This is a genomic window from Parabacteroides sp. AM17-47 (genome assembly GCF_003434625.1).
Taxonomy (GTDB): Bacteria; Bacteroidota; Bacteroidia; order Bacteroidales; family Tannerellaceae; genus Parabacteroides; species Parabacteroides distasonis.
Window position 1 is genome coordinate 1 of record NZ_QTLI01000025.1, and the last position, 57,671, is coordinate 57,671.

At 42.6% G+C, this 57,671-nt stretch carries 56 protein-coding genes and 1 pseudogene (1 of these 57 running past the window's edge); 28 read left to right on the plus strand and 29 right to left on the minus strand.

The genetic code is table 11. The features are described 5' to 3' along the window. Positions 1-179: 179 nt before the first annotated feature. Positions 180-2,255, plus strand: coding sequence for a BT4734/BF3469 family protein (locus DW205_RS18215; RefSeq protein ID WP_005864288.1), 2,076 nt, complete (start codon positions 180-182; stop codon positions 2,253-2,255). A gap of 67 nt (positions 2,256-2,322) precedes the next feature. Here DW205_RS18215 and DW205_RS18220 read toward each other — a convergent pair whose 3' ends face one another. Further along, positions 2,323-2,931 (minus strand): type 1 glutamine amidotransferase family protein, encoded by a 609-nt coding sequence (locus DW205_RS18220; protein ID WP_005864290.1) that lies wholly within the window; start codon positions 2,929-2,931, stop codon positions 2,323-2,325. Between the two features lie 317 nt (positions 2,932-3,248). Between DW205_RS18220 and DW205_RS22885 the strand changes: the two genes are divergently transcribed. The 18 genes and pseudogenes from DW205_RS22885 (at position 3,249) to DW205_RS18315 (ending at position 25,038) form a co-directional block, all read left to right on the plus strand. After that, the gene (locus tag DW205_RS22885; protein ID WP_082210341.1) at positions 3,249-3,488 is read left to right on the plus strand and encodes a hypothetical protein; all 240 of its coding nucleotides are present in this window, start codon (positions 3,249-3,251) and stop codon (positions 3,486-3,488) included. A gap of 598 nt (positions 3,489-4,086) precedes the next feature. Continuing rightward, positions 4,087-4,665: a metallophosphoesterase gene (locus DW205_RS18235; RefSeq protein WP_005864297.1), complete on the plus strand. Its 579-nt coding sequence runs from the start codon at positions 4,087-4,089 to the stop codon at positions 4,663-4,665. A 43-nt stretch (positions 4,666-4,708) separates the two neighbouring features. Next, positions 4,709-4,939, plus strand: a pseudogene (locus tag DW205_RS22630) (hypothetical protein); the annotation flags it as partial. Positions 4,940-4,949: 10 nt separating this feature from the next. Next, entirely contained in the window at positions 4,950-5,264 is a 315-nt protein-coding gene (locus tag DW205_RS22890) for a hypothetical protein (RefSeq protein ID WP_005864298.1), read from the plus strand. 17 nt (positions 5,265-5,281) lie between these two features. Continuing rightward, positions 5,282-5,911 carry a hypothetical protein gene (locus DW205_RS18245; RefSeq protein ID WP_005864300.1) on the plus strand — a complete coding sequence of 210 codons (630 nt, stop codon included), beginning with the start codon at positions 5,282-5,284 and terminating at the stop codon, positions 5,909-5,911. Positions 5,912-7,005: 1,094 nt separating this feature from the next. Beyond that, positions 7,006-7,323, plus strand: coding sequence for a helix-turn-helix domain-containing protein (locus tag DW205_RS18255; RefSeq protein ID WP_008764677.1), 318 nt, complete (start codon positions 7,006-7,008; stop codon positions 7,321-7,323). Beyond that, positions 7,316-8,416: a type II toxin-antitoxin system HipA family toxin gene (locus DW205_RS18260; RefSeq protein ID WP_008764678.1), complete on the plus strand. Its 1,101-nt coding sequence runs from the start codon at positions 7,316-7,318 to the stop codon at positions 8,414-8,416. Before DW205_RS18255 ends, DW205_RS18260 begins: the two co-directional genes overlap by 8 nt. Before the next feature lie 55 nt (positions 8,417-8,471). Next, on the plus strand, positions 8,472-12,065 hold the full coding sequence (locus DW205_RS18265; protein ID WP_118310397.1) for an ATP-dependent RecD-like DNA helicase: 3,594 nt from the start codon (positions 8,472-8,474) through the stop codon (positions 12,063-12,065). Positions 12,066-12,247: 182 nt separating this feature from the next. After that, entirely contained in the window at positions 12,248-12,673 is a 426-nt protein-coding gene (locus tag DW205_RS18270; RefSeq protein WP_233523160.1) for a hypothetical protein, read from the plus strand. 130 nt (positions 12,674-12,803) lie between these two features. Beyond that, on the plus strand, positions 12,804-13,124 hold the full coding sequence (locus DW205_RS18275; RefSeq protein ID WP_008764680.1) for a helix-turn-helix domain-containing protein: 321 nt from the start codon (positions 12,804-12,806) through the stop codon (positions 13,122-13,124). 120 nt (positions 13,125-13,244) lie between these two features. Further along, positions 13,245-14,618 carry an ATP-binding protein gene (locus tag DW205_RS18280; RefSeq protein WP_008764681.1) on the plus strand — a complete coding sequence of 458 codons (1,374 nt, stop codon included), beginning with the start codon at positions 13,245-13,247 and terminating at the stop codon, positions 14,616-14,618. A 29-nt stretch (positions 14,619-14,647) separates the two neighbouring features. Further along, the gene (locus DW205_RS18285) at positions 14,648-16,870 is read left to right on the plus strand and encodes a hypothetical protein (protein ID WP_008764682.1); all 2,223 of its coding nucleotides are present in this window, start codon (positions 14,648-14,650) and stop codon (positions 16,868-16,870) included. A gap of 152 nt (positions 16,871-17,022) precedes the next feature. Further along, the gene (locus tag DW205_RS18290) at positions 17,023-17,286 is read left to right on the plus strand and encodes a helix-turn-helix domain-containing protein (RefSeq protein WP_032588293.1); all 264 of its coding nucleotides are present in this window, start codon (positions 17,023-17,025) and stop codon (positions 17,284-17,286) included. Between the two features lie 43 nt (positions 17,287-17,329). Continuing rightward, entirely contained in the window at positions 17,330-20,158 is a 2,829-nt protein-coding gene (locus DW205_RS18295) for a type I restriction endonuclease subunit R (protein ID WP_008764685.1), read from the plus strand. A 13-nt stretch (positions 20,159-20,171) separates the two neighbouring features. Beyond that, positions 20,172-20,876, plus strand: coding sequence for a GIY-YIG nuclease family protein (locus DW205_RS18300; RefSeq protein WP_008764686.1), 705 nt, complete (start codon positions 20,172-20,174; stop codon positions 20,874-20,876). A 4-nt stretch (positions 20,877-20,880) separates the two neighbouring features. Beyond that, a complete protein-coding gene (locus tag DW205_RS18305) occupies positions 20,881-22,434 on the plus strand; it encodes a type I restriction-modification system subunit M (RefSeq protein WP_008764687.1) in 1,554 nt (517 codons plus the stop codon). Positions 22,435-22,441: 7 nt separating this feature from the next. Beyond that, positions 22,442-23,848, plus strand: a complete 1,407-nt coding sequence (gene rhuM, locus DW205_RS18310) for a RhuM family protein (protein WP_032588294.1) — start codon at positions 22,442-22,444, stop codon at positions 23,846-23,848. A gap of 5 nt (positions 23,849-23,853) precedes the next feature. After that, a complete protein-coding gene (locus tag DW205_RS18315; protein WP_233523161.1) occupies positions 23,854-25,038 on the plus strand; it encodes a restriction endonuclease subunit S in 1,185 nt (394 codons plus the stop codon). Here DW205_RS18315 and DW205_RS18320 read toward each other — a convergent pair. Beyond that, positions 25,031-25,633 carry a restriction endonuclease subunit S gene (locus tag DW205_RS18320; RefSeq protein WP_008768527.1) on the minus strand — a complete coding sequence of 201 codons (603 nt, stop codon included), beginning with the start codon at positions 25,631-25,633 and terminating at the stop codon, positions 25,031-25,033. The genes DW205_RS18315 and DW205_RS18320 overlap by 8 nt on opposite strands. A gap of 43 nt (positions 25,634-25,676) precedes the next feature. Here DW205_RS18320 and DW205_RS18325 point away from each other — a divergent pair, with 43 nt between their 5' ends. Next, entirely contained in the window at positions 25,677-26,213 is a 537-nt protein-coding gene (locus tag DW205_RS18325; RefSeq protein ID WP_233523162.1) for a restriction endonuclease subunit S, read from the plus strand. Here DW205_RS18325 and DW205_RS18330 read toward each other — a convergent pair. Further along, the gene (locus DW205_RS18330; protein WP_233523163.1) at positions 26,206-27,324 is read right to left on the minus strand and encodes a restriction endonuclease subunit S; all 1,119 of its coding nucleotides are present in this window, start codon (positions 27,322-27,324) and stop codon (positions 26,206-26,208) included. The genes DW205_RS18325 and DW205_RS18330 overlap by 8 nt on opposite strands. 58 nt (positions 27,325-27,382) lie before the next feature. On the opposite strand from DW205_RS18330, the gene DW205_RS18335 reads away from it, so the two are divergent. Both DW205_RS18335 and DW205_RS18340 read left to right on the plus strand, forming a co-directional pair. Beyond that, on the plus strand, positions 27,383-28,309 hold the full coding sequence (locus DW205_RS18335; protein ID WP_008764693.1) for a site-specific integrase: 927 nt from the start codon (positions 27,383-27,385) through the stop codon (positions 28,307-28,309). A 105-nt stretch (positions 28,310-28,414) separates the two neighbouring features. Next, on the plus strand, positions 28,415-28,801 hold the full coding sequence (locus DW205_RS18340; RefSeq protein ID WP_008764694.1) for a hypothetical protein: 387 nt from the start codon (positions 28,415-28,417) through the stop codon (positions 28,799-28,801). Between the two features lie 60 nt (positions 28,802-28,861). Here the strand turns inward: DW205_RS18340 and DW205_RS18345 are convergent, their stop codons facing one another. From DW205_RS18345 to DW205_RS18390, 10 genes are all read right to left on the minus strand, one after another. Further along, positions 28,862-29,389, minus strand: coding sequence for a membrane protein (locus DW205_RS18345; RefSeq protein ID WP_008764695.1), 528 nt, complete (start codon positions 29,387-29,389; stop codon positions 28,862-28,864). A gap of 4 nt (positions 29,390-29,393) precedes the next feature. Continuing rightward, positions 29,394-30,605: a relaxase gene (locus DW205_RS18350; RefSeq protein ID WP_118214566.1), complete on the minus strand. Its 1,212-nt coding sequence runs from the start codon at positions 30,603-30,605 to the stop codon at positions 29,394-29,396. Beyond that, positions 30,602-31,021, minus strand: coding sequence for a hypothetical protein (locus DW205_RS18355; protein ID WP_008764697.1), 420 nt, complete (start codon positions 31,019-31,021; stop codon positions 30,602-30,604). The genes DW205_RS18350 and DW205_RS18355 overlap by 4 nt, the downstream gene beginning before the upstream one ends. Positions 31,022-31,331: 310 nt before the next feature. Further along, positions 31,332-32,402: an AAA family ATPase gene (locus tag DW205_RS18360; protein WP_008764699.1), complete on the minus strand. Its 1,071-nt coding sequence runs from the start codon at positions 32,400-32,402 to the stop codon at positions 31,332-31,334. A 2-nt stretch (positions 32,403-32,404) separates the two neighbouring features. Beyond that, positions 32,405-32,779 carry a helix-turn-helix domain-containing protein gene (locus DW205_RS18365; protein WP_008764700.1) on the minus strand — a complete coding sequence of 125 codons (375 nt, stop codon included), beginning with the start codon at positions 32,777-32,779 and terminating at the stop codon, positions 32,405-32,407. 99 nt (positions 32,780-32,878) lie between these two features. Beyond that, positions 32,879-33,724: a hypothetical protein gene (locus DW205_RS18370; RefSeq protein ID WP_008764701.1), complete on the minus strand. Its 846-nt coding sequence runs from the start codon at positions 33,722-33,724 to the stop codon at positions 32,879-32,881. A 169-nt stretch (positions 33,725-33,893) separates the two neighbouring features. Then, the gene (locus tag DW205_RS18375) at positions 33,894-35,009 is read right to left on the minus strand and encodes a site-specific integrase (protein ID WP_008764702.1); all 1,116 of its coding nucleotides are present in this window, start codon (positions 35,007-35,009) and stop codon (positions 33,894-33,896) included. 117 nt (positions 35,010-35,126) lie between these two features. Beyond that, positions 35,127-36,005, minus strand: a complete 879-nt coding sequence (locus DW205_RS18380; RefSeq protein WP_008764703.1) for a helix-turn-helix domain-containing protein — start codon at positions 36,003-36,005, stop codon at positions 35,127-35,129. A gap of 271 nt (positions 36,006-36,276) precedes the next feature. Further along, the gene (mnmE, locus tag DW205_RS18385; protein WP_005864335.1) at positions 36,277-37,662 is read right to left on the minus strand and encodes a tRNA uridine-5-carboxymethylaminomethyl(34) synthesis GTPase MnmE; all 1,386 of its coding nucleotides are present in this window, start codon (positions 37,660-37,662) and stop codon (positions 36,277-36,279) included. A gap of 8 nt (positions 37,663-37,670) precedes the next feature. Further along, positions 37,671-38,789 (minus strand): DUF362 domain-containing protein, encoded by a 1,119-nt coding sequence (locus DW205_RS18390; protein ID WP_121963139.1) that lies wholly within the window; start codon positions 38,787-38,789, stop codon positions 37,671-37,673. A gap of 77 nt (positions 38,790-38,866) precedes the next feature. Between DW205_RS18390 and DW205_RS18395 the strand changes: the two genes are divergently transcribed. Both DW205_RS18395 and DW205_RS18400 read left to right on the plus strand, forming a co-directional pair. Further along, positions 38,867-40,051 carry an AAA family ATPase gene (locus tag DW205_RS18395; RefSeq protein ID WP_005854357.1) on the plus strand — a complete coding sequence of 395 codons (1,185 nt, stop codon included), beginning with the start codon at positions 38,867-38,869 and terminating at the stop codon, positions 40,049-40,051. A 21-nt stretch (positions 40,052-40,072) separates the two neighbouring features. Beyond that, positions 40,073-40,819 (plus strand): nitroreductase family protein, encoded by a 747-nt coding sequence (locus DW205_RS18400; RefSeq protein WP_005854358.1) that lies wholly within the window; start codon positions 40,073-40,075, stop codon positions 40,817-40,819. On the opposite strand, the gene rpiA is transcribed toward DW205_RS18400, so the two are convergent. The 5 genes from rpiA to DW205_RS18425 all read right to left on the minus strand — a co-directional run bounded on the left by rpiA (position 40,809) and on the right by DW205_RS18425 (position 45,433). Beyond that, the gene (gene rpiA, locus DW205_RS18405) at positions 40,809-41,513 is read right to left on the minus strand and encodes a ribose 5-phosphate isomerase A (protein ID WP_005864338.1); all 705 of its coding nucleotides are present in this window, start codon (positions 41,511-41,513) and stop codon (positions 40,809-40,811) included. The two genes, DW205_RS18400 and rpiA, sit on opposite strands and share 11 nt — an antisense overlap. 13 nt (positions 41,514-41,526) lie before the next feature. Next, entirely contained in the window at positions 41,527-42,396 is an 870-nt protein-coding gene (locus DW205_RS18410) for a nucleoside phosphorylase (protein WP_005864339.1), read from the minus strand. A gap of 88 nt (positions 42,397-42,484) precedes the next feature. After that, positions 42,485-43,477, minus strand: coding sequence for a flotillin-like protein FloA (floA, locus tag DW205_RS18415; RefSeq protein ID WP_005864341.1), 993 nt, complete (start codon positions 43,475-43,477; stop codon positions 42,485-42,487). Between the two features lie 10 nt (positions 43,478-43,487). Then, the gene (locus DW205_RS18420; protein ID WP_005864342.1) at positions 43,488-43,976 is read right to left on the minus strand and encodes an NfeD family protein; all 489 of its coding nucleotides are present in this window, start codon (positions 43,974-43,976) and stop codon (positions 43,488-43,490) included. An 8-nt stretch (positions 43,977-43,984) separates the two neighbouring features. Beyond that, positions 43,985-45,433: a tetratricopeptide repeat protein gene (locus tag DW205_RS18425; protein ID WP_005864344.1), complete on the minus strand. Its 1,449-nt coding sequence runs from the start codon at positions 45,431-45,433 to the stop codon at positions 43,985-43,987. 111 nt (positions 45,434-45,544) lie between these two features. Here DW205_RS18425 and DW205_RS18430 point away from each other — a divergent pair, with 111 nt between their 5' ends. Together DW205_RS18430 and DW205_RS18435 are read left to right on the plus strand one after the other, a co-directional pair. Then, complete coding sequence (locus DW205_RS18430; protein WP_005864345.1) at positions 45,545-46,291, plus strand: tRNA 2-thiocytidine biosynthesis TtcA family protein; 747 nt, start codon at positions 45,545-45,547, stop codon at positions 46,289-46,291. A 1-nt stretch (position 46,292) separates the two neighbouring features. Then, the gene (locus tag DW205_RS18435; RefSeq protein ID WP_005854365.1) at positions 46,293-46,664 is read left to right on the plus strand and encodes a DMT family protein; all 372 of its coding nucleotides are present in this window, start codon (positions 46,293-46,295) and stop codon (positions 46,662-46,664) included. A gap of 127 nt (positions 46,665-46,791) precedes the next feature. Here the strand turns inward: DW205_RS18435 and miaA are convergent, their stop codons facing one another. Next, entirely contained in the window at positions 46,792-47,691 is a 900-nt protein-coding gene (gene miaA, locus DW205_RS18440) for a tRNA (adenosine(37)-N6)-dimethylallyltransferase MiaA (RefSeq protein WP_005854367.1), read from the minus strand. Beyond that, positions 47,691-48,251: a hypothetical protein gene (locus DW205_RS18445; protein WP_005854369.1), complete on the minus strand. Its 561-nt coding sequence runs from the start codon at positions 48,249-48,251 to the stop codon at positions 47,691-47,693. Before DW205_RS18445 ends, miaA begins: the two co-directional genes overlap by 1 nt. Positions 48,252-48,489: 238 nt before the next feature. On the opposite strand from DW205_RS18445, the gene DW205_RS22895 reads away from it, so the two are divergent. Beyond that, a complete protein-coding gene (locus DW205_RS22895; RefSeq protein WP_008773553.1) occupies positions 48,490-48,615 on the plus strand; it encodes a hypothetical protein in 126 nt (41 codons plus the stop codon). Positions 48,616-48,716: 101 nt separating this feature from the next. On the opposite strand, the gene lpxA is transcribed toward DW205_RS22895, so the two are convergent. The 8 genes from lpxA to DW205_RS18490 form a co-directional block, all read right to left on the minus strand. Continuing rightward, the gene (lpxA, locus tag DW205_RS18455) at positions 48,717-49,502 is read right to left on the minus strand and encodes an acyl-ACP--UDP-N-acetylglucosamine O-acyltransferase (RefSeq protein WP_005864347.1); all 786 of its coding nucleotides are present in this window, start codon (positions 49,500-49,502) and stop codon (positions 48,717-48,719) included. A gap of 17 nt (positions 49,503-49,519) precedes the next feature. Next, entirely contained in the window at positions 49,520-50,905 is a 1,386-nt protein-coding gene (locus DW205_RS18460; protein ID WP_005864349.1) for a bifunctional UDP-3-O-[3-hydroxymyristoyl] N-acetylglucosamine deacetylase/3-hydroxyacyl-ACP dehydratase, read from the minus strand. 6 nt (positions 50,906-50,911) lie between these two features. Then, a complete protein-coding gene (gene lpxD, locus DW205_RS18465) occupies positions 50,912-51,955 on the minus strand; it encodes a UDP-3-O-(3-hydroxymyristoyl)glucosamine N-acyltransferase (protein ID WP_005864351.1) in 1,044 nt (347 codons plus the stop codon). A gap of 89 nt (positions 51,956-52,044) precedes the next feature. After that, a complete protein-coding gene (gene pyrF / locus DW205_RS18470) occupies positions 52,045-52,887 on the minus strand; it encodes an orotidine-5'-phosphate decarboxylase (protein ID WP_005864353.1) in 843 nt (280 codons plus the stop codon). 31 nt (positions 52,888-52,918) lie between these two features. Beyond that, positions 52,919-54,028: a peptide chain release factor 1 gene (gene prfA, locus DW205_RS18475; protein WP_005854384.1), complete on the minus strand. Its 1,110-nt coding sequence runs from the start codon at positions 54,026-54,028 to the stop codon at positions 52,919-52,921. Between the two features lie 9 nt (positions 54,029-54,037). Then, positions 54,038-55,204, minus strand: coding sequence for an AIR synthase related protein (locus DW205_RS18480; RefSeq protein ID WP_005864354.1), 1,167 nt, complete (start codon positions 55,202-55,204; stop codon positions 54,038-54,040). 46 nt (positions 55,205-55,250) lie between these two features. Next, positions 55,251-56,159, minus strand: coding sequence for a glucosaminidase domain-containing protein (locus tag DW205_RS18485; RefSeq protein ID WP_005864355.1), 909 nt, complete (start codon positions 56,157-56,159; stop codon positions 55,251-55,253). 73 nt (positions 56,160-56,232) lie between these two features. After that, positions 56,233-56,964, minus strand: coding sequence for a bifunctional 2-polyprenyl-6-hydroxyphenol methylase/3-demethylubiquinol 3-O-methyltransferase UbiG (locus tag DW205_RS18490; RefSeq protein WP_005864356.1), 732 nt, complete (start codon positions 56,962-56,964; stop codon positions 56,233-56,235). A 125-nt stretch (positions 56,965-57,089) separates the two neighbouring features. Here DW205_RS18490 and cdd point away from each other — a divergent pair, with 125 nt between their 5' ends. Next, the gene (gene cdd, locus DW205_RS18495; RefSeq protein WP_005864357.1) at positions 57,090-57,566 is read left to right on the plus strand and encodes a cytidine deaminase; all 477 of its coding nucleotides are present in this window, start codon (positions 57,090-57,092) and stop codon (positions 57,564-57,566) included. Between the two features lie 62 nt (positions 57,567-57,628). Here the strand turns inward: cdd and DW205_RS18500 are convergent, their stop codons facing one another. Further along, positions 57,629-57,671, minus strand: partial view of a phospho-sugar mutase gene (locus DW205_RS18500; RefSeq protein ID WP_005864358.1) — the 3' portion only. 1,706 nt of this gene lie beyond the right edge of the window; 43 of the gene's 1,749 nt are visible here — the last part of the coding sequence; its start codon lies beyond the right edge, outside the window; it ends in the stop codon at positions 57,629-57,631.

A 57,671-nucleotide genomic window follows, 5' to 3' on the forward strand; every position in this document is an offset into this window, starting at 1 on the left:
AAAAAGTGTCTAGATAAATCAGGAAAAGACATTTCTCTTAGGAGAACAAAGAGTTTCTCTTAGAGGAAACAAAAGTTTCTTTAGGAAGAAACAAAAGTTTTATTAGGGGAAAACTTTTGTTTTTCTATAGAAAAAACTGTAAGCATAAGTTATTCAACTTCTTAAATAATATATTAGACATGAAAATAACCAAGCAAACAGCCTATCGACATACCGTCGCGCAACGGGCGATGCGTATGGAGGAGATCGTGGCATGGGTAAAGGATGAGCGGACGAGGGATAAGCTTGCGCTCTTTCGAGAGAAATTAAGGCGGGCTTATCCCGACAAACGGTATCCGTTTACCCGGAAATTACCTCAGTTGCTCTTTGCCGGAACTTTTCGAAAAGGCGAGTTGAAGGAGTATAATGGCTGGATTTTGCTGGAGATCAATCGATTGAAGAGCATAGAAGAGGCTTTGTCCTTGAAACAAAAAATAGTGGAATATCCGCAGACACTGTTCGCTATGATCGGCTCTAGCGGACGGAGCGTGAAGTTCGTGGTGGCTTATACCTATCCCGACGGGTCGCTTCCCCGTTCGCGTACGGATGCCGAGGTTTTTCATGCGCACGCTTACCGACATGCGCTCAAGACGTATGAGCCTCGCCTTTCTTATCCTATCGAGCTGAAACGTCCGGTGTTGGAGATGGGCTGCCGCCTCAGTTATGATGCCGATGTGTATTACAATCCGGACGCCCTTTCCATTCATCTGGAGCAGCCTGTGGCTATGCCCGACGAAAGCGCCTATCAGGAACGGTTCGAAAAACGGGTGCCGGTACCGGTAGAGAGTGCCGGACAGACGCTTTATGACCAATACCGTTACGTTGCCATCCAATATGAATTCGCTTTGCAGCGGGCTTTGGAGGAACATGGAAGTTTGAGCATAAAGGTGGATTTCAAACCTTTGTTGGTCACTCTAGGAAGACTTTGTTTCGCGGCTGGGGTAGAAGAGGAGGATTGTGTGAAGTGGACGATGCTTTATTTGGGGAATCTGATCTCGGAAGTGGAGATCCGGGAGACCTCGAGGCAGTCTTACCGCTTAGCCTCCGATTCTGATTTTGGCAGTACGTCCCTTTACAAGCCGGAGCAGCTACAGAGCTTGAAAATGGAGGAGTTTATGAACCGTCGTTACGATTTCCGGTACAATCTGATGTCTGGCGGACCGGAATATCGGGAGAAAAACACCTTCTGTTTTGACTATCGCCCCGTGACGGATCGTGTGCTGAACAGTATCGCCTTGAATGCCCAGAAAGAAGGATTGCAGCTATGGGACAGGGATGTACGGCGTTTTGTCTTTTCAGATCGCATCCCGGACTATGCGCCTATCGAGGACTATTTGATCCGCTTGCCCGTGTGGGACGGCAAGGATCGCATCCGTCCGCTGGCCGCACGCATCCCTTGCGACAACGTACGGTGGGAACAGTTGTTTTACACTTGGTTCCTGTCGATGGTAGCGCATTGGCAGGGACGTGACAAACAGCATGGCAACAGCCTTTCCCCGCTTTTGGTTGGCGGGCAAGGGTGCGGGAAGTCCACGTTCTGTTTCAACCTGTTGCCACCGGACTTGAATAAGTATTACACGGACAGCATCGATTTCAGCAAGAAGCGGGATGCCGAGCTGTATCTTACTCGTTTCGGATTGATCAATATTGATGAGTTCGACCAAGTGAGCGCGAGGCATCAAGGCTTCTTGAAGCATCTGTTGCAGAAGCCGGTCGTAAATGTACGCAAGCCTCATGCCACGCAGGTGGAATCGGTGAAACGTTACGCTTCCTTTATCGCTACGAGCAACCATACGGATTTGCTGGGCGATCCTTCCGGCAGCCGCCGTTTCATTTGTATCGAGGTGAAAGGGATGATAGACAATGCCCAGCCTATCGATTATCTCCAGCTCTATGCGCAAGCGGTTGCCGCCTTGAATAATAACGAGCGTTATTGGCTGACGCATGAGGAAGAGGCCTCGCAGATGCAAGCGAACGAGGCGTTTCAACAACGTCCTTTGTTCGAGGATCTGTTTTTTCAATATTATCGTCCCGCTTCGCATAAGGAGGAAGGTTTGAAGATCTCTGCCGGAGAGATCTACCTATCGCTGCAAAAAAAGAGCGGCGTAAAACTTCCGATGAGCAATGTCTCCGTCTTTGGTCGCTTCTTGAAAAAGATAGGGCTTAAGACGCAGTTAGCGAGTAGGGGACGGTTGTATTTAGTGGTCGAAAAGTAGTAAATGGTGGTAGATGTAAGTTGTTGGTGGTAGATGTTTTATTATCTACCACCATTAGATAAGTGATTTATCCCACTTCTGGATCTTCCCAAACACCTGTTTTGTTCATTCGATAGCTTCTCTCTATCTTTTGGGAAGAGTCTGCCTCCAGCGCATAGAGTATTTCACGACAGAACTCCAGAGTTGCAAATCCGTTGGCGGTAATAATGTTTCCGGCTCTGACAGCCGGTTCATCCATATAAAGATTTTCACCTGTATAATTAACCCCCGCAAATTGTTTGAGGTAATCCAATCCGTTGCTGGTATGATTTACATGGTTCAAGAAACCGTGTATACCAAGAAAAACGGAGGCGTTACAAATACCGGCCACCAGCCTCTTCTTCTCGATGGCCTCTTTTACCAGAGGAACAATGGCTTCGGCTTCCGGGGTGAACCAGCTCATGCCTCCTATTAATACGATCCCTGCATAATCGGCCGGAATGTCATGGATCCCATAGTCGGGCAGCACCTTGAACCCTCCGATCGATACAACCGGCTCTTTCCTGACAGATACGGTTTTAACTATATATTTGCTTTCACTTCCGGGCTCAACACCTAAATTGAGGTTGGGAGCGATATAAGCCCCTTCCCAATCGGCAAAGTCTTTTAACAAGACGAATAGAATTTCTTTTTTCATTATTTATTGTATTTATCGAAGTTATACTTCTTTCTAATCTCGTTTTGCTCGTCAGGCGAAAGAGATTTGAAATATCCTTTCCAGCCTGGGCAGAAGTTTATGTGCCAACGCCAAAAGCGTCCCATTAATGACTGAGGGCTTTTATCGTATTTTTTCCTTAGGGGGCAGTTGTTGCAGTTACTTTTTTGCATGGATGTTACAGAATGCTTGTTGTTTACAAAGGTAATGCTTTTATTGGAATTGCTTTATTTCAATCTTTGTTTATTATGATAATATACCCCATCTGATATAATTGCCAATATTTATCGTAATTTTGCATTATTCGTGAAGATGGTAGTTGTTATGAGCATCCTCATTGGTTTGAATTAGCAAAGGATAAATGGGCGCAGGTTTATAAAACTACGGGAACTCCATGTAGTTGTTGGATGTGTAGAGGGGAGGAGTACGACCGCAAAGGATATAAGCAAGAGACTTTGCGTATTATCAAAGAATCAGTTCTCTCCAAAAAGCATACAAGTTCGGTAAATTTGGTGCAGTTCCTAACCTATAATCAGTAACCTTATGAGAAAAGTTAGAAAGAATACAGCAACTAGACAGGTCATTCATATTGTCGGTGAAGGATTGACTGAATTATTCTATTTCAACCATTTGAAAAAGTTGCTTGGTTATAGGTACTCTATTTCTCCACGTCTGTTTGACAATAATAGTATTATAAAGCTATCAAAAAGTTAGCGAATAGTTAATTGGTTCTCAAGAAAATTCAGTATTTTTGCACTCACAATTGAATAAAAACATTAAAAAAATTACAATGCTGCAGAATAGAGTGAACATATTAGTAAACACATTATGTCGAAGCACAGTATGCTTTGAGAGTATGTCGTATGTTCATACTTTAGGCATTGAGTCATTCGGTAAATGCAAAAACACTTTCCAGCGAACGTTTTATAGACAGGTAGGAGTACATTAGGTGCAGGTATTCCTATTAAAAAGATAAATTGAAGCCGTTGAAAAGTCCTTACTAAATTTTTCAACGGCTTTGTTTTTGCCCATTGGTGACGTTCGCATTATGCGCTCTACTCCGTCATTTCCGTCCATGGGCATTGAAAACTTCAGTTTTATTAACCAGCGCAGTGATGTGCATAAAAAAAGAAGATTATGGATTACAAATTCAACGGAAGCGGGGTGTTCTTTACATCCGATACCCACTTCAATCATACCAATATCATCAGGTTCTGTAGCAGGCCATTCAAGGATGTAGAACACATGAATGAAACACTTATTGCCAACTGGAACCGTGTGGTCGGTCCGGATAATATCGTATTTCATCTTGGCGACTTCTGTCTTGGTGGCTCTGCTGAATGGACAAAGATACTCAAAAGGTTGAATGGGAAAATCTATCTCATAGCCGGTAATCATGACATGAAGAACTTGAGGCAGAATTATACAAAATATTTCGAACTGATCACGATGCAGATGTACATCGAGGTGGATAAACAGAAGATTTATCTGAATCATTGCCCGTTCCTTTGCTATAGCGGCTCATACGATGATACCTGGCAGCTTTTCGGCCATGTGCATACAAGCAGGAATAACATCGGAAAAGATAAGCCTCGCCTTCAAATGCTTTTCTCTACACAATATGATGTGGGAGTTGACAATAACGACTTCACTCCGGTTTCATTCGCACAGGTAAAGGCAATCATAGAGAAACAGGTTGAACTATCAAAGAAATGAGAATACAATACATGAGTGATCTGCACCTATGCCCACTTTTTAGGTAGTTGCACCTTGCCACAAAGATTCGGTGCTGAACAGTGCCTTTGCGAGTGACGATGGAGACTTGGTAAGCAACAACCGGATTGATGTCTGGATATACGGTCATTCACATACGAATATTGATGCAGAGATTGGTGGAACCAAAGTATTATCCAATCAGATGGGATATGTTTTCCAGAACGAGCATCTTATGAATGGGTTTGATTCGGGAAAGTATATTGAAATTTACTAAGAATGAAGATATGAACGAAAATAAGATAATAGATAGAAAGTTCTTTGCCGATTTGGCTGAAGAATATGCCTTGAATACCTCTCATTTTGAATGGTTGGGCGGGGTGCGTCATCCGGAGATTGTTGTTAAGGGTGATATGTTGGACAGGCTGATTGAACTCCAGTCCCAGTTTAAAAGATTGGAAGTGATGGGTGATATTCAACCCGATGGAAACACGCTGGTTTCATGTCGCTTCCATATACATGGAGCGAAGAGCAATCCGGTTTACAGACCGGAAATATACCCGTTTCGTTGTTTCAAATTATTCTTCGTATGTTTCGGATAATAATGAATACTATAACGATGAATGGAGCAGGGAAACTATTACCCGTATTTTTGCCTATCTGCGCAGACTGGTGGATGCCATTATTAGTGTATGAGTCGTTCTACAGAAATTTGCCTGTCAGTAAATACAACCAGACTGAACAGACTTATGGCCCTAATGAATTGCATGACGTAGCTTATTATAATCGGATGAAGTTTGCAAAAATTGATGAGCAGTACGATATTGATAGTCCGGATGATTTCATCTGGTTTGCCAAGGATCATTATGGAGAACTGGGGCTTTCCCGCCTGAATATCTTTGCATCAGATACAGAACGGTCAGGATGGGTGATTGTCGTTTCCAACAGTTATTCTGCGAATGCCGGTCTCGCCATTGAAGTTGCCACAGCTCTATATAAGTCCGGTGTTCCATTAATAATCCACGATGCTGACAAGCTTCTGAAGATTCTTGAGGAAGAAGATTATGTCAGGTTGGTTCCTTATTCATACCATAACTATATGGGCTATCAAGAAGAAGGCTCCGTTTATGAGCTACCGTGGGAATACGAATGTAGTGAAGATGGTGGATCATCTCTGACTGCTGAGCAATACAAAGAGATTGTCTCGTTTGCTGAATGGCAGGAAGAGGAGAGGGTGAAGGTAAACTAATGTCATATTTCATATGTTAACGCACATCTGGCAATCCGTTTGGTTAGTCAGTAACATGCAAATTATCGGCACTGATTCGAAATAGTACCGATAATTTGCATAATTCTGATATTTCAAATATGACTTAATCAAATTCTAACTAACAGGCATTGTTCGATGCAATAGAATTCCCTACGATAGATGAAAGAATAAGAAATCTTTCTAATATGATGGATTGGATGAGATATCTTCCATCAGTTTCATTAGGTGGAGATCAAGAATTGTATTCAATAACGAAATAATAAGTTGTAGAGTAATGGTGTAAGATTCTATTAGCATATCGAGGATAATTTCAATAAACTTGGAGTTCGTTGATAACAACTTCTAGAGTTGCTGAAATAATTAACGAGGATATTTTTCTAACATTCTAAACGGAATATCATTTGTAGTAACTTTATCTATAGATATTTTGTTTATATTTAGCTGTATATCATTATTATAACATTTGTATGTATTCACAAATAAGAGATCCAAACAGCTTTGTGAAATGATAATTGTCGATGCAGCATATTATGCCAATTGATTATCAATAGTTTACGGCTTAAAAGATAGACTGCTCAAAAATTTACTTGTTTTTCGCCGAAAATCGAAGATTTAACGTTTTTAACCTTAGTTTGTCTTCAAACGAAGGGAAAAAGAGAAAAATGGCTCTCTTTTGCTCCGAAACATCCGGTTCGCAAAGATAAGGCATATCGGTGATTATTTCGCCGATTCGAGTTGCAAAATCAGAGATGGTTTTACGGATTTTGGGGTTGGCTCTTGTGTCTTACAATGGCTCGAATCATGTCTGTTTTGTGAGCAGGATTTCTGTGTCTTTTGCAGCCAAAAAAAAGAAAGTCGGCAGATATAGTTCGGTTCGGCTTTGGCGAAGCCATTTTTTTTCTCTCCCTCTGTTAGCTTTACTTTAATGTACGTATATATGAATACGGAGATAAAGTAAAGTTGATTTTCATTTTGAGGTGCAAATAAATTCTGAATTTGGTGGTATATTCAGGAATAAGTCTTATTTTTGTATTGAATAATATTTTGTTTGTTGATTGGCAGATATGTAAACTATGAATAATATAATAGCTTTTAATGTTTCAAGTCCCAGTGATATTGCTTTGCAAATTGCAGCAAGAGTCAAGGTTCGGAGACTTGAATTGGACTTAACTCAAGAAGGATTGGCAGCAAGAGCAGGAGTCAAGTTTGCTACTTATCGCAGATTTGAGCAGACGGGAGAGATTTCATTAAGAGGATTGCTTCAAGTAGGCTTTGCTTTGAATGCGCTTTCTGATTTTGATGCTCTTTTTGCGCAGAAGCAATATCAGTCATTAGATGATGTATTGAATGAGCAAAGTGTTATACGTAAAAGAGGGAAGAAAAATGAATAGCATAAAGCGGATAGAGGTAATATATGATAATAGACTGGTTGGCAGATTGGCTTTAACCAAAGAGAGTTTATGTGCATTTGAATATTCGGCAGAGTGGCTCAATTCTGGTTTTTCTATATCTCCGTTTGAGTTACCATTGCGCAGTGGGGTATTTATAGCAAAACCTCGTCCGTTTGATGGTGGATTCGGTGTTTTTGATGATTGTTTGCCTGATGGGTGGGGATTGCTAATTCTTGATAGATACTTGCAGCGGAACGGGGTCAATCCACGAACACTGTCACTACTTGACCGTCTTGCGTTGGTCGGTTCTACTGGACGCGGTGCATTGGAATTTCGTCCAGACAAGAGTGTTGTATCAAAGCAAGAATACGCAGATTTTGAAAAATTGGCATTGGAGGCGGAACAGATTCTTGATAGCGACAATTATAACGGAGAGGGAATTGAGGAGTTCCAGTATAGAGGTGGTTCTCCGGGTGGAGCCCGCCCCAAAATCTTTACTCGTTATGATGGGAAAGAATGGTTGGTGAAGTTCCGGGCAAAGAGAGATTCCAAACATATTGGTGAGGATGAATACCGTTATTCGCTTCTTGCCAAAGAGTGTGGAATAGAGATGCCTAAAACACGACTTTTCGAAGATAAATATTTCGGAGTGGAGCGTTTTGACCGTACCTCAAACGGTAAATTACACGTTGTAAGCATTGCCGGACTTATCGGGGCAGACTATCGTTTGCCAAGCATAGACTACACTCACATATTTCAAGTATGCGCAACTTTGACGCATAGCGTGGCGGAAATGTGGAAAGTGTATCGTCTTATGGTATTCAACTACTTGATTGATAACAAAGATGACCACGCAAAGAATTTTGCTTTCATCTATCGTGATGGCAATTGGCATTTCGCTCCGGCATTCGATCTGTTGCCAAGTGATGGCATAAATGGCTTCCGTACGACTTCTATCAATGATCGCATTGAACCTACAAAAGAAGATTTATTTGCTGTGATGGTAAAAGTTGGGTTAAATGAAAAGGAGGCAGTGGAAATTTTTGAGGAAATACAAGGTATATTATCAATGACATTTGACCAGAGTTTCTAAATGACCTTGGCTTGATTTAATAATTGTTTATTGGAATCTATTTATATTATAACAAATGAAACATATTTCTATACGTGTTCCTTGGCACGATTCTAATTGGAATGGCCATGTATGCAAGAATCCTGCTTGTAATACATTTTGTAAGGTTCTCCCAAGAATATCCATGTCGCGGGATACTGCTGATTGCTTGCATGCTTCTGAGGATTGGAGTTTACTTCCACAGCATGAACGTCCCGTTTGTGCAAGCGAAAACGGTGGTTTTATGAATCAGCACTCATATAAACGGGAATTTAAGCACGTGTATGCGGGCAAAGGAGGGCGACATGACGTTTTAAAGCCAACAACAATTGAAATCCCTGCATATTCTGCTTTAGCTATTCCATTTAGATATATGTCTCTTGATTCTCAATCGTGGTTGAGTGATAGACATCCGGAGTTTCATGACGTGGAAAAATCCCCGTTCAATTCATCGTGGCTATATGGTGCAGAGCGTCAACTCGATATTCTGAAGTGGTTTCGTGGGAATATTGAAGCCAATGAGTCAATCTGTGTCTTTTATTGTAAAAACGGTAATCCTGTAGATGATGAAGGCCGCCGTATGATTGTCGGTATGGGAGAGGTAACCTCTGTGGCATCTATAAAATTATACGATACAGAGGCCGATTACACATATCCTTTATGGGAAATGGTTGTACAACATTCTATAAGGCAGGAATTACAGGACTCCAAAGGCTTTCTATTGCCATACAACCAATATCTGGAATTTGATGAGGACTATATTCAAAAGAAGACAGGATTAACAAAAGAGGAAGCCCTTGACGAAATTAAAATCTCTCTTGATAAGCTTGGAAATACAGAACGTATCTTCAATGAACTATCTTACGGTTGTGAATTCATTAGCAATCAATCAATGCTCATCATCCTTGAAAATGCAAGGCGGGCATTGGAGGCCGTTATGAAGCATGGATTAGTGGGAGGCGACTGGCAGTTACAATTACGCTGGATAAATGACAGCATAGCCAAGGTTAAGTCTTCGATTTCGCCATTCCCTTCATTTGCAGAATGCCTCAAAGCGATAGGCGTAAACTATTCATATCTGATAGAACGGGATATTCTGACTGCCGGATGTGGGAAAAAAGACAATCCGTGGAGATACTACAATGACTTAATGGCAGGGAAGCTACCTGTTCCCAATACAGTTTATTTTTCAGAACTACCCGCGTATAAGAAATCTTGGGAGTATCGTTCAGATGAAGGGAAAAGAGTGCTTGAGCTACTTTCCCGATTTGAACTCGATGCAGATATCATAGGGCAATATGCCAACAATGCTGAGACTTATGAAAAACTTTTGACTAATCCCTATATCATAAGCGAAAAATGTGCTCAGGATTACGATAATCGTGTGAACACACAAACTATCGACTTTGGTGTGATTCCTGATGTAGACATTCAAGGTGAAAACATTCCAACGGCACCGTTTGCTGTTCGTACTTTGATAGATGAACGCAGATTACGTTCCATGACTGTTGAACGTCTTTGCTCTGCTCTTGACGATGGAGACACGTTACTATCCATTGCCGAGTTGGGACAATATGTAAGTGATACTCTTTCTGATACAAATTCTTTATTACCAAACGACTATTTCTTAACCGTCCGAGGTTTTTTCTCCGATGAGTTGGTCTATCTCCCTGACGACAATCCTAAGGCACTACAGCTAAAAGAATACGCAGAAATGGAGCGTTGGTTGAGCAAACGATTATTGGCCAGAGCCAAAAGCTCTGTGCGTAATAAGTTGAACGTTGACTGGGAAACTCGTGCCATGTCATCATCACATTATGACAAAAATAACGAGAATAGTCGTGAAGCAACGAGACAGCAGATTGAAGCGTTGGAGATGATGACGGATAGAAAACTCTCTGTCTTAACAGGTGGTGCCGGTACCGGCAAAACAACCGTAGTAGAGACATTTCTTTCCTGCTCACAAATAAAAAACGAAGGCGTGCTTTTACTTGCCCCTACAGGAAAAGCGAGAGTTCGATTAGGCAAAATGGGTAAGGGTGTTGAAGCCCAAACCATTGCTCAGTTCCTCGTTCGTCAAGGTTTCTTTGATTGGGATAGAATGTTAGCTATTGACAATCCGAACGGAAGACAGTATGCCAATGCTGCCAATGTGATTATTGACGAATGTTCTATGCTGACAACGCGAGATTTGTATATTCTTTTAAAAGCGTTAGATCTCGCTAAGATTAATCGTCTTATATTGATTGGTGACCCTTGCCAACTTCCTCCGATAGGGGCAGGCAGACCATTTGCTGATTTGTGCTACCGCCTTCAAAACAAGGACACTGTTCCTGTATTAAATTCAGCAATCACATCGCTCGAAACGGTAGTACGTACAATTACTACCGGCGAATCTGATATTTTAACACTTGCATCATGGTTTAGTAGCAAGAAACCAAAGAAAGGGGCTGATGAAATATTCAATAAGATGGCTACCGGAGACCTTAATGGAGATTTGCAGGTAATGACTTGGACAGACGAAAGCGACCTTGAAAAGTGTCTGATGGAAGCATTATGTATTGAATTGGGGTGTACTGAAGATAATCTATCTGCCGTTCTTCAGCATCGGTTAGGTATTGACTCCATCAAATCGCTTGCGGCAAATCCTAACACGATTGAGTCTGTGCAAGTCCTCACCCCTGTCCTGAATCCTATCTGGGGGTCATTGCATCTTAATGAATGTGTTCAGAAATGGATAGGAACATACGACAAGGAATTTATACAATTCTCAACACAGAAGATTTATCCCAAAGATAAGATAATGCAACTTAAAAATGAGAAAGTGGAAGCATACCCATCCCATCAAAAATATCAGTTATCTAACGGTCAAATTGGTTTTGTGCGATCTATTTATAAAGGATATGCGAATTTGATTTACGCCGGTATTCCCAATGAATCTTTCGGTAAAAGAGGCGTGTCTGGAGAAGATAGTGAAACTCCAATAGAACTTGCATATTCTATCACGATTCATAAAAGCCAGGGTAGCGATTTCAACACTGTGGTGCTGGTATTGCCTAAGTTTGGTCGCATTCTCACACGTGAGTTAATTTACACTGCATTGACGAGAGCTAAAAAGAAACTGATTCTACTCATACAAGATAATGTCTATTGGCTTTGGGAAAAAACGAAGCCTCAAGCCTCTATTCTTGCGCAAAGAAATTCAAATATGTTCGAACAACTTGTGGCAAGAGAAAATAAGTCCTCAATCCCTTATGTTGAAGGCCTGATACATCGGACAAAAAATCCCAACCTTATGGTTCGTAGTAAGTCAGAGGTAATTATCGCAAACGAACTTATCTCTGCCGACATCAAGTTTAAATATGAAGAAATGTTTAATAGAGATGGACATCAATGCCTTCCCGACTTCACTTTTGTAGACCTTTCTGATGAGATTATTATCTGGGAACATCTGGGTATGCTTACAGTTCCAGAATATAAGACTTCATGGGAAAAGAAATTGAAATTCTATAATTCTATAGGTTTCATAGAAGGTGAAAACCTTTTCACGACTCATGACCATGAAAATGGGTCTATTGACACTACTGAAATCATGAAGGTAATTGACAAGATTAAAAATCTTGTAGAATAAATACCAAGAACAGAAATAACTATGAGTGGAGGATATTTTAATCGGCATATGATTGCCTTCGGAGAGATAGCTAATTCTATCGAGCGTGATATTGCGAGAACTTTACAACCAAAGCCGGGAAGATACATAAAGATTATTGGACTATTTACGAGAAAGATAGCTTTGGCTCATACCATAGCTATATGAGTTTTGCCAGTTATGAAGATGCGGAATCTTTTCTTCTGACAGATAAAACTATCGTCAAGGCAGAACAAAAATATTCAGAGCAGCATTTTTTCGTAGATGGAGTAATATTCCAATCAACAATGCGATATATGTCTGGCACTTCTGACGGTGAACGAATTCCGGTATTATACTCAATTCATCATTGTTATTATGGCCGCTATCCAGATGATGCTGATGTATTGGAACTGTCAGATGAAACGATAAATGTAATGAAGGAGGCATGTCGGCAAATTCGTATAGCAGAGATATATGCAACTCGCGTAGATTGGATGATGAGTGGCAATGATAGCGAAGAGAATTTTCGTGAGCGTATAAAGGAAGATTTGGCAGAGTTTGAAAAGGAATATGCGTCTAAAGACTGGATTTTTTTCGATGTTGACTGAAAAATGTCAGATATTGTATGTGTAATATATCATTAAGTAAATCAAAATCGCCATCTTTGCATATTATATGATAGATTGACTATGGTAAAGTTATCGGCACGGTCGCTTTGCACCTTAAATAGATAAAGATATGACAAAGAATACAATGGGAACCAAACTGCCTCGAAAATTGGTGCAGAAGATGTCGATTGTAGGAGAACAGATTGAATTGGCTCGCCTACGAAGGAATCTGAGTGTGGCTCAGATTGCAGAACGTGCCACCTGTTCTCTGTTGACTGTGTCCCGAATAGAAAAAGGCGCACCGACAGTTGCAATCGGAATTTATTTGCGAGTGCTGTATGCCTTGCAGCTTGACGATGATATTCTGTGGTTGGCCAAAGAAGACAAACTGGGAAAAGCTTTGCAGGATTTGAGTTTGAAGACAAGGAGGCGAGCTTCGAAAAAGGTATAGATGCGTATGTTCTTCCATAATATAAGTTGCCTTTTGTTCTGGTGGGATAAAAAACATGGTTTTAAATTTTGTGTTATGCTGCAAAAACATTATGTTTGTATTACATAATAAATAAGGCGTATGAAATTCGTTGATAGAATAGATGAAGCGGCACGACTGAAAGATGCTCTTGCGAGAGAGAAATCCTCGTTAGTCGTGATGTACGGTCGCAGACGGCTGGGTAAGTCAACGCTCATTAAAAGGGTGTTGTCAGAAAATGATGTTTACTTCCTTGCCGACCGTTCCGAAGGTCAGCATCAGAGAATATTGCTTGCAAAAGTGATTGCACAAGTGTTCCCGGATTTCGACAAACTGACATATCCGGATTGGGAATCTATGTTTCGCGCGGTCAATTATCGAACAGACAAGCGTTTTACTTTATGCTTGGATGAGTTTCCGTATCTTGTAGAGCAATCTTCTGAGCTGCCGTCTGTGCTGCAAAAACTGGTTGATGAAAAGCAGTTGAAGTATAATCTTGTGCTTTGTGGTTCGTCACAAAATATGATGTATGGGCTGTTTCTTGATTCTACTGCACCTCTCTATGGTCGTGCTGATGAGATCATGAAACTTGCACTGATACGTTTGCCATATATTCAAGAGGCTTTGAGCCTTGATGCGATGAATGCCATTGAAGAATATGCTGTTTGGGGAGGTGTGCCGCGTTATTGGGAACTAAGGGAAAACCAAAATTCACTTAATGATGCTTTGTGGCACAATATCCTTTCTGTAAATGGAACTCTTTACGAAGAACCGATAAAATTGTTTCAGGACGATGTAAAGGATATTGTCAAGACTTCGACGATAATGTCTTATATCGGTACTGGCGCAAATCGGCTTTCTGAGATTGCCGCAAGATGCAATGAGCCGGCAACCAATCTGTCGCGTCCGTTGAAGAAGCTTATTGATCTCGGATTTTTGGCGAAAGATGTTCCGTTCGGGATTGATGAAAAGAATGCGAAAAAGAGCCTCTACAAGATAGCTGATCCGTTTATGGCATTTTATTATCAGTTTGTCGTACCTAATCGTTCGTTTATTGAACTTGGCCGTCGTTTACCCATAGAACAGGCTTTGACTGCTCATTTCTCGGAGTATGTGAGTATGCAATGGGAAAAATTATGTCGGGATGCCGTAACAGGAAATCTTGTCAATGGAGTGGTTTACGGCAAGGCAAAACGCTGGTGGGGTTCTGTTATCAATGAGGATAAGAAGCCGGAACAGGTCGAATTCGATGTGATGGCTGAATCGCTTGATAAAAAGTATCTGCTGGTTGGTGAATGTAAATGGACAACTCAAGAGAATGGTAAACAGTTAACAACTGAACTCCTCCGCAAGGCTAATTTGCTGCCGTTTGCCAAGAAATACACCATAGTTCCGATGCTGTTTCTTAAGAATGCTCCAAAAGATGAGGCAGGAAATACTATGTTGCCGGAAGATGTTGTCAGATTAAGTTACTAATGTTTAATTAGCTTTACTGTATAAATTTTATGCCTGAAACACTGAATTATCAAAATCGTGCCATAGCTTATAGTGTGCTTGCACATATCTATGATAAAGGGACATTAGCTCATGGTCCATTAGATATTTTTATTCCTATAGTAAAAAATGCACTATCTGAACTATATCCATTAGGAGTGGTGAAGGGAAATAGCATGAAAGAAATTACTGATGCTATTGAGAAAAAGTTTTCATTGGTCATTCCTATATCCGTCTTAAATAATATTTTAAAAGTTATTGCTTCAGAAATAAATAAGACGAATGGTCGTGAGGACATGCGGATATTTAATGATGGCTCATTTTGGATTGATAAATTTATATTTGAAGACTACTCTGAATTGATACAAAAAGGTAAAGAGGATGTGGCGAAAGTTGTGCATATGTTTAAAACTTTTTGTAAAGCGTATAATGTAGGTACTACAAATAATGACGTTGATTTATTTAAGTTTGTAGAACAAAATCGTAGTGAGATATCATATTATTTGGCAAATGGTAGTAGTGAAGCTACGATAGATTCTTCTCACAATGTTCTTATAGCGCAATTTATTGATACATTTAAACAAGTCCCTGAGATTTTTGAAAAGATTCGTGATATTTATTTGGGTTCAATGCTTTCATGTTATTTGGACTATCAGCCGTCTGATGCCAATATGAATGTTGAACTATTATTAGATACAAATTTCATTATTAGCCTCTTGGATTTAAATACTCCAGAATCAACCGAAACTTGTAATACTCTTATAGACGTAAGCCGAAAATTAGGTTATAAGTTTACAGTTCTGAAAGATACAATAGAGGAGATTCAGGCATTGTTGTTATTTAAATCTACAAATTTAAGCAGTGCAATTATTGCTAAAAATATAAATCGTGAAGATATTTATAATGCTTGCGATAGAAGACACTTATCTAGCACGGATTTAAATAGAATATCGGATAATTTAGAGGATACACTTGTTAATCACTTCAAATTCCATGTTATACCACAAACAAAACAATGGCAAGGAAAGGCGAAATTTAGCAAGGAATTTTCTATAATTCGCAAATATAGAAATACGGACAAAGCAGCCTTGCATGATGCTATGGCTTTGGTTTATGTTAGGGAGAAGCGAGGGGAAAAGTATATCCAAGAGTTTGGTAAAGTTAACTGTTGGTTTGTCAATAATGCGATAAGTCATGATAATGATTATTCGGATACAGAGTATAAGGATTTATATAGCTGCAAGAAGCATCAGCCAGAAATTATTAAAGTAGATGACTTGTTAAATATTCTTTGGTTGAGTAATCCGACAATTGATATTACTAGTGATGATGTTGCTACAATGGGGATAACATCTTTAGTTTCATATACTTTAAATTCATCTTTGCCTAAAGCAAGGATTATTAAAGAATTAGATGATAATATCCAAAAATATCGCGAAATCTATAAAATTACGGATAGGGATGTTGTTAACTTATCAACTCGTATCGCAAGCAGGCAAATAAAAGATGTGCAAGAGCTTAATGAACTTGCACATAAAGATGAGGCTGCATTTGCGGCAAGGGTCAAAGATGAATCTATGCGGCAGGAGCAAATTGAGGTAAATCGTGCCCAAAAATTTGATAATCTATTTCAAATGCTTCAAGGTGAGATAAAAGAAATTAAGGATAATCAAGTAAAAATGCAACAAAAGTATAATGAACGTATGCACGAACTTGAAAGCAAAGAAGCCGAGTTAAAAAATAGTGAAAAAATTATATACCAAGAAAATGAAGTTCTAAAAGCAGACAAAGATCAACTTGTTTCAGAGAAAGAAGGTATAAAAAAGGAAAAGGAGATATTTGAGATGAAAATCAAGAATTTATGGGAGCAAGAAAATAAACAACGAGCAGAACAAAAAGAAAAAATTCTTGATTATGAAATTGCAAAATCAAAAACTCGTTCTACAACTTTATTTGTAGTTGGTTTGTTCATAATGATTATTACGTTAGGGGCAATGTCTTATTACTATTTTGTTGCTGCAGATGATACAGTACAAGTGATTAATGATTTTTGTAATTTCAAACCCATTTCTTTTGTGATAACGTTCATTCTTGCACTATTTAATTACTTTACTATTTCAAATTTTTATAATTGGCATTACAATCCTTCATTCGTTGTCAACAAAAAGAAGTTGGTGAAAATTCCTGATTGTTATAAACCAATTAGTTTTGAAGACTATATGCATGAAAAATAGTGCTAGGGTAATGATTCCAACTTAATGATCAAAAATAGTATGGCGATTTAAATTTAGTTACTTGTCAATAAACAACCTGAAAGTTGTGCCGTCTCAATTATTTATAGTACTTTTGCCTACAAAATAGGGCAAAGGTATTTTTGATGCATATAATGGCAGAAGAAAAGATAGGCAACGCATTGGAAGTAAAAGAGGAAACGGTGGAATGCAAAAGCAAAGATTGGGTTTGCCATTCGCAGGCTATAGCAGCAATCATGTCGAACCGAATGGGAGAACTTAGCATGACACAACGAGCGTTGGCCGAGAAGATGAATTGCACTCAGCAATATGTTTCCAAGGTGTTGAAAGGTCGCGAGAATTTGTCATTGGAAACCTTGTGCAAGATAGAAAATGCATTAGGTATCAAAATATTGTAAGCCGGAATAAATAAGTAATAATACCATAATAGGGCACAAGAATATGTCAATACAGAGCGAAGCGGCATTGGAAGCTGGACTTATAGCCACACTTCGGCAAATGGGCTACGAATATGTCCAGATTACTGAAGAAGACAATCTTTATGCCAATTTCAAACGGCAGTTGGAAATTCACAACAAGAAACAATTGGCGGAAGTTGGTCGTAACTCATTTACGGATGAAGAGTTTGAGAAGATAGTGATATATCTTGAAGGTGGTACTCGCTTTGAAAAGGCAAAGAAACTTCGTGACCTATATCCTCTTGATACTGCTAACGGACAGCGCATTTGGGTAGAATTCCTTAATCGTACCCAATGGTGTCAGAACGAGTTTCAGGTGTCGAATCAGATTACGGTGGAGGGACGAAAGAAGTGTCGCTATGATGTGACGATTCTTATCAATGGCCTCCCTCTGGTTCAGATTGAATTGAAGCGTCGGGGTGTAGAACTCAAGCAGGCATACAATCAGATACAACGCTATCATAAGACATCCTTTCATGGGCTGTTCGACTATATTCAGCTATTTGTTATCTCCAATGGCGTAAACACTCGTTATTTTGCCAATAATCCCAATGGTGGATATAAATTCACGTTCAACTGGACGGATGCGGCAAATATGCCATTCAATGAACTGGATAAGTTTGCTGTATTTTTCTTGGAAAAGTGTACGCTCGGTAAGATTATCGGAAAATATATCGTATTGCATGAAGGGGATAAATGCTTGATGGTACTTCGCCCATACCAGTTCTATGCTGTAGAAAAGATATTGGATCGGGTACAGAACTCCAACGATAACGGTTATATCTGGCATACTACAGGCGCAGGAAAAACCTTGACTTCATTCAAGACAGCACAGCTTGTTTCGGAGTTGGATGATGTAGATAAGGTCATGTTCGTTGTTGACCGTCATGACCTTGACACACAAACGCAGTCGGAATATGAAGCCTTTGAACCGGGAGCTGTTGACGGTACGGACAATACGGATGAACTGGTAAAACGGCTGCATAGTAACTCCAAGATTATCATTACCACTATTCAGAAACTCAATGCTGCCGTAAGTAAGACATGGTACAGCAGCAAGATAGATTCGATACGCCACTCCCGTATCGTGATGATATTTGATGAGTGTCACCGCAGTCACTTCGGGGAGAGTCATAAGAAGATTATGCAATTCTTCGATAATGCCCAGATATTCGGATTTACTGGAACTCCTATTTTTACAGAGAATGCAGTTGATGGGCATACGACCAAAGAGGTGTTCGGCAACTGTCTACATCGTTATCTGATTAAAGATGCCATTGCCGATGAAAATGTTCTCGGTTTCCTTGTAGAATATTATCATGGCAGTGAGGAAGTGCAGAACGGCAGTGCCAATCGCATGACGGAAATCGCCAAATTCATCCTTAATAATTTCAATAAGTCAACATTTGACGGAGAGTTCGATGCATTGTTTGCTGTACAGTCCGTACCGATGCTTATCCGTTATTACAAGATATTCAAGGAACTGAATCCCAAGATTCGTATAGGTGCAGTTTTTACTTATGCAGCCAATGGAAGTCAAGATGATGATCTGACAGGAATGGGTACAGGTTCTTATCTGAATGACAGTGCCGGTGAGGTTGATGAACTGCAAGCCATCATGGATGACTACAATGAAATGTTCGGGACATCGTTTACGACAGAGAACTTCCGTGCATATTATGATGACATTAACCTGCGTATGAAAAAGAAGCGAGCTGATATGAAGCCGCTTGATCTTTGTCTGGTCGTCGGAATGTTCCTTACCGGTTTTGACAGCAAGAAACTCAATACGCTTTATGTAGACAAGAATATGGAATACCACGGCTTGTTGCAGGCATTCAGCCGGACAAACCGTGTGCTGAATGAAAAGAAACGCTTCGGAAAGATTGTGTGTTTCCGTGATTTGAAAAGCAATGTTGATACCGCTATCAAATTGTTCAGCAACAGTAACAATCCGGAAGAAATAGTGCGACCTCCGTTTGAAGAAGTCAAACAGGAATACAAGGAGCTTGCTACCAATTTTTTGAAGAAATATCCGGATACAAATTGCATAGACCTTTTGCAGAGTGAAAAAGCTAAGAAAGAGTTTGTTTTGGCGTTCCGTGATATTATCCGTAAACATGCTGAAATACAGATATACGAGGATTATAATGAAGAGTCTGATGATCTCGGCATGACGGAACAGCAATTTATGGATTTCAGAAGTAAGTATCTTGATATCCATGATACTTTTGCACTCGTTGATCCAGCACCGTCACCCAAACCGGATGATGATACAGATGTTCCGGATGACGGAGACCTCGGTGATGTGGATTTCTGCCTTGAACTCCTACATAGCGACATTATCAATGTGGCATATATCCTTGAACTCATTGCAGAACTTGACCCATATAGTGCCGATTACGCAGAACGCCGTCAGAATATCATTGATACGATGATTAAAGACGCAGAAATGCGCAGCAAAGCCAAACTTATCGATGGTTTCATTCAAAAGAATGTGGATGACGATAAGGAAAACTTCATGATTCAGCGAGGTAAAGCTGACGGTACAAGCGATTTGGAAGAACGGTTGAACCACTATATTGCCGTTGAGCGAGAAAATGCCGTCAACTCATTGGCTAAGGAAGAGGAAATATCGTCATCGGTATTGAATCACTTCCTCAAAGAATATGACTACCTGCAAAAAGAGCAGCCGGAAATCATACAAAAAGCATTGAAAGAGAAGCATCTCGGATTGATAAAGACGAGAAAGGCGTTGACGAGGATTTTAGACAGATTGCGTAATATCATACGCACTTTCAGTTGGGATTAAAAGAAATACTGATATGGTAAAGACAAATGAACCCGGATATGTGTATATCTTGACTAATCCAAGTTTTCGTGAGGATTGGGTCAAGATCGGTAAAAGTGCGCGGCCTGTAGATATACGTTCCAAGGAACTTGACAACACGGCTGTTCTGTTGCCTTTTGAGATTTATGCAACCATTCAGACGGTCAAATATAACGATGTTGAAAAGCATGTACACAAGACTATTGATCGGTTGACGGATTTGCGTATTCGTCAGAATCGGGAGTTTTTCAATGTACCGCCTCAAATAGCTTTGGATATATTCAATGACATAGCCAAGATGATTGATGATGCGGTTGTTACGGTCTATGTAGATAATAAACCGGTTTGTCATAACGAAAAAGATTCATTGCCTGTCGTGCAGAAACGAACCGTAAAGCGAGGACGTTTCAAATTCAGCATGGTCGGTATTAAAATAGGGGAATGTGTTACCTTTATTCCTACGGATACGGAAGTCAAGGTAGCAAGCGATGATTCCGTTGAATACGAAGGTCGTATTTATAAATTGTCCCCTTTTGTCGGTACGTTTATGCCGGAAGAGAAACGAAATACATCGGGTGCATATCAAGGGGCAAAATATTTCTCATATAAAGGGAAAGTGCTGGATGACCTGAGAAGTATAATAGAGAGCAATATACCATTGCCGGAAAGTGATGTAATACAAGATAATATAGAGCAATAAAGATATGAGCGAAGAACTGCAACAGAAACTCCGTGACCAGCTTTGGGAGGTCGCAAACCGTTTGCGTGGCAATATGTCGGCAAGCGATTTTATGTATTTTACCTTGGGATTCATCTTCTACAAATACCTGTCGGAGAAGATAGAAACATACGCTAACAGTGCGTTGGATGATGATGAAGTTACATTCAAGGAATTATGGGAAATGACCGATTCGGATGCACCGGAATTGCAGGAAGAGGTTAAGAACCAGTGCTTGGAAAATATAGGCTACTTCATTGAACCGAAGTTCTTGTTTTCGTCCGTAATTGAGGCTATCAAGCGGAAAGAAAATGTTCTTCCTATGTTGGAACGCTCGTTGAAGCGTATAGAAGACAGCACTTTGGGACAGGATAGTGAAGAGGATTTTGGTGGATTGTTCTCGGACATTGATTTGGCTTCGCCTAAATTGGGAAAAACAGCAGATGATAAAAACACGCTCGTCAGCAATGTGCTTCTTGCATTGGACGATATTGACTTTGGTGTAGAGGCCTCGCAAGAAATTGATATTTTGGGCGATGCTTACGAATATATGATTAGCCAGTTTGCAGCCGGCGCAGGCAAGAAAGCCGGAGAGTTCTATACTCCGCAAGAGGTCAGCCGTATATTGGCGGAGATTGTTACTCTTGGGCATAACCGTTTGCGTAATGTTTATGATCCTACTTGTGGTAGTGGTTCGCTATTGCTCCGTGCGGCAAGTATCGGTAAGGCAGCATATATCTACGGACAAGAGAAAAATCCGACTACCTACAATCTTGCTCGAATGAATATGTTGCTACATGGCATCCGGTTCAGCAGCTTCAAAATAGAGAATGGTGATACGCTTGAATGGGATGCATTCGATGATATGCAGTTCGATGCAGTGGTTGCAAATCCTCCGTTCTCTGCCGAATGGAGTGCAGCCGATAAATTCAACAACGACGACCGTTTTAGTAAAGCAGGTCGACTTGCGCCTAAGAAAACGGCCGATTATGCTTTTATCCTGCATATGGTCTATCATCTCAATGAAGGTGGTACGATGGCTTGCGTTGCTCCGCATGGAGTATTGTTTCGAGGGAATGCAGAGGGCGTTATACGCCGTTTCCTGATAGAGAAGAAAAACTATATTGATGCCATTATCGGGCTGCCTGCCAATATTTTCTATGGTACAAGCATTCCGACCTGTATTCTCGTATTGAAGAAATGCCGTAAGGAAGACGATAATATCCTGTTCATTGATGCCAGCAAAGAGTTTGAAAAGGTCAAGACCCAAAACAAACTCCGCCCTCAGCATATCCAGAAGATTGTAGAAACCTACCGCGACCGCAAGGAGATTGAAAAGTACAGTCACCTCGCTACTTTACAGGAGGTCGCCGAAAATGACTATAACCTGAATATTTCTCGTTATGTCGATACTTTTGAGGAAGAAGAGCCTATCGACATCAAAGCAGTCATGGCTGAAATAACGGAATTGGAAGCCAAGCGAGCCGAACTGGATAAGGAGATAGAGATCTATTTGAAAGAATTGGGGCTGGTTGAATAATTACACTATGGCAGAGATAGACAACATCCCTGAAATGCGTCCATCATTCGACAATATACGCCGTCAGGATGGGGGCGGAAACGAATACTGGAGTTCACGTGACCTTTGCGCTGCTATGGGCTATTCGGCTTATTGGAAATTCCAAAGAGTCATAGACAAAGCTATCAAGGTGGCAGGTGAAAAAGGAATGAATGTTGACGACCATTTCAACCAAACGGTTGATATGGTAAGAATTGGAAGCGGCTCATTCCGTAAGGTCAATATTTTCCGTCTGTCTCGTATGGCATGTATGATTGTTGCCGAAAATGCCGATGTCAAAAAAGTGTTGGTACAACAAGCTCGCGATTATTTTACTCGAACAATTTCGACAAACGAATTGATGCAAAATTCGTTGAATTCTAACATTTTGCTGTATAAAACAGCGCAAGGCGAAGTGCGAATAGAAGTGATATTCAACAGTGAAACATTTTGGATGTCACAAAAGCGTATGGCCGATTTGTTCGGGGTGGATGTACGGACTGTCAACTATCATCTTGGTCAGATTTACGAAACAGGTGAGCTTACTAAAGAGGCAACTATCCGAAAAATTGGGATAATTCAATCAGAGGGAAAACGGGATGTGGAGCGTACACCGCTGTTCTATAATTTGGATGCCATTATTGCAGTAGGTTATCGTGTCAATAGCTATCAGGCCACTCAGTTCCGTATCTGGGCTACATCTGTATTGAAGGAGTTTATTATTAAAGGATATGCGCTTGATGATGAACGCTTGAAGCAGGGAAAACACTTTGGCAAAGATTATTTTGATGATTTGCTGGAGCGCATTCGTGAGATACGCACATCAGAACGCAGATACTACCAAAAGATAACAGACATCTATGCTGAATGCAGTGCCGATTACGATCCGAAATCGGATTGTACCAAATTGTTTTTCAAGATGGTGCAAAACATGATGCACTTGGCTGTAACTCATCGTACCGCTGCCGAAATAGTGTATGAACGTGCCGACTCGGAAATGCCACACATGGGATTGACCACTTGGAAGAAAGCTCCCGATGGCAGAGTCCAGAAGTCTGATACGATTGTGGCAAAGAACTACTTGTCAGACAAAGAGGTTTTAGAACTCAACGGCATAACTAACGCATTTCTTGAATTTGCAGAGCAGCGTGCCCAACGCCATATTATTACAACGATGGCAGACTGGAAGCAGCGTCTTGAACAGTTTCTTGCTACAATGGACTATCAAGCACAAGATTCAGCCGGTAAAGTTTCTCAAGAAGAAGCACGAGAGAAGGCGTATGGTGAGTATGAAAAATATAAAGTGATTCAAGACCGCTCGTTTATCTCTGATTTCGACCGGTTTAATGATGGTGACAAATTGTTGCCGTTTGATATCAATCCCGATAAAGAATAATGATTATGGCAGATAATAACGAAAATAAAGTCCTCAATGTTCCCCATTTGAGATTCCCGGAGTTTAGTGAAGAGTGGGAAATATGTAAAGTGTCCGAGCTATTGGACTTCTATTCAACCAATTCTTTAAGCTGGGAGCAACTTGAATATGGAACGAAAGCCATAATGAACTTACATTATGGACTAATTCATGTTGGGCTTCCTACTATGGTTGATTTGACAAGAGATAATTTACCCAATATCAAAGAGGACAATATGCCCAAGAACTTTGAATTGTGTAAAGAGGGTGATGTGGCTTTTGCAGATGCCTCGGAAGATACGAATGAAGTAGCCAAGCCTATTGAGTTCTTTGACCTTGCAGGAAAAAACATTGTATGTGGATTGCATACAATTCATGGACGTGACAATAAAAATAAAACTGTTATCGGCTTCAAAGGATATGCTTTTTCGTCATCTGCATTTCATAATCAGATTAGACGAATAGCACAAGGAACAAAAATCTATTCCATCAGCACAAAGAATTTTTCCGAGTGCTTTATTGGCATTCCGTCCAAAGTAGAGCAAACGAAAATAGCCACGCTCTTGCGACTTATAGATGAGCGCATCGCTACCCAAAACAAAATCATTGAGAAACTGCAGTCCTTAATCAAAGGACTAAGAGTATGTTGTATGCAAAGAGTTTATGGCAATAACGTGTATTTAAGCGAAATTGCACAAATATATCAGCCGCAAACAATATCTTCAACAGAATTAACAGAAGATGGTTTTCTTGTATATGGGGCAAATGGGATTATTGGCAAATATAAGGATTACAATCATGAAACGGAACAAATTTGTATAACTTGCCGTGGAAATACTTGTGGTATGGTAAATTATACAAAACCAATGTCTTGGATAACTGGAAATGCAATGGTGATAAATACAGATAAGTATCAAGATAAGGTGTGTAAGAGATATTTATATCATTATCTTTCTGCGTATAACTTCAATAGTATTATTTCTGGCTCTGGACAGCCGCAAATAGTACGTACTCCATTGGAAAAGTTAAAAATAACATTGCCCACTATTTCTGAACAAAAACAGAAGGCAATTATTTTTGATAAAATTCAAGACAAAATAGATATTAATCATAAAGTATTAAATCTTTATATAGGTCAAAAGCAGTATCTACTCCGTCAAATGTTCATATAAACATCTGGCGGAGCAAGTATTGCTTCAAATAATTATAGGAATCATACTGTGCGATTTGATTTGATAGTTTTCTTTCCAAAGATTGCATTAGGTTTGCGATGAAACTTTGCTTACTTTTACAAGGTATAGGCAACCTTAAATCCGTGAGAGTTGATAGCACTATATAAGGAGTGTTGCTTGAACTCTTTTCTATTGCAATTCTTTTGGGTAGCAGTACTTTTAACGCCCATTTAATGTATTGGATATTTTCGGAGAACAAGTCTAATACATAAGTCCTTTGATAAGCATTAAACTTTCCCTTATAATAATTGATATATCCCAAATTAGCACCATTTCCAGAGATTAGTAAAGCTTCTGTATCAAAAGCGAAGCTATCAATTTTGAATGGTTGTTCTGCACAAGTAAAAAATGGATAAATCCCATTATCTACCTGTGCATTTGCATCAAGTTTCCCTGTTGTAATTTGACAAATATCACCAAGTTTTACATATGTGTTTCCACTTGTTGATTCTTTAATGCAATGCTGTGCAATTCCTTTGATTAAGGATTGTAAAGTTTGTAGGTCTGCGATTAGTAAACATTTGTTCGCACGCAAAGATTTGTTAGAAACTACTATATGCTTGTCGAATATTGCGACATTGAAAAATGGTTACGCATTCCAGAGTGGCAAGTATAATGCACTGGGCAAATGGAAAATCCTCACAATAACAAATGTGTCTGGCGAGCGATATATAAACGATGAAGATTACAATTGCATAATCAACTTGCCGAACGATATACAAGACCACCAAGTTTTAAAAGAAGGAGATATTTTAATCTCTCTTACGGGTAATGTTGGGCGTGTTTCTCTTTGTAAGGATGGAGACTATTTGCTCAACCAACGAGTTGGTTTGTTACAACTTGCGAAAAATGTAAATCAAGAGTTTCTATATCAAATTTTATCTTCTCAAAGATTTGAAAATAGTATGATTGCTTGTGGTCAAGGTGCTGCCCAAATGAATATTGGCAAAGGGGATGTAGAAAGCTATGTATTACCATATTCCTCGAATGTCAATAACATTCTTTTGGTCGCAAAAATATTACACTCATACGATGAGTACATCATTAATGAGCAGCGGAAACTAACATTGCTAACCATGCAGAAGCAATATTTCCTTGCCCAGATGTTTATATGAACATCTGTTGCAATAGATATAGCTTTTGTTTCTGCATGACATTCTGTATTCTTTCTTCAATCTCGGCTTTTCTTTCAAGCGATGACAGAAAAGTTGAGATTTTTATTTGCCACTCAATTTTTGGTACTATTATTTTGAACATTGCCAAGTCTTTCTTCTGAATATTTGGTAAGCCAGAACCTATACGCAGTTTCATTATGGCATCCTCATTCGATTTAAGATAATGGTACAAGTACATATTATCCACCTTGTCTGCAATGTTTTGAATGGAATAACAATGACCACCGCTCCAAAATGGTGAGGTGTTGAATTGTACATACCCACAAGAGTTTCCGCCCTCACTTATTGAAATAGTACTGGCTTCTACATTGTAATTGTCATAATAGCCAGATGGCTCTGTACCGCCATTCATTACATAATAATTACCACTATCAGAGAGATTTTCCCCATTGATTTGTTTACCCTTAACAATGTCACATAGATCAGACAGTAGAACAGTAGAACCTTTTACGCTTTTGAAAAGTCTTTCTGAAATCGCAGACTTTAGTTTCTTCAAATCCTCAATGATTTTGTTTTGGGTCGCGATTCGTTCTTCGATTAAGTTGAGAAATTTTGCAATTTTCTCTTGCTCTAAGAGACTTTGAGGTAGGCAATGCCTTGTCTCAAAAAAATCTTGAATACCAACATTTAACAATCCATGATTCCTTGCTCCTTCAACTGCGATTTCAGAAATACCTTGATGCCATTTTGAAGTTTCAAAATAGTGAGTTAAAAAATCCGATGAGACATGACTATACGGTTTAAAGCAAATGTATAGAGAGGATAATGTACCTTGCTCATAACAGTCAAGTCGCTTTATTGCACCCCACGGATATTCTGAAGAATAGCTTTTATTATAGGCAAAATCTCCTTTATGTAATAAATAGTAATTCGACATATTCTCACTTGCAATGACTTTATTGAAGAATGAAATTTGGTCAACCAAGCCATATTGTGCGGAAATTGTTAGTGGCAGTTTGCAAAGATTGTTTTTATTTTTCCTTTTAACTCGCTCTACAAAATCTGATAACACAGACTCCTTCCATTCATCTGTAAACTCTGGAAATCTCAAAAGGGGAACATTACCTATTATATTTCTCTAATTATTAGAACCAATTAAATTCAAAATTATGATTCAGAAGACAATTAGAGAAATTTCGGACGCATGGCGAGAGAACAAGCGACCGTATGTGAAACAATCGACATTGGCAGCCTACATGTTGATTCTTGAAAATCACATTTTGCCAAAGTTTGGTGAGAGTAACGAACTTCATGAAAATGATGTACAAGGCTTTGTGCTTGAAAAGTTGGAAGGCGGATTGAGCATGAAATCTGTTAAGGACATTCTTATTGTCCTAAAGATGGTTATGAAATTCGGGGTGAAAAACGAATGGATGAACTATTACGAATGGGATATTAAGTACCCAACAGACGTTGCTGGTAAAAAGTTGGAGGTCTTGTCCGTGGCAAATCATAAAAAGATTCTGAACTATATTCAGAGCCACTTTTCCTTTCCGGGACTTGGTATCTATATCAGCCTTAGTACCGGTCTGCGTATAGGGGAGATCTGTGCTTTGAAATGGAGCGACATCAATGTATATGACGGGATTCTAACCGTTAACCGGACGATAGAACGCATCTATATCATAGAAGGAGAGAGAAAACATACAGAGCTGGTCATCAACACGCCAAAGACAAAAAACTCTTGCCGTGAAATCCCGATAAACAAAGAATTGCTTACTATGTTAAAGCCTTTGAAAAAAGTAATTAATGACGATTATTACATTCTTACTAATGATGAGCGTCCGACAGAGCCACGCACATATCGCAACTACTATAAAAGGCTTATGGAGAAACTTGATATTCCCAAGCTGAAGTATCATGGACTCCGTCATAGTTTTGCGACTCGTTGTATAGAGGTCGGTTGTGATTATAAGACTGTTAGTGTGCTACTGGGGCATTCAAATATCTCAACTACACTGGACTTATATGTTCATCCAAATATGGAACAGAAAAAGCGATGCATATCTAAGGTGTTCAAGTCACTGGGTAAATAAAGTTATGTATAGAGCGAGGAAATTAATGCTGTAATTTCTTCGCTCTCAATTGTTCTGTGATTCAGAATTATGTTGTATATTTGAATGTTATTAAAAATATTACTTATGAGAAAGGGTTTGATATTCTTCTTGGGAATTGTTACTGGGTGTGTATTAACAATTGCAGTACTTTTTGTTATAGGTATTACCAATTCAAATGCTAACGAATCGGATATTACGATTGCCGAGCAACAGACGGTATTTACTACCGCAACAAAATTTGAAGTTTTTCAGGTTCTTGGGGATGGTGCTTTGGCCAATTGCGAGGAGAAAGGGTATTCAACTTCATTTTTTACTGGGCCGGTCGTCTATATTGTGACAGATGGTCAGAATCTGTTTTATGATGATCAGGTAATTGAAGTACCTAAAGGTAAAAAGGCTATGCAAATAGGAACATTTCGTTATGAGACCAAACTTGGTGAAAAAGTAGTTCCTGTAATAAAGTTTCAATAACATAGGCATATTATAAAAGTCTCAACTGGTAGCAATCTCTATCCGATTGAGACTTTTCGTTTATTTACCTCTATCCAAAAACTTCTGTACTATTAACGCTATACCAATTCCTAAAACGGCAATGAGAATACAGCAGATAACTGCTTTCCAAATCAATCCGGAATGCAAAATCTCTGCATTAGCCACTATCATGCACACGAAAAAAGAAGATAGAACAACTACAATGATAATCAAAATGTAGAATGCCGTATCTGGGATGGGGATGGCATTGTCGGCTTTCTTCATTCTCCGCTCGGTTTCCTTACATTTGCTCTCAATCTGGCTGAGAAAATTGCATAGAAGGGTCGCACCAAATTCTACTGCTAAATTCTGCATTTCTTTAGAAATGATAGGTTTGCACTCACGTATAGAGCCGGACAGATTTTCAACTTCTGTTCTCAACTTGAACACGTTATCATTCAGGCTGGCAAGTTCCTTTGCGTTGATATCGAGTAACCGTTTCTCTTCCTCCAGATATTCATTCTTGGGAGTGTTTTTTATGGATTCCGCTTCATTCATTTCTGCGGAAAAATCAAATTTCGTCTTCATGTGCTTATCGTTTTAATCCTATTTTCGTTTTCTTTCCTAACGAACGACTGGCAGCACGAGCGCATCTGCGAGCCCATTGCAAATCGTCTTCGTCCTTGTCTCTCCACGGAAGGTCGCTTTGTGAACCTCCGCCACTTCCTCCGGTTGTTACATTGGGAGTATCTATCAGTCCGACAAATATAGCTACCGCCATATCGGTAAGTTCCTGACAGTTGGCAACAGCCCTGTAATCAAACTCGTCATTGAAACAGTCGAGCACTTTTTCCGAAATATAGAACTTGTGTTCCTTGTCTTCATGATTGAGGGTATAGGGAATCATATCGTGACGATATGTGAGATATTGGGTATAGTCAATAGGAGCAACCTTATGTATCGCTACCTGTTGAACGGCTTGGGGAGCATTATTTCTAATGACGGTAGCTGGCTGATGGTGCAGTTTCTTCCATGTCGCAGGAAGTTTCGAGACCATTAGATTCCTGCCGATTCCCAATTCTGAAGCCTTGTATTTGGTGTTTCCATTCATGAGAGCATATCCACGGAGAAGACCTTTCTTGTCCTCCCTTTCATGGACGGTATAACCTTTCCGTATAAGAGCATTCTTGTACTCATCCCATGACCATGATGGCATTGCTTTCAACACCTCCATACAGTCCCGGTTCACTTGTGGAATGTTGCGATTTCGGATTTGTGCCGCAGTCGTCCAGCCTCGTTTCTTTGCCACTCGTTCGGCAGCACGTTGCGCCCGAAGATGAATGTTGTGGTCATTGTTGATGTTGCCGTTCTCATCCAGACGGCAGACCGCAGCATGTAGATGGGGAACTTCGCCTTTGGATTCCGTATGAAGCCAAACCGAGTACTTGCTGCCTGCCAAATTGGTCGGATAGGAACGGACTTTTCCATCCTTGCCGGTAATCACCTGTTTGTCGAACTCCTCGGCGAAATCTTGCCAAAGATTTTGCCAATCTTCGATGTCATAGAATTGGGTATGTTCGGGCGATGGACTCAGCTCGATTCTGATAACGGAGTTCTTTATCGGTCGATGCTGGGATAGGGTCAACTGCATGGAGTTCCATATCCCCATAGCATCCGGTTCTGAGGACAACAGATTGTCCAATACCCGATAGATTTTCTCCGGATGCTTCTTATGCTGTGATTCGCCGGTAATGTAACGGAGGTCGTTTATGCCGTGCGATATGGCTTTGGCTTTCGCAATCATTCTTCTTCGGATTTAGGGGTGGACGGAATTTTGTTCTTCTCTTTTACAGCATTCAGGAACTGGCAGATATTTTCAGCCACATTACCTAATTCTTTCAGCCAGCCCACCATAAACGGAACCTGATTGAACATTGCCATGCGCTGCTTTGTGGACATTCCGTGTAGGGCGGAGGTGTATTTTACGAGGTCTGACCGACAATCGTCCAGATTCTGTAACAGTACCGCTTCTTCTTTCGTGAGCCTTGCTTTTGGCTTGAAGTTATACGCACGTGATAATATGTAGTCACTTACAGTCATGCCGCATTGTCCGGCCAGTGATTTTATATGCTCCTTCTGAGTAAGAGTGACTTTAGCTCCGATAAAGACACTTCTGGTTTCTTTCGAGGAGTCCGATGTATTTTCAATATCTTCTTTCATTTGAATCGTTTTATAATGGTTGACTAGGTGCGAGCTTGCGAGTACCGCACCGGCGAGGGAACTGAGCAGGCGAGAGCGACAATGTACAACCGTAACGCAGTGAGGTTATACCTTGGCATATCTCGCAACAGTTACCTGTTGATGCTTCACGGCAAGCCACATCGGTTGCGTATAGTGAGCTGGCACTCGGATAGGAAACATAGGATGATACTAGCCTCTAAAAGAGGGGATATGAATATCTCACATGATGTCTTCCTCCGACTTTGCTTTATTCTTATATATACGCCCCAACAATAAAGTAAAGTTGAAATCAATAATGGTATTCTGGATTGAAGGCATAATCTTTCCCTTCTTTTATAACCATTTGTTTGTCGCTGAGCAATGTTGCGACCTTTACCGCCTTGTTATAACCGAGTTTTATACCCTGTAATCCGTAACCCTCTTTCAAGCGTTCTATATAATCATCGTAATTGTTGATGTTGCCATTGGCAAAAACGGCATCCAATGCTGGACGATGTACATTCTTTGGAATCTCCTTGTCCGGATCGAACGGTCCTTTGGTTGGTCGTCCGGTCTTCTTCTCTTTGGGCAGATAGGACTCTACCGGTTCGGGCATGGCTTCCTCGTTTATGCGGAAGGCGAAAGGCTCAAACTCACTGTCACGGATATGGACGGCTTCGACCACGCTTACAGCTTTGTCCTCTTTGTCCACTTCGACCTGCATGATGGTTTCCGCTTTATTGTTGAGTTCCGTGCCGATGTGACCACGGGCATGTTCATCATTCTTGTTCTGATGCAAGATGGTATGGATATGGATTTGCCTGTCATCCGTCCACTGCATGAATTTGGAGATGATATCGGTAGATTCACCAGGAGAATTGATGTCATACAGGAAATCACGGATGCCATCAATTACCACCAGTCCCAAATCTGGTATCGTGCCAATGGCCTGTTCGACTATCGCCAGACGTAGTTTAGGGGAAAACTTGCGCAGAGCCAGCATGATCAGATTGTCCGGATTCTTGTATTCCGGTAGGTCGGCCAAACGTAAGATGCGTTTCAATACCAGTTGGCAATGATACCGCCCCTGCTCTGTGTCTATGTATAGAATCTTCCGTTTATTTTCAGGAAATGTAGACCGATAATGAAGAACGGTGCTGCCACTCAATGCCGATGCGACAATGGCCGAAATGTTGAAAGTTTTCTTACTTTTGGCTTTCCCGATGGAAGCACTGAAGTTTCCCAATGTTCCGATAACAGTATCGTCCACCATCAGAACCACTGGGGAGTGTTCGTATGTACTCGTTACGCTTATTGTAGACTCCGCTATGTAAGCGGTCAACTCTTCCGGAGAAAGAATAATAGTGTCTGTCTTTTCCATCGCTACCAGTTTTTAGGGTTCGGTTTACGGCGATGGGAGGCGAGCAAGGACTCATTCTCATCCTCGAAACTTTGCGGAGCCGGATTCTTCCGGGAAGATTCCAGCCATCTATCCAGTTCGTCACGATAGATGTAGAGATGCTTCCCTTGTTTTATAACTGGAATATCGTCCTTTTTGACCTTGTAATAAAAGGTCGACAACGGCATTTTAAGATAGTTGCAAGCCTCCTGTACGGTCATGGGGACGTGCGTGTCCTCTTTGGTTTCGTACTGCTTGGAAAGTTTCTCTGTAAGCAGGTTTTCCATACTTGCGATTCTGTCGCATAGTTCGCCTACCACAGTCGGCAGGTCGTTGAATGTCAGTTGGTCTTTTTTCATATTATGACTATTTTAATCGTTTAACATGCTGCGAACCAACTCAATGAAACCTTGCAGAACAATACAGATCGGATTAATTATTTCGTCTGCATACTTTTTCTATTGCGAGTCATCATTATCTGCATCTAAATGGAAACGATAATCGCCTTTATCGGGCACATCAATGGGAATCTGGCTTGAGACATTATCCCGTAAATTAAGTTTAAGATATTCAAGGGTTGCGTTTGCAAGTTCGTATGGAAATGATTTCTTGATAAAAACGGCTCTTTTCGCTAAGGGCACTCCCAAGCGTTCACCGATATTCCATGCCAAATGGCGAAGCCCCGGCGACCTCAGCGAATTGTCTATATTGGAACGAATCGGTTTATATGACTCAGGTTGATCGTAAGTCATATACTCTATATTGGAAATGAGGGTGGCAATATCCTCTTTGGAGAGATAGGGGGCAGTCTTGACGGTTACATATTCCCGAATCGCATCCATGATTTCCACTTGCCTTTCAATCTCTTTCTTTTTTAGTTCCACCAATATGGAATCATATTTATTCAAATGAGAATCTTGCGGACAATCAGAGTTTACAGTATCTTGATTCAACTGTTGGGACGGAGGACACCCCTGTTCAGCCAAACCCATCGGTCGCTCGATGGGCAGTATTTCAGTAGCATCCATAGATTCTATGGCGTTCTCTGATTTTACAATAGGGGTAGATGGCTCGCCAAAAGAGAAGTTGATAGGATTTTTTGTCAGCCATTTATAGAAAAATTTGTGCAGGAGTCCGCACAATATGATAGCTATTACCAGTCCAAGGATGACAGGAGTCGTTATGCGCATGATATTGATGTCATGGCAAAGGAAAAGATAAGTATCTATGGCCGCATAAATGATAACGGACAGTGCGAGGATAAAACTTATCTTTTTAGTCTGAATTTGTTTTTTATTCGTCATGGTCTGCAAGTATTTGGAATCGTTTCGCGCTAAAGATATAATCGATATTCCAGATAGTTGCAATAAAGAGACTGATAGTTACCACGTATCATGCTAAATATCACGGTCAGAGTATGATTTTTCACCTAAAATCATACTCTGACCGCAGAAATCGAGGACAAAGCAGCTGTCAGTCTTGCCGTGTCAGGGTGATTTTCTTGCTGGCTTCACGTTTGTTGGCATCCACGACTTTGATATACCTTTGAGTGGTGGTGATACTCTTGTGCGCCATAATGCTCTGTATGGTGCGGATGTCCGTCCCGGCAGCTGCTTGTAGCGTCGCAAATGTTCTACGATACGAGTGAAATGTTATGTTCTTGGTAATTCCGGCAGAACGAATCCATTCTTTCATCGGTATTTGCGTCCAACTGCGCATAAGCCCCTTGAATACCAAACCTTTCTTTTCAGAATTATAGCCAATCAATCCCAAAGCTTCTTCACTAATGGGAATGATGTCTTCCGCCTTGTTCTTTTGCGTAATGATGTGTACGCATTTCCCACCGGCAGAATAGTCCACGATGTCTTTCCAACATAGCGAGAGAATGTCACTGATGCGCAAGCTGGTCATACAGGAAAACAGCGATGCCGTTTTCAGAATAGGTTTCTTGCAAGGTGTCTCAGCCAATTTGTACAATTCCTCAACTGACAGGGCCTCTTTCATTACATCTTCTGTCTCTATCTTTTCCAAGAAATCATTGACATTGGTCTTTATCATTCCATTACGATAGAGTATTTTCAGGAAACCTCTGAAAGTAGACCAGTATCCTGATGCGGAGTTCCGTGTGATACGTCCGTTACGCCTTAGCTTCTTGGCACTCAGCAGATATTCCCGAAACTTGTTACAGAGGTCGATGTCAATCTCTTCAAAGGTGCATTTACCATGTACGAAGTTACTGAAATGCAGATAGACAAACTCCCATTTCTGGTCATGCTTACGGAGCTGCTTGCGATAATACTCCAGAAAGTCTGCCTTGAGTTTGTACTTGTCAAAGAAGTCATACCGTTCATTGACTACTGACTCGAACCTGCGGCAACGGATGGCTTCGGCTTTCTCGGTCATTACCTCGTTGAAATTCTGTTCACGTTTGTTTCTCGGATTGGCATAGATATAAATACCAAGCGATTCATGGCGGATAACTTTCATTGTCTCTTTGTCTCGATATCCCGGATAATAATCCAGATAGAAAGACATCATCCTGCCTTTTAGCGGACGTGTCCTTAATGTCACGGTCTTGCATTCATGCATAATGTTATATTTTTATGGTTATTATTAATTCGTCGGCGAAACTCTATAATGTAATCATGCAGATTACCTACAGCAGGGATTAATTTTTGAATAATTTACGGATAGTCATAAATTAGACTATTTGCGGACACCCATTATCCGGTCAAACTCCACTTTCAGGAATCTGACGAACCGTCCGTTCTTCTCACGGTTGATCTGATGGAATTGCAGAATACCGTAAACCGAATCACGAGAGAGCTTGAATTTCTCCATTGCCTCCTTGACGGTGTAGTATTCCGCCTTGCTCTCCTGTTCGGAACTCTTCGAGAGGTCGAAGTGGAGCTTTGAGTAGAATATCTGCCCATGCTCTTTCTTGGAGGGAATGTTGTTCCGATACACCTGCGAACGGATAGCGACACGTGTCATGCCGTACTTCTCCTGAATCTCTTCCGGTGTGTACCATTCAGTAAGGTCGGAATCCACCTCGTATTTGGCAAAGGCTGCATCGATATGTTTCTTGCTGTAATAGTTGAACTGGCGTATTCTCACCTTCGGCACTTTATGTTGCCGTGTGTAAGTCCACACCCATTTGGCGTTGACCTTATATTTTTCCGCAATCTCTTCGGCTGTGTAATACTCAGAGATGTCGAAGTCCTCTTTGGGCAAGACACGCTCGTAAGGTTTGGTTTTCATCATCAGTTCAATGTCCGCACGGCGGATGAGCGACTTCTTGCCGCTGATGCGCGAAGCCCGAAGTTTCGATTCCTTTACCAATTTATATATGTATTGCCGAGTTACGCCCATCAACTTTGCAGCTTGGGCAAAAGAGAAGAAATCCTGCCCCTCGGCGGCTTGTCGAGATTGCAATATTTCTTGCGACCGTTTCAACTGCCGCTTACGTTCCCGAATGCGTTCCTTGTAGCCAAGATTGGAACATTGGTGGCTACAATAACAAGTCGTTGTCTTTTGAGCTATAAATGGTTTTCCACACCATTGGCAAATCTTTCTTACTTCCATATTTTCCTTGTTTACATTGGCGGTAATTTCGCCTTATTTCTCCCGATTTTTGTCAACACATGTAAACCACTGTCAACACACGTCAACTAATGCGTCACTGTGACATTCGGACTAACCGTGAACTTCCGTCGCGGTAGAAATATGATAGAAAAATATAGATAAAAACCGTTATTCCCAAATACGGACTGGGAAGTACTAAAATATAGAAGTCGCTGATATACAGCGACTTTATTCTAAATGATTGTAGTTGGTTACGACTGTTTCTAAGCTATCACTTGCCGATGCAAAAATGCTGAAATATATTCCCCAACACCTGATCTGTCGTAACCTCTCCTACGATATCCGATAAATGGAATATACACTCCCGTAAATCTTGCGAGATGAAATCCCCGGAAAGGCTGGAGTTCAAACCTTCTTGTACCCTATGTATAGCTTCCAGCGCATGCGTAAGCGCCTCGAAGTGGCGGGCATTCGTTACGATGATGTCGCTTTGGTGGAGGGTGGGGATGGAAGAGACTTCCGTGAGGAGTTGTTGTAGCTCTGCGATATGCAGCTTGCCTTTGGCGGAAATAGCGATTTGATGCCAGCCTTCGGTGGGGAAAGAGAAGGTTGGGAGAGAGGATGTGGGTAATACATCGCATTTGTTCATCGCTAAGATAACAGACTTATTCGTTAATCTCGGAGCTATTTCTTGATAGAAAGCCTCGAAATCCTTGAGGTCACGGGTTAAGTCGTACATGAGGATGACGATTTGCGCTTGGTCTAGAGCCTTGAAACTACGTTCAATACCAAGAGCTTCGATCGTATCGCTTGTTTCACGGATACCGGCGGTGTCGATGAAACGGAAGAGCTGGCCGTTGATATTGATCGTATCCTCGATAACGTCACGGGTCGTTCCGTGGATGTCGCTGACGATCGCTTTATCCTCGTTCAACAAGGCGTTTAGTAAAGTAGATTTGCCGGCGTTCGTCTCACCGATGATGGCGACGGGAATACCGTTTTTGATCGCGTTACCTACGCTGAAAGATTGGGCGAGTTTGGAGATGACCTGTTCGATATGATCCGCAAGCGTGCGAAGCTCGCTACGATCAGCGAACTCCAATTCCTCATGGTCACTGAAATCCAGTTCCAGCTCCATGAGAGAGGTGAAATGGAGCAGTTGGTTCCGAAGTTCGGCGAGTTCCCTACTGAAACCACCTCGCATCTGGCTTAGAGCCAAACGATGTTGACCAGCCGAAGTGGAGGCGATTAAATCCGCAACGGCCTCCGCTTGGCTAAGGTCCATCTTGCCATTCATGAAAGCACGTTGCGTATATTCACCCGGTTGCGCTATACGGCATCCGCTGGAGATAAGGGATTGCAGGATTTGTTGTTGGATATACGTCGAGCCGTGGCAGGTGATTTCCACCGTATCTTCCCCCGTGAAAGAATGGGGGGCACGGAAAACAGCGGCGATCACCTCATCTATGGTTTCGTCATTGTTACCGACGATGGAACCATACGTTAAGGTATAAGCCTTTTGGGTAGATAAACTCTTACCTGCCTTCTTCGGCCGGAATATCCGATCACAAATCTTGAAAGCATCCGGCCCGGAGACACGAATCACTGCGATTCCTCCTACTCCCGGAGCTGTAGATATAGCGCAAATTGTACTCATTCCGTCTATTAAACTGTTATTAATTCATATGCTTGAGAACCCAGTCCGATTTCCTCCGCATAACGTAGGCCGGCTTGCCAGTTCGTATCCGGATGAATCAAATGGAATTTATCCTCTCCCTCAAGGTGTTCGTGAGGATGAGTCTCGGCTAATTTATTACCTCCGATGATAGGAACGTTGATAACCATATCGGCGCAAGCCTTATCCAAGGCCACCGGATCGAAAGATGCGGCGATACCCAAATCGGGGATGATGGCGGCATCGTTATGATTCCAGCAATCGCATTCCGGAGATACGTTCATGATAAAACTAACATGGAAATGAGGCTTGTCTGCTAATACGGCTTTCGTGTACTCGTCGATCTTGTAATTCAATCGCTCGGAAGTATCACCTTCGCCCATTACGGCACCGTCGTACTGGCAAAGAGCCACACATTGCCCGCAACCTACACAACGCTCGTAATCAATTTCGGCCTTTCGGTTGTTATTCAAATGGATGGCATCGTGAGCACAGTGCTTTACACAGATGTTACAGCCTTTACAAGCCTCCGTATCGATACGGGGTTGTGAGGCGCAATGTAATTCCAGTTTACCGCCTACGCTGGCGCATCCCATCCCGAGGTTTTTCAGCGCACCGCCGAAACCGGCTTGCTCGTGACCTTTGAAATGGTTCATGGAAATGATGATATCGGCATCGGCGATAGCGGCACCTATTTTCGGGGCCTTGCAATATTGCCCGTCGATCTCGATTTCCCGGTAGTCCGTACCTTTCACGCCATCGGCGATGATAACGTTGCAACCGGCGGACATGGGATTGAACCCATTTTCCATGGCGCTTTGAAGATGATCGACAGCGTTGGAGCGACGGCCCGAGTATAAGGTGTTACAATCGGTAAGGAACGGTTTCGCGCCTAATTCACGTAACAGGCTTACCAAGCGAGCGGCGTAATTAGGACGAATGTATGCCAAATTCCCCGGTTCGCCAAAGTGGATCTTAATGGCTACAAATTGATTTTTGAAGTCGATATTGGCGATACCGGCACGTTTTACCAGACGTTCCATCTTATCCAGCAGGTTGCTGCTGGGGGTCGTGCGTAAATTAGTAAAGTAGACTTTGGATGTATTCATCTTTTTATTGGTTTAGTGTTGACAAAGGTACGAAAAACACGGAACATTTTTTATATTCGCGTAAAACAGATTTGTATATGGACTTGCTTCAGCGGAATCATCAGCTATTGTTGAAAGGAATAAATTGTACATTCCTGCGTTATTTGCATGCACGGATAGAGTGGGAGGATCGGTTAATCGGCATCTTCGGCTCTCGAGGGGTTGGTAAGACTACCTTGTTGTTACAGCATATTAAGTTGAAATTTGAAGATTCGCGGGAAGCCCTGTATGTGAATCTGGATGATTTCTGGTTTGAGACACATTCATTGACCGATGCGGTTAAGGAGTTCCTGCAAGCCGGGGGGCATTATTTGTTTTTGGATGAGATCCATTTCTATTCGGGCTGGATGGAAGAGGTCTCAACTTTATTGGATGCCAACCCCGCCTTAAAGATTGTTTTCGCTACCACTTCTTTGTACTCGCAGACAGAGGTGCGGAACGGGTTAAGGCATGAGGCTGCTTTTTATACCATGCATCCGATGTCGTTCCGTGAATTCCTTTCTTACGAAAGCATTCTGGATAAAGATCCCATTCCGTTGGAGGATATCTTAGCGAACCATCATGATTTGGTGAAGGAGATCAATGCGGAGATGAATATTGTGCCGATTTACCGGAACTATCTGGAACATGGATGTTATCCTTTTTATTGGCAAGACCCGGATATGTATTATTTCCGTCTGCAAGAATTAGTGAGAAAAGAGATTTGCCGGGATTTGCCTTCGGTGGTTTCTATTTCGATGAGTAATCTGGAACGAGCTCAAAAATATTTTATGATGGTGGCTGAGTCGGCTCCTTTACGTCCGAAATCGATTGATGTAACCCGTAAGACAAATATGCTTCGTCAGCAAAGCGATAGCCTGTTGCGTTTTTTTCATGATGTGAGGCTTATTTATTACTCGGCAGACCAACTGGGAACCACTCCGGCCAAGCAGAAAGTCTTTATGGGGGATACCAACTTGCTGATCTCTTTTTTCGGAGATAAGGAGAATCGGCAATTGATGTGTGAAACCTATTTCTTAAGCCAGATGCGTTCCGTGGCGAACGTGGAATTCATGGAGAACGGAGATTTCTTGATTGGCGGTAAATATATCTTCGCCGTAGGTGATCCCTTAAGGGGATATGATCGTCTCCGCTTCGTACCCGACGCTTATGCGGCTATCTACGGGTTACCGAAAAGCGTGTTTAACCGTATGCCGGCATGGATATTAGGATTTAGTTATTGAGAATTTAAAAATAGGATTGCTATGTTAGAATGCATGAAGAATAGAAGAAGTATCCGTAAATATACGGATCAGGATATCCCGGAGTCTTTGCTGAATGAATTATTGGAAGTGGCTACTCGTGCCTCGAATACAGGAAATATGCAATTGTATAGTGTCGTGGTTACCCGCGACCCTGCGAACAAGGAGAAACTGGCTCCGGCTCATTTTAACCAACCAATGATTACGGGAGCCCCGGTGGTACTTACTTTTTGTGCGGATGCGAACCGTTTCGTGAAATGGGCGGAGTGCAGGAAAGCGGAGGCCGGATTCGATAATTTACAAACGTTTATCGCTTCGACGATAGATGCGATGTTGTTCGCCCAGAGTTTCTGCAATGCCGCTGAGGAAAAAGGCTTAGGCATTTGCTATCTGGGTACGACGGCTTATAATGCGGACCAGATCATTGAGGCGCTTTCTCTTCCCCGTCTGGTTGTCCCGATCGTTACGGTTACGGTGGGTTATCCGGCAGAGCCTATACCCGCTCAAGTTGAACGTTTACCATTGGCGGCTGTGGTACAAAACGAGACTTATACGGACTTTACTCCGGCTTCCATCGATGCCTTGTATAGTGAGAAAGAGGCATTAGAGGTGAATAAGCAGTTTGTAAGGGAGAATAATAAGGAAACACTGGCGCAGGTCTTTACGGACGTACGCTATACGAAGAAAAATAGTGAACATTTCTCCGAGGTACTCTTGAAGGTATTGAAACAACAAGGATTCATGAAGTAAGCCCTAATACTTCTACCTTATAGTTCATAAAGAGTCCACTCTCGAGTACGCCCGTAATCGACTTGAGAGTGGATTCTGTATTTTCAGGGATATAGTCCATCCATACGTCTAGGATCATATTGCCATTCTCGGTAATGATCGGTCCATCCTTACCTTGCCCCATACGAAGTTTTATCTCACCGGGATTCAAACGCTGGAGTCTGTCCTCTACATAGGTGAGAGCTTCCGGGAAAATCTCTATCGGGATCGGGAATTTAGCTCCCAGCCTCTCCACTTTCTTGGAAGGATCGACCAGTATATAGGTCTGCGGACTGGAGCTGATTAATAGCTTTTCCTTGAACATGGCGCCTCCACGCCCTTTGATCAAGTTAAAGTGGGAATCTACTTCATCAGCCCCATCGAAGGTCCAGTCCGGCTTGTGGGAAAACAGGCTGGTAACCGGAATGCCTAGCTGGGCGCAAGTCATCCGGATTTCTAATGAAGTGGGGATCGCCAAGATGGAAAGACGTTCCGTCCGGATACGTTCGGCTATGCGAATCAACGCTAGATAGGAGGTAGAACCGGAGCCAACACCTATGACTTGTCCGTTTTCGACTTTAGATGCGATAAGGTCCGCTATCTTTATTTTATCTTCCTTATGGGAGATCTGATTCCCCCATTCCAACGTATCGATTAGTGAATGATCCCACTTCATAGTCTTGATATTATTATATACGGTCTAATACAGTTTCAATCAGTTCCTCCAAAGAACCTTTATAATCCGTATTCATATGATTATCCACACGTCCGGCGATAATACAACATACGGTCATTGCCCGGTGTCCCATGAGAGCGGCCAGACCAGCTAAAGAGGAGCTCTCCATCTCGAAGTTCGTAATCTTTCGCCCGTTGTACTCGAAAGCCTCTATTTTCCGGTTCAATTCCGGATCAGTCAAGGGCAATCGGAGCTCGCGCCCTTGCGGCCCGTAGAAGCCATTGGCCGCGATAGTCGTTCCCCGGATAATATCATTACGGGTGATTTGCTCGATCAACGATGGATCTGCCGATACGACATAAGGCCATATGCCGCTAAGCCGCCAATCAAGCTGTTTTATTAATTCAGATTCCAAGTCTGCGTCACGAACGGAATTACTATTTGCGTAGAAATAAATGACTCCATCGAATCCGATCGATTTCTCCGCAGCTACGTAAGTCCCAATCGGGACAAATGGCTGTAACCCTCCGGAAGTCCCGATACGAACTAGGGAAAGTTGCTTGAATTCCGGCTTGATCGTACGGGTTGAGAAGTCAATATTAGCGAGAGCGTCCAACTCATTTAATACGATATCAATATTATCTGTACCGATGCCATGGGATACAACCGTGATACGTTTTCCCTTGTATTGGCCCGTGATGGTATGAAACTCCCGGCTGGAAACCTCACATTCCTGAGACTCAAAATAGGAAGCGACGGTTGTAACTCGTGCGGGATCACCAACAAGTACCACACGATCCGCGAGTTGTTCTGGTTTTAAATGCAGGTGGAAAACACTACCATCTGAATGGATCGCTAATTCTGAAGCGGGGATTGTTCTCATATTCGATCAGCTAATTAAGTTTACTTTTAATCATAAAAGGGCAAGGTGCGACCCTGCCCTTGGAGATAGTTCCATGTATATAACTATTTTAGTCCTTTAATGGTTTTGATGGAGTACCGGCCGGTTTAGCTATCGCTTCACGCATAGAAGTGTCCGCCTCGATGTTCTTCATCTTGTAATAGTCCATTACGCCTAGGTTTCCTGTGCGGAAAGCGTCTGCCATTGCCTTGGGAACTTCCGCTTCTGCCTCGATCACCTTGGCACGGGCTTCTTGTGCTTTCGCCTTCATCTCTTGCTCGAGGGCGACAGCCATCGCACGGCGTTCCTCGGCTTTCGCCTGAGCGATATTCTTATCCGCTTGAGCTTGATCCATTTGCAAGAAAGCGCCGATGTTCTTACCTATATCGATATCGGCGATATCGATGGAAAGGATTTCGAAAGCTGTTCCGGCGTCAAGCCCTTTGCGAAGCACTAATTTCGAGATGGAATCCGGATTTTCCAATACGGTCTTATGGCTTTCGGATGAACCAATGGAAGATACGATACCTTCACCTACACGGGCTAAGATCGTCTCTTCTCCGGCACCACCCACTAATTGCTTGATATTCGCACGAACGGTGACACGTGCCTTGGCGATTAACTGGATTCCGTCTTTTGCTACCGCTGTTACCGGAGGGGTATCGATCACTTTCGGATTTACCGACATTTGTACAGCCTCGAATACGTCACGTCCGGCCAAGTCGATAGCGGTAGCCATCTGGAAAGGAAGGTCGATATTCGCTTTTGACGCGGAAACCAGCGCATGCACTACTTTCTCGACATGTCCACCCGCTAAATAGTGCGCTTCCAGCTCGTCGCGTGTAAGCGTCTTTATTCCTGCCTTATGCGCTTCGATCATCGCACGAGTGATGATGTAGGGAGGAACCTTTCGGATACGCATCAAGAATAACTGGATCAAGGAGATATTGACTCCCGATACTTTGGCCGAGATCCATAACAGGAACGGCACATAATAGAAAAAGATTGCCAGCAGAAGTACTGCGGCCCCCAATAGGATAAGTGGCAAAAAGGTTATTTCCATATATATAAAATTAAGCGTGAATATTTGTTTCTTCTTTAGGACGGACAATTACGTTGTAACTGTCTACCCTGATCACTACGATCGGCGTGTTCTCATCGATTAATTCGTCTTGAGATTTCGCTTCCACGTTAATACCTTTAATCCGGGCCTTGCCGATAGGGGCTAAGCGTGAGAGCGTGATCCCCTCGTCTCCGGGTTCTATTCCGAGATCCCTGCTGGATATCAGCTTGGAATCGATATCTGTCTTTAAAGCGATCTTGTTAAAAGACCGGGAACGCAATAACCAAGCGAAGATTATTCCGAATGTAATGATTGATAAGGATAAAGTCAGATGCCCTACCCATATACCTACCGTATAAGCGAAAACGACTCCGCCGATAGCGAAAATAGCCCCGCCTATACCCGCGAGTGTTATTCCCGGAAGAAGGAATATCTCAGCCAGTATCAGTAGGATGGCCGCTACCATGAGGAAGACGATGATGGCTATGTCCAGTAGCATAGTTCTTCTTATTTATGGTTGTTTCTTAGGTATACGATCTCTGCGTTACGTGCCTTTTTCTCCCATTCGTCCGGTTGAGCGAGCAGGTTGTTTAACTTTTCTTCCGCATCAAGAATCGTAGGCTTCAGTTGTTCTCGCTTCGCCTTATTCCCTTTGATGTAGCTGGCTCGTAAACTCTCTAGTTTCTCATTTAGCTCCTTGATCTGTCTATGGATGGAAACTACTTTCTCGTAGTAGTTCTTCGCTTCCGGACTTTGGATATCGTCTAAGGTGTAATAAACGATATCATCATGGATCGGGAACGTGAAATCTTTCTTTATTTCTATACGTCCATAAGGAATCTCGGTATGAGCTAAATGAATAAGCTCTTCGTAATTCGATCCGGGTTTCCATGAATCCTTGATCGAGGCAATAGAGGCCCGGGCACGTTTTAGTTCGATATCCTCGCTATCTACTCGCTCGCGGTTGTCATTCGGGATGAATAGGTATACGCAGACTTTTCCTTCCGGTTGATAGCGGTCGGAAACGAACCATCCCAATTGCTTGGCTTCGTCGATCACCATCATATAATCGTTAAACGGGGAGTTATAGGGCATGCCCAATTGCTCCGGTGTAAGATAAGTATCGGAATTGATGTTGTAGCGAGTGACGAATAAATCATATCCGCCCAGAGAGCCGTTCCCTTTGGATGCGTAATAAATCGTTACGCCATCGGATAGCACGAATGGATACCCATCGTCGGCGTCACTATTGATATTCATCGGTAACTGTTTCTCGTCTCCCCATTGATCCATGAGCTTGGATTGGGTAAAAAGACAATTGTGGTTACCGTCTGTCGAGTGGGCGTAATAAATCTTATCCCCCTTCTGGTTCATGTATACCGATGAGTTGCCCGGATCGTTAGTCTGGAAGAAATCTTGGTAAGTGGTCAACGTACCGCTTTCCTCGCTTAAGGTATAGGCTGATAAGAAATCATCTTTATCAACGACCAAGCTATCGATAATCTGGACATTCTCTACCTTATCAAGCATACGGCTTGCTTTGTTCGCCAAGTCCATACGGATCTGGTAAGGCTCCACATCTTGTTTCTTTTTTGTTAGGAGGGTGATGTATTCGTCGAACATCTCCTCGGCTTCGTCAAAACGATAGGTCTGGTAGTATACTTCTCCAAGGTATCGATAAGCGTCTTGTACCCTACGCTTTACGGCAACCTTAAGATGTTTCTCCGCTCCTGCTAAATCTCCGGTCTCGAAACAGCAAACACCATACCATTGATTGTAAGAGGCATTGCTTGGCGCTTGTTTCACTAGTTTCTCGAACACAGGTTTTGCTTCTGCGTATTTCCCGTCGTTATATAATTTTTTTGCCTGATCAAGACTTTGCGCATGTAGTTGCATTCCTCCGCATAGGAGTGTAACTCCTAGCGTATAAAGCAGCTTTTTGGATAACCGTTTCATTTTGTCTATTCTAGATTATATAGTTATGCAGTTTCAAAGATAAGAATATTTTTGTAGAGGCATACAAATCGAAAAGATAAATATATAATTTTGCGCCCGTAAAGGAAGTATATGGCAAAATTGACAGAGGACGAACGTTTGTTTCGCAAGATAGAGGATAAGGTAAAGAGAGCGATTTTCGACTATGGCTTGATCAATGATGGCGACCGGATCTTGGTCGGGTTGTCCGGAGGAAAAGATTCCTTGGCCTTGGTGGATTTACTGGGGCGCAGGTCGAAAATCTATTGTCCTCGGTTTGAGGTCGTGGTAGCACATATCGTGATGACGAATATCCCTTATTGTTCGGATCGGGAATATCTTAGAAGTTGCGCAGAGGAGCATGATTTGCCTTTCATTGTCCATGAGACAAGTTTCGATCCTTCTACGGACACTCGCAAATCCCCCTGCTTTTTATGCTCTTGGACTCGCCGGAAAGCTTTGTTTGAGATCGCTAAGGCTCATAAATGCAATAAGATTGCGCTAGGGCATCATCAAGATGATATCCTAGAGACACTGTTGATGAACCTGACCCACCAAGGGGCTTTCGGAACAATGCCTCCCCGGTTGAGAATGGATAAGTTTGATATGGAGATTATCCGTCCGATGTGTCTGGTGGAAGAGAGGGAGTTGATTCAGGTCGCCGTATGGAAAGGGTACCGGAAACAATTGAAGAACTGTCCTTATGAGTCGGGTTCCAGTCGTTCGGATATGAAAGAGCTGCTGAGAAGTCTGGAAGCGATCAATCCGGAGGCTCGTTACAGCCTTTGGGGGAGCATGACGAATATACAAGAAGATTATTTACCTCGAAAAATAAGATAATATGCAAAGTGTTTATACAATTTTATTGTTGATCGTGTCTAATATTTTTATGACATGCGCTTGGTATGGTCATTTGAAGATGAAGCAACAGTTTAGCTGGTTCGAGCATCTTCCTTTGTTTGGCGTAATCCTGTTTAGTTGGTTTCTCGCTTTTTTTGAGTATTGTTTCCAAGTACCGGCGAATCGCATCGGTTTCCGGGATAACGGGGGACCGTTCAACTTGATTCAATTGAAAGTGATCCAAGAGGTGATTACGTTGGTGGTATTCGTGGCCTTCAGTACCATCGCTTTTAAGGGGGAGTCGTTTAAATGGAACCATGCGCTTGCTTTCGTATTCTTGGTAGCGGCGGTTTATCTGGTTTTCAAGAAATAAAGTCGTTGCATTTGGCTTTGATAATCAGCGGAAAACCTTGATGCCTATTGTAAGATGCTTACAATGCCTATTCAAGCATGTTTATAATGCCCATTGTAAACACCTTATAATGGGCATTGTTAAAACGCTATATGATCTGTTGGCTCAGATGTGTAAATATAGCTTCGGTCTCATCCGGATGGAACCATGTTATTTCTGGGTCCCGTTTAAACCAAGTCATTTGCTTCCGGGCGTAGACCCGGGAGTTTCGTTTGATTTTCTCCACGGCGAGGTCTAATGTCCATTCTCCGCTGAAGTAATTGAATAATTCTTTATAACCTACCGTGTTCAAGGAATTCAAATGACGGAAGGGATAAGCCCGGCGAGCCTCTTCCAATAATCCTTCGCTCATCATTAGATCTACACGTTGGTTGATGCGGTCGCATAATTCGTCGCGATCTCTATTAAGCCCTACTTTGATGATCCGGAACGGACGCTCTTTCTTAATGTTCGTGCGGAAGGAGGAGTAAGGCTTGCCTGTCATCCGGCAAATCTCTACGGCATGGATCACTCGTTTATAATTATTCCGGTCCACTTCCTCATAATGGACAGGGTCTGCTTCTTTTAATTCAGCGAGGATAGGGGCTAGTCCCTCGGTTTCAAATTGCATGTATAGGGCATCCCGGATCTCCGGTGTAACTGTCGGGATATCGTCAATACCTTTACATACGGCATCGATGTACATCATAGAGCCTCCGGTCATTACGACGGTCGGGATCGTTTTATGTAATTCGGATAGGAGGGAGACCACGTCTTCCTCGAAGTTGCTGGCGCTGTAATAATCGGTAAGCGAGAGAGTGCCTACCATATAATGCTTGACACGAGCCATTTGTTCCGGTGTAGGGGCAGCCGTGCCGATCGGAAGGTCTTTATAGAGCTGACGGGAGTCGGAAGAGATAATCGGAGAGCCGAAACGTTCCGCCACTTGGAGGCTTAACTCGGTCTTTCCGACTCCTGTCGGCCCAAGTAATATAACGAGGGAATTCATCAAAAGCGCTCGTCGTCGTAAGGATTATCCATCGGGCCTTCGCCTAAACCGTCGAAGCCGCTTTTGTCTAATTCGTCCATATCGTATTCGGAATCCCCGTAAAAATCTTCTCCTACGTCCGTACTGCCGTTCTTAGCCTCGAACTCATCGAAAGAAACTATTTGGGCGGGAGGCGTACCTACCGATTTGCTGCAAATAGGAGCATCCAAGTCTTTTCCCGGAACGATCTCACGAAGTTCCATGAAGAAGGCACGTTCGGTCATATAATCGAAAACGAAAAGTAGTTTTTGGTGCTCGTCTTCCAACAATTCTTCCAGTTGAGTATCGGCCATGACATAGCTGTCTTCCTCGGAAGAGGTATCCATCTCCACTAATGTGATCTCTGTCTTTTTACTCCAGTCATCGTCACATATGAAGAAAGAGGTCATTTGATCCTTTGTATAACCTACAGAGTCGAGGATGGCGTTTTGCAAATCCAAGAAAGTAGACTCGGAATCAATCTTGATCTCGCGCTTGAAGTCATCTGCTTCATCTGATAGGATTAGAAATCTAAATAGCATAGTCGTTTAGTTTTATTATCGCCTCAAAAGTAGTAAAAATATGGATATACCCAATATACGTCGCTATAAATAATGAAAGAGGGTGTGCGTCTGATCCCTGTATGGGATTTCTTCTGAACCTGAGGCTGAGATATTAGCGGCAGTTGTCACCTTGAATAGGAATGGATGAACTACCTTAAGGACGGAACGATCCGTCCTGACACCATGGCTCCAGGATTAGGCGAAGCTTGAGGCACGTATGGAAGGACATATGGAAGGACTGGCGGAAGGTAAGGCGGAAGCGAACCTAGAAAACGCCAAGAAGATGAAAGCCATGGGGATCGATCTTGAAATGATCCGGCAGATCACGGGAATTACCCTATAAATAACCTTTTGGTGACATAAATAGCGAATCGGCGCAAACCCCTCATCGTAAGATGTGGATTTGCGCCGATTTGTTTTTGGTTGTCCGGATGTTTGTGTCGCTTATTCGTCGATCGAACCTCTTACGATACCCCGGCTGGAAGACTTGATGAAATTGAGGATCAAATCCCGTTCCTCGCTAGGCTCGTACTCGGTCTCGATCGCTTTCAGCGCCTCCGTATTATTCAAGCCTCGGGTATACAGCGTGCGATAGATGTCTTGAATCAAGAATACCTGCTGATTCGTGAATCCCCGGCGACGTAAACCTACGATATTGATACCGCAATAAACGATCGGATCACGGCCGATCAAGGTATAAGGGGGGATATCTTTTCCGATACGAGAACCGCCTTGTACCATCACGTGCTTGGATATACGCGTGAACTGATGCACCAAGGAACCTCCGCTTACGATAGCGAAATCATCAATCTCTACCTCCCCGGCGATTTGCGAAGCGTTACCGATGATAATATGGTCTTTTAAGACGCAATCATGGGCCACGTGCGAATAAGCCATGATTAAGCAATCGCAGCCTACCACGGTCTTACCTTTGGAAGCGGTACCCCGGTTGATCGTCACGCATTCGCGAAGCGTCGTGTTATCTCCGATTTCCGCCGTCGTGGTTTCTCCCGCGAATTTCATGTCTTGAGGGATACCGGCAACGACCGCTCCCGGGAAAATATTGCAATTTTTACCAATCCGTGCGCCATCCAAGATAACGGCGTGAGAATATATACGGCAATTATCACCGATTACGACATCTTTCTCAATCACGGCAAACGGATCGATAGTTACATTCTGGCCGATCTGGGCCTCTGGATGAACGACTGCTAGAGGAGATATATTCATTATCGTACTTTATCTTATTATTTGTTTTTTACAATCTGAGCCATGAACTCGGCTTCACTAACCAATTTATCACCAACGAATACATACCCTTTCATGGTAGAGATCCCGCGGCGAATCGGTGCCAATAATTCCAGACGTAAGATCAACGTATCGCCCGGAACGACTTTTTGGCGGAATTTCACGCCATCTATTTTCATGAAGTAGGTAGAATAACGCTCTGGCTCATCTACGGAATTCAAGACTAGCAAACCACCTGTTTGTGCCATAGCCTCAACCTGTAGAACTCCCGGCATGACCGGCTCCTGAGGGAAATGCCCTTGGAAGAACGGTTCGTTGGTCGTGATGTTCTTTACGCCTACGATATAGTTCCCGCCAACCTCGATAATCTTGTCAACCAATAAGAACGGATAGCGGTGCGGCAATAATTCACGGATACGGTTGATATCCATCACCGGCTCACGGTTCGGATCGTATACCGGGGCTTGCACCTCGTTCATCTTGATATCCTTGCGGATCATACGAGCTAACTGGTTATTGATCTTATGTCCCGGACGGGTAGCGATCACACGTCCGCGGATCGGCTTACCGATCAAGGCGATATCTCCGATCACGTCGATCAATTTATGACGTGCCGGTTCGTTATCGAATACAAGCGGCTTGTTATTGATATAGCCTAATTCCTGCACGTTCTTGTGAGGGATGTTCAGCATATCTGCCAATTTGTCCAAAGATTCTTGCGGTATCTTTTGGTCGTAGATAACGATCGCGTTGTCTAAATCGCCACCCTTGATCAAGTTGTGGTTGAGCAACATCTCCACTTCGCGTACGAATACGAACGTACGTGAAGCCGCCAATTCTGTCGGGAATTCGCTGAGATCGTTTAACGTGGCGAATTGGTTGGAAAGCACGGGCGAATCGAATGAGATCAATACGTTCACGCTGAACTTATCATCCGGAAGGATGATCAACGAAGAACCGGTTTCCTCATCTTTTACCTCGATCTTGTGCTTTACGATATAATAATCCTTCGGAGCGTTTTGCTCAACAACCCCTGTCTTTTGGATTTCCTCGGAGAAGAAGCGAGAACTTCCGTCTAGGATCGGAAACTCGGGTGCGTTTACCTCGATCAAGCAGTTATCGATCTCATAAGCGTATAAAGCCGCCATCGCGTGCTCGATCGTACTTACTTGAACGCCATTCTTGCTAAGCACCGTACCCCGTTGTGTATTAACCACGTTCTCGGCCAAGGCGTCAATCGTCGGTTGGCCTTCCATATCGACACGTTTGATCTTGTATCCATGGTTCTCGGGTGCGGGATTAAACGTAATCTCTATATCTAATCCGGTATGCAACCCTTTTCCTTTCAAGGAGAAACTTGCCGCAAGCGTTTTCTGTTTTTGCATAGGTCTTTATTGTTTATTAATTTCTTTCTTGAGTTGTTCGATCTCCCGTTGCATTTGCCCCAGCGAGCGGTATATATCCGGAAGACGGTTGAAGATCGCGCTGGAACGCATGAAGTTCTTAGCGTTGATCGCCGGCGCCCCGAGCAATGTCGTCGCTTCCTTCACGTCGCTGATAACGCCAGCCTGAGCTCCGAATACGACGTGGTCCGCCACATGGATATGTCCGGCCAAACCAACTTGTCCGCCAAACATACAATGCTTTCCTACTTTTACGGAACCGGCGATGCCGACTTGCGCCGCCATCACGGTATTCTCGCCTACCTCCACGTTATGAGCGATTTGTACGAGATTGTCCAGCTTAACGCCTCGGCGAATGATCGTAGAATCCATCACCGCACGGTCAATTGTCGTATTGGCTCCGATCTCTACATCATCCTCGATAATAACGTTGCCTAATTGCGGGATTTTCTTGTAAGTCTCACCTTCGGGAGCGAATCCGAAACCGTCAGCCCCGACTACGCTACCGGCATGAAGGATACAATTATTGCCGATCGTACAATTCTCGTAAACGGTGGCATGCGGATAGAATACGCAGTTATCTCCTACCGTCACGTGATCACCGATATAAGCGTGCGGGTATACCATACAGTTCTTACCCATTTTTACGCCTTCTCCGATGTAGGCGAAGTTACCGACATAACAATCGTCGCTCACGGTCGCGGAAGCGGCGATAAAAGCGGTAGAATCAACCCCCTTCTTTTTGCTCTTCGATTGCTCTACCAAATTTAATAACATCGCGAGCGCCGCATAAGCGTTCTCTACTTTTACAAGTGTGGCTCTTATCGGTTGTTCCGGTTTGAAATCATTATTCACCAAAACAATGCTTGCCTCGGTATTATAAATATGATGCGCATATTTAAGATTCGCCAAAAAGGTCAATGTACCTGGCTTTCCTTCTTCTATTTTAGAGAAGTTGCTGACTTTAACGTTCGGATCTCCTTCAATCGTTCCGTTCAGGAAGCCGGCAATTTGTTGGGCTGAAAACTCCATTACTTATTCAATTATATATGTATCTTCGTTGACTGTCCGCTGTTTATAGACAGTTAGTTTGCAAAAATGGTGAAAATTCTTTATATAGCCTATGCTTTGCAGGGAATAATTCCCTTATCATGTAGATAACCGGCCATTTCTTTCTGTACGGCATGTGCCGCCTCACGGGCTACGTTGGCGAAAGCCTCCGTCTTATCCGCGTAAATAATCGCACGGGAAGAATTTACCAAAAGACCGCATTGGTCGTTCATCCCGTATTGAGCTACTTCCGCCAAGCTTCCGCCTTGAGCGCCCACGCCCGGGACTAACAAGAAATGATTCGGAGCCTGTTTACGAATATCAAGGAACATCTTGCCTTGGGTAGCGCCCACTACATACATCATTTGCTCGTCGGTTGCCCACTCTTGCGATTTCTTTAATACTTTCTCGAAAAGACGTTCACCATTCGCGTCTTCCGTCATTTGAAAATCATGTGAGCCTTTATTGGAGGTCAAGGCCAATAAGATTACCCAAGCCTCCGGGTAGATCAAGAATGGTTTTACGCTATCCTCGCCCATATAGGGAGCGACCGTTACGGCATCTACCTTGATATGATCGAAGAAAGAACGGGCATACATCTCGGAGGTATTTCCGATATCACCACGTTTCGCGTCGGCGATGATAAATTGATCGGGATAATTCTCCCGTAAGTAAGCCACAGTCTTCTCAAAAGCCATCATGCCCTTTGTACCAAGGCTCTCGTAAAAAGCCAGATTCGGCTTGTAAGCGACACAATAATCGGCGGTAGCGTCGATGATCGCTTTATTGAACGCGAAAATAGGATCTTCTTCCGACAATAGATGTTGCGGGATCTTTTTTATATCTGTATCTAATCCGACACAAAGGAAGGATTGTTTCTTTTTAATATTCTCGAATAGCTGTTGTTTGTTCATTTTCTTTTCAGTATGAAATGATTGGATGTGTTTACAATTCAGACTCTTTCAATCGCTCAGCGTTCTCCGCTACGATCAGGTGATCCAAGCAATCTTGAATTTCGCCGTCCATAAAGGCTGAAAGATTATAGATCGTGTAATTGATACGGTGATCCGTGATACGCCCTTGCGGGTAATTGTACGTACGGATCTTCGCGGAGCGGTCACCGGTAGATACCATGGTCTTACGCTTGCTGGCGATATCGTCCAAGTATTTCTGGTGTTCCTTGTCATAAATAAACGAACGAAGACGGGTAAGCGCCCTTTCTTTGTTCTTCGGTTGGTCTCGTGTCTCCGTACATTCGATCAAGATTTCCTCACTCACACCTGTAATGGGGTTCTTCCAGACATAACGCAGGCGAACACCTGATTCCACCTTGTTTACGTTCTGACCACCGGCACCACCGGAGCGGAAGGTATCCCATTTAATCTCCCCTTCATTAATCTCAACATCAAATTCATCCGCCTCAGGCAATACGGCGACCGTGGCGGCGGAGGTATGTACACGTCCTTGCGTCTCCGTAGCCGGTACGCGCTGTACGCGGTGTACACCGGACTCATACTTCAACGTACCGTATACTTTCTCGCCCGATACCGTGAAGATGATTTCCTTAAAGCCGCCGGATGAGCCTTCGCTAAAGCTAGACACGCTTATTTTCCATCCCTTCAGTTCGCAATACTTCACGTACATACGATATAGATCACCGGCGAAAAGGGCGGCTTCGTCACCTCCCGTTCCTCCTCGTATCTCAACGATCGCGTTCTTGTCGTCTTGCGGATCAGCGGGAACGAGCAATAATTTTATCTCTTCTTCCAAAGCGGGAATACGTTCGTTGCAGGTATCCAGCTCTTCACGAGCCATTTCCCGCATTTCCGGATCTTGCTCGGACTCAAGCAAGGCTTTCGCTTCCTCGATCCCGTTCAATACTTTCACGTATTCCGAACGAGCTCCCACGATTTTCTCCAAATCACGGTACTCTTTGTTCAGTTTTACGAACCGTTTCATGTCGGCGATCACCGCCGGGTCGGTAATAAGCGTACCGACTTCCTCGAAACGGCTCACTAATCCGTCTAATTTACCAAGTAAACTATTTTCGGCCATTTATCTTTATTAATAGGTGAAGCGACCTTTCTCGCTTTCGATAATCAATTCATTTTTATCAGCTTCCTCTACGAAACCCACGATTTGCGCATCAATACCAAAGCTTTTTGAGATGCTGATTACTTCTTCCGCATGCTCGGGAGCGATGTAGATCTCCATCCGGTGTCCCATATTGAATACCTTGTACATCTCGCTCCAGTCCGTACCACTCTGCTCCTGAATCGTGCGGAATAACGGTGGGATAGGGAAGAGATTGTCCTTGGTTACACGCTTGTTCTCTACGAAGTGCATAACTTTTGTCTGAGCCCCTCCCGAACAATGTACCATGCCATGGATCTGGGAGCGTAGTTTATCAAGCAATACCTTAATTACCGGCGCATAGGTACGTGTCGGCGAAAGCACCATCTTTCCGGCGTCGATCCCTAATTCCTCGATCTTATCCGTAAGTTTCAATCCTCCGGAGTAAACCAATTCTTCGGGAACGGCGGCATCGTAGCTTTCCGGATATTTCTGCGCTAAATACTTGGAGAAGACATCATGGCGGGCAGAGGTCAGACCGTTACTACCCATACCTCCATTGTATTCTTTCTCGTAAGTGGCTTGTCCGGAAGATGCCAGACCTACGATCACGTCTCCTCCTTGGATATTCTTATTGTCGATTACGTCCGAACGTTTCATGCGGCAAGTGACTGTACTATCTACGATGATGGTACGAACTAAGTCGCCAACGTCTGCGGTCTCGCCACCTGTCGCATAGCAACCAACGCCCATCTCACGTAACTCTGCCAGCAACTCATCTGTTCCATTGATGATCGCCGAGATCACCTCGCCCGGAACCAACAGCTTGTTACGTCCAATTGTAGAAGAGACCAAGATATTGTCTACGGCACCTACACAAAGCAGGTCGTCGATATTCATGATAAGAGCGTCTTGGGCGATACCTTTCCACACCGAAAGATCTCCGGTCTCTTTCCAGTACATATACGCCAAGGACGATTTGGTACCGGCGCCATCCGCATGCATAATATTACAATATTCAGGATCACCGCCTAAGATATCGGGGATGATCTTACAGAACGCTTTCGGAAAAATTCCCTTATCGATGTTCTTTATCGCGTTGTGAACATCTTCTTTTGAAGCGGAAACGCCTCGCAGGTTATAACGTTGATCACTCATTGTACTATATTATTTGAACCGCAAAGGTAATACTTTTTTATGTTACTTATCTAAGTTTTAAGACATCTCCTTCCTCCGGGATGTAATCTTTGTCTTTTTTATTCATTTTATACAGACTCTTGATCTGGATTCCGTACATCTGCGCGATACTGTGCATAGACTCTCCGACTTGTACCACGTGGTCGTAATTCGGCTTGTCCGCTTTCTTCTTTTTCTTTTCCAGATATACGATATCGCCTTCCTGCAACGGGAAGTCCTCGGGCACCTCGTTGAATTTCATCAACTGCTTGGCCTTGAATCCCATGCTTCGGGCGATCTGGTCGAAACTGTCGTTATCCTTAGCGTATACATAGATCAAACCGTGGGTACGATAGACTTGATAATTGAACACCGGAAGATTTTGCTTCTTGGTAGAGGTCTTCTTTGTTCCCTTACCGGAGTCAAAGCGGTATAACTCATAATCTTCGATAACCTTGATTAATTTATTTGCGTAAGCACGATCGGTGGCGTAACCGCATTTTTGTAGTCCTTTGGCCCAGCCTTTGTAATCCTTGATGTTTAATTTGAACAGGCGTTCGTAGCGGGAGCGTTCGGCGAGGAAGCGGGAATGGTCATCATAAGAATCCTCTACTCGTTTGTATTTCCGGAAGCACTCTCCCCGCAGGTCGTCGTCGTGATAGACCCTGCCGCCTCGCCAGTCCGAATGGCATTTGATACCGAAGTGATTGTTGGAGCGTCTGGCCAAGTCGCTTTGCCCAGCTCCGGATTCCAGTAATCCTTGCGCTAAGGTGATACTTGCCGGAATGCGATATTTCTTTTGGTGTTGAATCGCCAAATCACTGTATTTACTGATGTATTTTTGATAGGAAGTCAGCTTCCGCTGGCTTTCTGCCCCTGCGCTTAAACAGGCGAGGGACAATAATAATATACCTAAAAAATGAAGGGATAAACGCATAACTGTTCTTTTCGATCCGATTTTACCGGACAAATATATAAAAGAAAATACATATCTATTGGGAATTGATGGGTTAAAAATAGGAGATACGGGCTAGATAATCGTAATGCTCCCCATCTTCTATTTTTTCCGCTTTAAAGCCGGCTTGCCTTGCGTATAGATTCAGCGTGTTGAAATCTATATATAACCAATCAAATGAATCCCCTTTGATACTTTTATATTGCATGCGGAAATCGATCTCTCCGAAATAATCATCCTCGGGGGCGATATCCAGATTCCCGTCTTCATCTTCAAATAAATAACTTAAGTCGCTAGAGTCAAGTAAAAGCTGTCCGTCCCGGGCTAGAACCTCTTTTAAGCGGTGAAAGAAAGCCGGGAGATTTTCCAGTTTACCGATAATCCCGGAACCGTTCATTAAGAGAAGAATGGTATCGAATGGTCCGGTTAAGCTCCTGTCAAAAAAATTCTGTAAGCGGGCGTCTTTTACGCCCCGTTTGTTCATGGCCTCTATGGAAAGAGGGGATATGTCGATAGCGGTAACCTCTTTACCCATTTCCTGTAAAGCCAAGGTGTGGCATCCACTTCCGGCACCAACATCCAATATTTTACCTGTACTGAGTTGAAGGGCTTTCTGTTCCAAGGAGGGCATTTCTTGGAAAGTCCGGAATAATTGATTCACGGGAATCTCATCTTCATCGAACATGGAGGAGAATACACGGAGTTTGCTCGCTTTTCCATGTGCGAGATAATCGATGATAGCGGCGCCCATCGGGTCTTTATCGGATGTAAGAAGCATTGAATGCATATGTCTTTGTTCTATATTAAGGTATATTCTATGATGTGGGTGCGAAATTAATATATTCTTTTTATATTTATAGCCTATAAGAATTATAGTTATGTTTCTTTCAAAACATTAAAACAATCAAGAAAATGAAAGAATTGAAATTAGAGACCCGGGTAGAGGTCTATGCGGTAGGAGAATTGGACAATATATATAGGCAATTGTACGAGGCCGCTTTTGAAGCCTCGAAAAAAGCTTATGCTCCTTATTCCAAGTTTCATGTGGGAGCGGCGGTTCTATTGGAGAATGGGGAGATACTTTCCGGAAATAATCAGGAAAACGCAGCCTATCCGTCTGGGCTTTGCGCGGAGCGGACCACCTTATTTTATGCGGGAGCACGTTATCCGGATGCGGCAGTTCAGATTTTGGCGATTGCGGCTATGAAGGATGGGGAACGTGTGGATCTTATCACGCCTTGTGGTGCCTGCCGGCAAGTGATGTTGGAAACCGAGCAACGTTATAACAAACCTATGAAAGTCCTTCTTTGTGGAAAAGAGGAAGCGTATCTCGTTCCGAGCGCGACGGCCTTGTTGCCGTTTTGTTTCAGTAAGTCTGATTTGATCTGATAGAATAAAAAGAGGCAAGAACGATTCTCGCCCTTGCCTCTATATGTAATAATTAAGTTCGATTAGATCCCTAAAGAAGCCTTGATCTGATTGATCTTTTCTTCT

What these genes read in the sequence shown, in the direction of transcription:
- DW205_RS18275 (WP_008764680.1), top strand. Translation starts at nt 12,804, where the DNA reads ATGACAAAGAATACAATGGGAACCAAACTGCCTCGAAAATTGGTGCAG.
- lpxA (WP_005864347.1), bottom strand. Translation starts at nt 49,502, where the DNA reads ATGAATATATCTCCTCTAGCAGTCGTTCATCCAGAGGCCCAGATCGGC.
- floA (WP_005864341.1), bottom strand. Translation starts at nt 43,477, where the DNA reads ATGGAAATAACCTTTTTGCCACTTATCCTATTGGGGGCCGCAGTACTT.
- DW205_RS18390 (WP_121963139.1), bottom strand. Translation starts at nt 38,789, where the DNA reads ATGAATACATCCAAAGTCTACTTTACTAATTTACGCACGACCCCCAGC.
- DW205_RS18460 (WP_005864349.1), bottom strand. Translation starts at nt 50,905, where the DNA reads ATGCAAAAACAGAAAACGCTTGCGGCAAGTTTCTCCTTGAAAGGAAAA.
- DW205_RS18355 (WP_008764697.1), bottom strand. Translation starts at nt 31,021, where the DNA reads ATGAAAGAAGATATTGAAAATACATCGGACTCCTCGAAAGAAACCAGA.
- DW205_RS18300 (WP_008764686.1), top strand. Translation starts at nt 20,172, where the DNA reads ATGGTAAAGACAAATGAACCCGGATATGTGTATATCTTGACTAATCCA.
- prfA (WP_005854384.1), bottom strand. Translation starts at nt 54,028, where the DNA reads ATGGCCGAAAATAGTTTACTTGGTAAATTAGACGGATTAGTGAGCCGT.
- DW205_RS18490 (WP_005864356.1), bottom strand. Translation starts at nt 56,964, where the DNA reads ATGCATTCAATGCTTCTTACATCCGATAAAGACCCGATGGGCGCCGCT.
- DW205_RS18420 (WP_005864342.1), bottom strand. Translation starts at nt 43,976, where the DNA reads ATGCTACTGGACATAGCCATCATCGTCTTCCTCATGGTAGCGGCCATC.
- DW205_RS18365 (WP_008764700.1), bottom strand. Translation starts at nt 32,779, where the DNA reads ATGAAAAAAGACCAACTGACATTCAACGACCTGCCGACTGTGGTAGGC.
- DW205_RS18410 (WP_005864339.1), bottom strand. Translation starts at nt 42,396, where the DNA reads ATGAGAACAATCCCCGCTTCAGAATTAGCGATCCATTCAGATGGTAGT.
- DW205_RS18285 (WP_008764682.1), top strand. Translation starts at nt 14,648, where the DNA reads ATGCCTGAAACACTGAATTATCAAAATCGTGCCATAGCTTATAGTGTG.
- DW205_RS18215 (WP_005864288.1), top strand. Translation starts at nt 180, where the DNA reads ATGAAAATAACCAAGCAAACAGCCTATCGACATACCGTCGCGCAACGG.
- mnmE (WP_005864335.1), bottom strand. Translation starts at nt 37,662, where the DNA reads ATGAGTACAATTTGCGCTATATCTACAGCTCCGGGAGTAGGAGGAATC.
- rpiA (WP_005864338.1), bottom strand. Translation starts at nt 41,513, where the DNA reads ATGAAGTGGGATCATTCACTAATCGATACGTTGGAATGGGGGAATCAG.
- DW205_RS18485 (WP_005864355.1), bottom strand. Translation starts at nt 56,159, where the DNA reads ATGCGTTTATCCCTTCATTTTTTAGGTATATTATTATTGTCCCTCGCC.
- lpxD (WP_005864351.1), bottom strand. Translation starts at nt 51,955, where the DNA reads ATGGAGTTTTCAGCCCAACAAATTGCCGGCTTCCTGAACGGAACGATT.
- DW205_RS18380 (WP_008764703.1), bottom strand. Translation starts at nt 36,005, where the DNA reads ATGGAAGTAAGAAAGATTTGCCAATGGTGTGGAAAACCATTTATAGCT.
- DW205_RS18315 (WP_233523161.1), top strand. Translation starts at nt 23,854, where the DNA reads ATGGCAGATAATAACGAAAATAAAGTCCTCAATGTTCCCCATTTGAGA.
- miaA (WP_005854367.1), bottom strand. Translation starts at nt 47,691, where the DNA reads ATGAATTCCCTCGTTATATTACTTGGGCCGACAGGAGTCGGAAAGACC.
- DW205_RS18345 (WP_008764695.1), bottom strand. Translation starts at nt 29,389, where the DNA reads ATGAAGACGAAATTTGATTTTTCCGCAGAAATGAATGAAGCGGAATCC.
- DW205_RS18435 (WP_005854365.1), top strand. Translation starts at nt 46,293, where the DNA reads ATGCAAAGTGTTTATACAATTTTATTGTTGATCGTGTCTAATATTTTT.
- DW205_RS18370 (WP_008764701.1), bottom strand. Translation starts at nt 33,724, where the DNA reads ATGACGAATAAAAAACAAATTCAGACTAAAAAGATAAGTTTTATCCTC.
- DW205_RS18350 (WP_118214566.1), bottom strand. Translation starts at nt 30,605, where the DNA reads ATGATTGCGAAAGCCAAAGCCATATCGCACGGCATAAACGACCTCCGT.
- DW205_RS18220 (WP_005864290.1), bottom strand. Translation starts at nt 2,931, where the DNA reads ATGAAAAAAGAAATTCTATTCGTCTTGTTAAAAGACTTTGCCGATTGG.
- DW205_RS18445 (WP_005854369.1), bottom strand. Translation starts at nt 48,251, where the DNA reads ATGCTATTTAGATTTCTAATCCTATCAGATGAAGCAGATGACTTCAAG.
- DW205_RS18295 (WP_008764685.1), top strand. Translation starts at nt 17,330, where the DNA reads ATGTCAATACAGAGCGAAGCGGCATTGGAAGCTGGACTTATAGCCACA.
- DW205_RS18235 (WP_005864297.1), top strand. Translation starts at nt 4,087, where the DNA reads ATGGATTACAAATTCAACGGAAGCGGGGTGTTCTTTACATCCGATACC.
- DW205_RS18255 (WP_008764677.1), top strand. Translation starts at nt 7,006, where the DNA reads ATGAATAATATAATAGCTTTTAATGTTTCAAGTCCCAGTGATATTGCT.
- DW205_RS18425 (WP_005864344.1), bottom strand. Translation starts at nt 45,433, where the DNA reads ATGAAACGGTTATCCAAAAAGCTGCTTTATACGCTAGGAGTTACACTC.
- DW205_RS18340 (WP_008764694.1), top strand. Translation starts at nt 28,415, where the DNA reads ATGAGAAAGGGTTTGATATTCTTCTTGGGAATTGTTACTGGGTGTGTA.
- pyrF (WP_005864353.1), bottom strand. Translation starts at nt 52,887, where the DNA reads ATGAACAAACAACAGCTATTCGAGAATATTAAAAAGAAACAATCCTTC.
- DW205_RS22895 (WP_008773553.1), top strand. Translation starts at nt 48,490, where the DNA reads ATGGAAGGACATATGGAAGGACTGGCGGAAGGTAAGGCGGAAGCGAAC.
- DW205_RS18305 (WP_008764687.1), top strand. Translation starts at nt 20,881, where the DNA reads ATGAGCGAAGAACTGCAACAGAAACTCCGTGACCAGCTTTGGGAGGTC.
- DW205_RS18395 (WP_005854357.1), top strand. Translation starts at nt 38,867, where the DNA reads ATGGACTTGCTTCAGCGGAATCATCAGCTATTGTTGAAAGGAATAAAT.
- DW205_RS18260 (WP_008764678.1), top strand. Translation starts at nt 7,316, where the DNA reads ATGAATAGCATAAAGCGGATAGAGGTAATATATGATAATAGACTGGTT.
- DW205_RS18375 (WP_008764702.1), bottom strand. Translation starts at nt 35,009, where the DNA reads ATGCATGAATGCAAGACCGTGACATTAAGGACACGTCCGCTAAAAGGC.
- DW205_RS18245 (WP_005864300.1), top strand. Translation starts at nt 5,282, where the DNA reads ATGAATGGAGCAGGGAAACTATTACCCGTATTTTTGCCTATCTGCGCA.
- DW205_RS18280 (WP_008764681.1), top strand. Translation starts at nt 13,245, where the DNA reads ATGAAATTCGTTGATAGAATAGATGAAGCGGCACGACTGAAAGATGCT.
- DW205_RS18360 (WP_008764699.1), bottom strand. Translation starts at nt 32,402, where the DNA reads ATGGAAAAGACAGACACTATTATTCTTTCTCCGGAAGAGTTGACCGCT.
- rhuM (WP_032588294.1), top strand. Translation starts at nt 22,442, where the DNA reads ATGGCAGAGATAGACAACATCCCTGAAATGCGTCCATCATTCGACAAT.
- DW205_RS22890 (WP_005864298.1), top strand. Translation starts at nt 4,950, where the DNA reads ATGAACGAAAATAAGATAATAGATAGAAAGTTCTTTGCCGATTTGGCT.
- DW205_RS18290 (WP_032588293.1), top strand. Translation starts at nt 17,023, where the DNA reads ATGGCAGAAGAAAAGATAGGCAACGCATTGGAAGTAAAAGAGGAAACG.
- DW205_RS18335 (WP_008764693.1), top strand. Translation starts at nt 27,383, where the DNA reads ATGATTCAGAAGACAATTAGAGAAATTTCGGACGCATGGCGAGAGAAC.
- DW205_RS18480 (WP_005864354.1), bottom strand. Translation starts at nt 55,204, where the DNA reads ATGAGTGATCAACGTTATAACCTGCGAGGCGTTTCCGCTTCAAAAGAA.
- DW205_RS18400 (WP_005854358.1), top strand. Translation starts at nt 40,073, where the DNA reads ATGTTAGAATGCATGAAGAATAGAAGAAGTATCCGTAAATATACGGAT.
- cdd (WP_005864357.1), top strand. Translation starts at nt 57,090, where the DNA reads ATGAAAGAATTGAAATTAGAGACCCGGGTAGAGGTCTATGCGGTAGGA.
- DW205_RS18270 (WP_233523160.1), top strand. Translation starts at nt 12,248, where the DNA reads ATGAGTTTTGCCAGTTATGAAGATGCGGAATCTTTTCTTCTGACAGAT.
- DW205_RS18430 (WP_005864345.1), top strand. Translation starts at nt 45,545, where the DNA reads ATGGCAAAATTGACAGAGGACGAACGTTTGTTTCGCAAGATAGAGGAT.
- DW205_RS18265 (WP_118310397.1), top strand. Translation starts at nt 8,472, where the DNA reads ATGAAACATATTTCTATACGTGTTCCTTGGCACGATTCTAATTGGAAT.